This is a genomic window from Billgrantia antri, from assembly GCF_019430905.1.
GTDB lineage: Bacteria > Pseudomonadota > Gammaproteobacteria > Pseudomonadales > Halomonadaceae > Halomonas > Halomonas antri.
Map to the genome: position 1 here is coordinate 1 of NZ_JAHYCA010000004.1, position 56,026 is coordinate 56,026.

Genomic DNA, 56,026 nt, shown 5'->3' on the forward strand with positions numbered 1-56,026 from the left:
CAAGCTGCTCGACGGTATCGCCGACAAGCTGGGCGCGGCCATCGGCGCCTCGCGTGCCGCGGTGGATGCCGGCTTCGTGCCCAACGACATGCAGGTGGGGCAGACCGGCAAGATCGTCGCGCCGGAGCTCTACATCGCCGTGGGCATTTCGGGGGCGATCCAGCACCTGGCGGGGATGAAGGACTCCAAGGTGATCGTGGCGATCAACAAGGACGAGGAGGCGCCTATATTCCAGGTGGCCGATTACGGCCTGGTCGGCGATCTGTTCGAGATCCTGCCGGAGCTCGAAAGTAAACTGTAAGAAGATCGGGATCTCCCAGCTAGGCTCTTACCGCTGCCAAGCAAAAGGCCCCACGCGGGGGCCTTTTTTTCATCTCGGCAAGACGTTTTGGACGTATCAGGCAGCGGTGAGTCTCTCGCTGACGAATTCGAGATGGTGATCCACGTCGCCCAGATAATGGTCGAACATCACCAAGCGCTTGGCATAGTGGGAAATGCTGCATTCATCGGTCATGCCCATGGCGCCGTGGAGCTGGATGGCCTGCTCGGCAACGAAGCGCGCGGCTTCGCCGCAGTAGGCCTTGGCAGCGGCCACGCGGTAGTCGCGTTCGGCGGCGGGGCGCTCGAGGCTGGTAGCGGCGAGGATCGCCATCGAGCGGGCCTGCTCCAGATTCAGGTGCATATCGACCATGCGATGCTGCAATACCTGGAAGTTTGCCAGAGGCTGGCCGAACTGGCGGCGCTCCTTGAGAAACGCCAGGGTCTGGTCGCAGGCGACCTCCATGGCTCCCACCGCCTCGGCGCAGAGTGCTGAGCGGCCCAGTGCCAGGGCAGCGTCGAGGGCTTCGCCGGCGTTGTCGGACAGGCAGGCATCTTGTGGCAGGATGACGCCACTGAATTCGATGTCGCATGCTTCACGGCCATCCAGCGTCGGATAATCGCGATGCGTGAGGCCGTCGCTATCGATGGGCACCAGGAAAATGCCGAGCCTACCTGAGGCGAGGCGGGCGGTAACCAGCAGCGCCTCGGCCGAGGCAGCTGCCAGCACCACCTGCTTGGTGCCTTCGAGCACCCAGCCTTCGGCCCGGCGCTCGGCGCGGGTGACGATGTTGTGGGCGTCATAGCGGGCCTCGGCTTCCTGCCAGGCCAGCGCCAGCCGATGCTCACCGCTCAGCAGTGGCTCCAGCCAGCGTTCTCGTTGGGCCTCGTCCGCCAGGCTTGCCAACAACGTGCCCGGCAGTAGCAAGGCGTCCAGGTAGGGTTCGCCGATCAAGCCCTTGCCCAACGACTGCATCACGATCATGGCATCGATGCCGTCGCCGCCCAGGCCGCCAACCGCTTCCTGGAACGGCAACTGCAGCAGGCCCAGCTCAGCGAAGGTTCGCCACAGGGAAGATGGCGCTCTGGAAGAAGTCTTCTCATCGTGCTGATCGACGTGGGGCAGTCCCTCCTGGTCGGCAATCAGGCGCTCCAGGGTGTCGGCGAGCATACGTTGCTCGTCGCTGTAGGAAAAATCCATGTGGGCTCCTTACATGCCGAGCAGGGTCTTGGCGGCGATGCTTTTCTGGATCTCGTTGCTGCCGCCGTAGATCGAGAGCTTGCGCCGATTGAGATACTGGACGCCGACGGCGGCATTTTCGGCCTGCTCGGCATCGAGCTGCGCGTCGCCGTAGAGAAACTCCGGAAAGAACGGCAGCGCAGCCGGACCCAGCGCGCGGCGGGTCAGCTCGCTGAGCTCCTGGCGCAGCTCCGAGCCGCGCACCTTGAGCAGTGAGCTCTCGGCGCCTGGGGCGCCGCCGTCGCGTGCGGCAGCGAGCACCCGTAAGTGCGTGACTTCCAGCGCCATCAGCTCGAGCTCCGCCTTGACCACGCGGTGGCGGAAGCTGGGCAGTTCGAGCAGTGGCCGGCCGCGATGTCGAGCGCGACCGGCCACCGACTTGAGATGACGCAGCGCCTGCTTGGCGTGGCCAAGGCCGGTGATGCCGGTGCGCTCGTGGGTAAGCAGGAACTTGGCGCAGGTCCAGCCCTGGCCCTCCTCGCCGACACGGTTGGCGACCGGTACACGCACCTCGTCGAGGAATACCTCGTTGACCTCGTGAGCCCCGTCGAGCGTGATGATGGGCCTAACGCTAAGCCCTGGGCTTTGCATGTCGATCAACAGGAAGCTGATGCCGGCCTGCTTCTTTGCCTCGGGGTCGGTACGCACCAGGCAGAACATCATGTTGGCGTGCTGGCCAAGGGTGGTCCACGTCTTCTGACCGCTGACCACGTATTCATCGCCATCGCGCACGGCCCGGGTGCGCAGGCTGGCCAGGTCGGAGCCGGCACCGGGTTCGGAGTAGCCCTGGCACCACCAGTCGTGGTTGGCGAGGATGCGCGGCAGATAGTGGCTCTGCTGGTCCTGGTTGCCGAACTTCATGATCACAGGCGCGACCATGCTGACACCGAAGGGTACGATGGTCGGCGCATGAGCCGCGGCGCACTCCTCATCGAAGATGTGTCGCTCCACCGGGCCCCAGCCTGGGCCGCCATGCTCCTTGGGCCAGTTGGCACCGAGCCAGCCGCGCTCGCTCAGGAGGTTTTGCCAGCGCACATGATCATCGGCGGAAAGCCGGCGGCCTAGTCGCACTTTTTCGCGAATGTCGACGGGTAGCTCGGTGGCCAGGAAATCACTGACTTCCTGGCGAAATGTTTTCTCATCGGGAGAGAAATCAAGATTCACGAGGCGTGTCCTCCCAGAGTGGCTTGGCGGTGGGGGCCGCCCAGGTGGCGCGGATAGTCGAGCGCCTCGATGGCGAGCAGGTCGATATCGCTGTCGCGGTAGGCCCAACCGCGGCTTGCCAGCATCAGGCTGGCCGCATCCATCGCCGCATGCGGGTTGGGTCGATCGTCGCGGACCGCCTTGTCCAGTGCCGCCAGCAGGCTGCCCCGACGGCTCACCACGACCCCTTGGCGAAGCGCCTTCAGTGCATTGGCGACGGCCTGCTGCTCGTCGGGGCCGGCGCTCAGGGTGACCAGCTCCGCCATGCCTTGCTGTTCAGGCACGATCAGTGCCATAGCGCTGTCGATGGCGTCGAGGTCTTCGGCTTCGCTGGGCGATAGCAAGGCGATGCGCAGGCAGTGCGCCGGGCACGCCATATCGACACCGGGAGCGACGAGGCAGGCTTGTGTGTCGTCATCGGGACGGTCACTCAGTTCGAACCCGGCGCGGTCGGCCTTGGCTTTTAGACGTGGGAAGAGGTGATGCTCGCCGAGCAGGGCGATGCGAGTCACCGCGGGTGCCTCGCCGGCATCGGGGACCTTGTGAGGCGCGCGAGCGGCGAAGAAGGCGTGGATCAGCCCGGCACGCTGGGGGGAGTCCATGCATTCAAGAAACAGTTCGCGCTCGCGGCGCAGTCCTTCGGCCAGGTTGCCTTCGCTGCTGGCCGCGATGGCATCGACACAGCGGAAGGGGGAGAAGAGGTCGGGAACCTCGGCTTCGAGCCTGGCCCGGATGCGCTCGATGGCCTGGGGGGCCGCTGCCGGGGGTGGGAGCTCGCCCGTGATACGCGCTGCTCGCCTGCCGTCGATCACGTCGCGTGCCGCTGCTAGCCCAGCCTCGAGCGGGCTGTCGTGCTCCAGCACGGCATCGACGATTCCGAGTTCAAGGGCCTCTCCGGCCGAGGCGAAGCGACCGCTGGTGATCAGGTCCAGTGCCGCCTCGATACCGGTCAGGCGTGGCAGGCGCTGAGTCCCGCCGGCACCGGGCAACAGGCCCAGCTTGACCTCGGGCAGACCGACCTGGGTGCCTGGCAATGCCACGCGTAACTGGCAGCCCAGCGCTACTTCGAGCCCGCCACCGAGTGCCGTACCGTGAAGGGCGGCGACGATGGGCTTGGTGCTGGACTCGAGGCAAGCAATCACCTCGGGCAGGATCGGTGCCTGAGGCGGCTTGCCGAATTCACGGATATCGGCACCGGCGATGAAGGTGCGGCCGCGAGCAACCAGCACCAGCACCTGAGCTTCGGGGTCACCATTGCCCTGGACGACGGCATCCATCAGGCCTTGGCGAACGGCCTGCCCGAGGGCATTGACCGGTGGGTTGTCGATGGTAATGACACCGATGCCATCCTTGCAGTGATAGGTCACGGGGCTGGTCATGCAATACCTCATGAATCGATGGGGGGCGTCAGGCGCGTCTCTCGCTGCCCTGCCTGTCGCTGACTCCAGCGTGAAATGACGACGGCTGGGACCAGTGCGGCGAGCGCGAAGGTGAACAGTTCTAGCTGGCTCAGCGGCACCATGCCGCCGCCGGGCAGTGCGAGCATGAGGCCAGCCAGCAACACCAGCGGCCGAGCCACGCACTCCGAGACCATGCCCATGCCGAGGCGGCCCACGCCGATCAGATAGCCCTGCATCGCCGAGGCGAACAGCACGATGCCCACCAGCGCCTGGACGAACACGAGGCCGATCTGCAGCGGCTCGCCCTGCATGATCAATGCCGGGTTGAGCACGAACAGGAACGGGATGAAGTAGATCACGCTGCCCAGGCGCATTGCCTGCAGGCCGGTGGACATGGGTCGTGCTCCGGCCACGGTGGCGGCGGCGAAGGCGCCGAGCGCGACGGGTGGGGTGATGAAGCTGAGCATACCCCAATAGAGAATGAACATGTGCACCGCCATGGGGTCGAGCCCACCACCTTGGATCAGGGCCGGCGCGAGTGCCACGGCCAGAAATATATAGGCAGCGGTGACGGTCATGCCGATGCCGAGCACGAAACTGGTCAGGGCTCCCATGATCAACAGCAGCGGCACATTGCCTCCGGCAATATGAATGAAGTCGTTGGCAATGGTGCCGGAGAGCCCGGTCATCGACAGGGCACCGACCAGCATGCCGACGCCGGCCAGAATGGCGATCAGCTCTGCGAACAGCTTGGCCGCCGAGGAGAGCGACTCGCCCAGTTCGCGTAGCCCCCAGCGGTTGCGGGGGGAGAACTGATTGAGTACGAGCAGCAGCGCGGTGGCGTAGAAAGGTGCCACCGCCTCGCGCTGCATGATCAACAGCATCCACACCAGCAGCGCGAAGACGAAGATGAAGTACCAGCCCTGCTTGAGGGTCTGCCACAGGGAAGGAAGCTCCTCGGCGGGCAGGCCCTTGATGTCGTGGCGCGCGGCATAGGCATCGATCTGAATGAACAGGCCGAGGAAATAGAGTATCGAGGGGATGACGGCAGCCAATGCCACGGCGGCGTAGGGTACGTCGAGGAACATCGCCATGACGAAGGCAGTGGCCCCCATCACCGGCGGCATCAATACCCCGCCGGTGGAGGCGCAGGCTTCCACGCCGCCGGAAAAAGAGCGCCCCATGCCGATGCGACGCATGGCGGGAATCGACAGCACACCGGTGGTCAGTACATTACTGATCACGCTGCCGCTCATCGAGCCCATCAGGCCGCTCGAGAAGATGGAGACCTTGGCGGGGCCGCCACGTACGTGTCCCAGCAGGGCGAAGGCCAGGTCGATGAAAAACTTGCCGCCCCCGCTTTTCTGCAGCACCACGCCGAAGACCAGGAAACCGATGACCAGGCCGGCAAAGGCCTGCAGCGGTACCCCCATGATGCTTTCGGTACTCATGGTGTGGTACATGGCGGTCTCCTCCAGGGTGGAGGGGAACGCCTGTATTGGCCCGGGCACGATATCCGCGACCAAGGGGTAGAGCGAGAATGTCGCGGCGATCACGGCGATGGGCCAGCCTCCGGCGCGACGAGCGGCTTCGATGATCAGCAACCACCACGCATAGCTGGCGATGATCGCGGTATCGGGAGCGGCGAAAGCCCAGCCACGCTCGAGAATCGACTCGGCGTGATAGACGAAATAACCACCGACGACCAGCGTCACTAGGCTCAACGCATAGTCATACCACGGTACCGGACGATACTGCAGTGACGACTTGACGGGCCACAATAGATAGACCAGTGGCAGCAGCAGGGCCACCACGGCATAGTAAAACTGCGTTTCCAGCCCGGTGACGATGCGAAGCCAGCCCAGGTTGAACAGATAGTCCAAGGTCATCAGCATCAGCACCACCGTCACGGCGCCTGGGATCCAGCGCAGGGCGGTAGGCAACGGGCGGACGTGAGTGACCTTTTCCTTGAGCTGGCGGGGCGACTCGGGGGGGGATGAAGCGGTGGTCATGGCGGCGTCCGTTAATCGGGAAAGGGGCGGCACGGCCGCCCCAGGGTCAGGCTCTCAACGGGATCTCATTCGAAGACCGGATCGAACCCGGCGTCGGAAAGCGCCTTTGCGCGGGCCTGCATCCAGGCGTCGCGGAACTCATCTTCTTCGGATGGGGCGTCCTCGAGGAAGGCGTTCCAAGTCTCCAGCAGCAACTGCTGACGCTCGACCAGCGAATCCTGATGAGCCTGCATCTCGTCGGTCCATTCGCCGATCTCCTTGTAGTACTCGACCACGGCATCATGGAAGGGCAGGACCCAGGTCAGATCCTGATGTTCGAAGGCATAACCCACGGCACCGGGTGCGGCATCCTTATAGTCGTCGTAGTTGTCTTGCAGCGCCTTGATCAGACCGTAGGCAACCTCGTCGTCGAGATCCTGGTTGGCCACCACGATCGGGTAGGGATAGCTCGCGCTGGGCACGGGATTGTCCGTGCTGATATCCCCCGCACCGGCAGTCACTTCATGGGGTTGGAAGTACGGCGCGATCGCCAGCATGCGCTCCCATCCCTCGGCGTCATCGGGATCGAGTACCGGCCAGCTGATGCCGCGCGGGCTGCTGGCGAGCTGCTGGGCTGGCGGTGTCACGGTAGTGGTGAAGGAGGCGTCTACATCGCCGGCAATGATGCCGTCGAAAGAACGTGCATAGCCCGGGTAGTCGACGCGTTCGACGTCGTCCCAGGTCAGGCCGCCGAACGCCAGGTAGGCCTCGGTCCCTTTGTTCAAGGCGTCGTCGCCGCGGATGTAGGCGATGCGCTTGCCAGCGAGGTCCGCCGGGGTTTCCAAGTCCAGATCACCCGCCACGGCCAGTGACAAACCGAACGAGGCGGTGGAGGTGGTGATAACGCGGATCGGCTGCGGGCCCCAGTCGCGATCGGCGAACATCAGCACACCCTCGGCACCGTAGTAACTGGCGATACCGCAGGCACACAGGTCGACCCGGCCCTGCTTGAGGGGCGTCATGCGTGACACGTCGTTGTCGCCAGGAAGAACGCGTACAGAGGTTCCGTAATGGTTCTGGAGCATGTTGCCGATGGCGACGGCTTGGGCATAGCCGCTGGAGTTGGTGCCGTAGGCCGTCCAGGCCATGGTGCCGGGAAGCTCGACCTCAGCGGCCTGGACCATGCTGGCAGAGAGCAGCGAGAAGGGCAGTGAGGCGAGAACGATAGAGCGAGACAGCGGGCGCATAGGAAGCTCCTGTGCTGTTGAAGTGGTTGTTGTTTTGCTATGCGGTATTTGATTCCGAAATCTGTGATCGATACTAGGAAGGCGCTGCGTCGGTGTCAACGCATGCCAGGTAAAGAGCTTTCCTGATACTTTCGCTAGGCGAAACGTGACGTTTCGGGAAGACAAGAATGTCGAAAAAATAAGGGCTTGCCCGAGCCGCCCAGGGTGCGCTGAGGCGAGGTGGTCGACCAAAGTATAGGGCCGTGCCGTTCGAGTGAGGGCCCCTCTCATGCCTGGTGCGCTATTCCGCAGGACGAGAGAGCTCGCGCCAGGCGGCGTAGGTGCTGAGGAACACCCGCCCGGTCATGTCATCGAGAAAGTCGCTGCACTTCAGGCGATCCATCACCGGCCCCTTGACCTCGGCCAGATGCAGGGTGACACGGGAATCTCGCAGGCGGGCGTTGATGGCATCGAGGCTCTCCAGTGCCGAAGCGTCGACGAGGTTGACCGCCGAGCAGATCAGCACCACATGCTCTAGTTCGGGACGCCTGGCCACCAGGTCGTAGACGGTATCCTCCAGGTAGCGGGCATTGGCGAAGTAGAGGCTTTCGTCGATACGCAGCAGCGCTACGTGGCCAGCAGTCTCGGTTTCGTGTCGTTCGACGTTGCGGAAGTGCTCGGTACCGGGAATACGACCCACCAAGGCACTGTGCGGCCGGCTGGTGCGGTAGAGGAACAGTCCGATGGAGAGTGCGACGCCGCTGATGATGCCAGCCTCGACGCCTTCCACCAGGGTCAGCAGGATGGTGATGGCCATGGCCGAGAAATCGCTGCGCGAGTAGCGCCAGGTACGACGAATCATGGAGACGTCGATCAGGCTCAGAATCGACACGGTGATCGTGGCTGCCAGGGTGGCAATGGGAAGGTGATGGAGCGCAGGGGTAAGAAACAGCGTCACGGCGCCGATGCCGAGTGCAGCGAACAGTCCGGCCAGGGGAGTCTGCGCTCCGGCATCGTAATTGATCACTGTGCGTGTCAGGCCCCCGGATACCGGCATTCCTGCGGAAAAGGCGGAGATGATGTTGGCGCCCCCCAGACCGACCAGCTCCTGGTTGGGCGAGATGCGTTCGCGCCGGCGTGCGGCGAGCATTTGACCCATGGAGACCGACTCGACGAAGCCCACCACGCTGATCAATAGGGCCGGCACCAGGAGCGCCTGCCAGAGGTCTGCATCGAAACCGGGCAGGGTGAAGGGCGGTAGACCCTGGGGGATATCGCCGATGACTGCGACGCCGGCATCGGCCAGCTCGAAATGCAGGCTGAGCAGCGTGGTCGCGATCACAGCTAGGACCGGGCCCGCACGGGTGATCAGATCGGCCAGGGTTCTGGAAAGACCGATGCGGCGCAGCGCCGGCCTTCCGTACTGGCGCAGCAGCAGCAGGAACAGCAGGGTGCCGATACCGGTGGCCAGCGTCTGCAGGTGGGCGTCGGGCAGTCGTAGGGCAAGCTGCATCAGCCTGGGCAACAGCTCTCGGGCTTGGAGTTCGATGCCAAGCAGGTAGCCCACCTGGCTAGCGGCAATGAGGAAACCCGATGCGGTAAGAAAGCCGGCGATCACGGGGTGGCTCAAGAAGTTGGCCACGAAGCCCATGCGCAGCAGGCCCATGAGGAGCAGCATAAGCCCTGAGAGCAGCGACAGTATCAGCGCTGCCTGCAAGTATTCAGGCGTACCCGGGGAAGCGACACCCGAGAGTGCCGCGCCGGTCATCAACGCGATGATCGCCACCGGCCCCACGGCCAGGGTCCGGCTGGTGCCCAGCAGGGCATAGGCGATGGCCGGCAACAGGCTGGCATAGAGCCCCACCACCGCAGGCAGACCGGCCAGCACGGCGTAGGCCAGCGACTGGGGGATCACCATGACGGTGACGATCAGTCCCGCCAGCACATCGGCACCGCCCAGGCGGCGATTGTAGTGGGGCAGCCAGGTGAGGATCGGCAGGTAGCGTCTGAGCATCCCTTCTCTTAGTGTCAGGGGCTTGGGAACACCAGACTAAACGATATTGGTGGTCGAGTTCAGTGTTGGTTAGCATCTGGTTAAATACACCGCACAACGACAGTTCACCACAGGACACGCCATGAAACCCGAAACTATCGCTCTGCATCACGGCTATGCGCCAGACGACCAGCACTCCGTGGCCGTGCCGATCCATCAGACCACTTCGTTCTCCTTCGACAGCGCCCAGCATGCGGCCGACCTGTTCGACCTCAAGGTCGAGGGCAATATCTATTCGCGCATCATGAACCCCACTTGTGCCGTACTGGAACAGCGCATTGCTGCGCTGGAGGGCGGAATCGCCGGACTGGCGGTGGCGTCGGGCATGGCGGCGATCACCTACGCGATTCAGACCATCGCCGAGGCTGGCGACAACATCGTCTCGATCAGTGAGCTGTACGGTGGCACCTACAACCTCTTTGCTCATACCCTGCCACGGCAGGGGATTCAGGTGCGCTTTGCCGACAAGGACGATATCGCCGGTATCGAGTCGCTGATCGACGCACGTACCAAGGCCGTTTTCTGCGAGAGCGTGGGCAACCCCTCCGGCAGCGTGGTCGACATGGAAAGGCTGGCTGAGGTCGCCCATCGCCACGGCGTTCCCGTGATCGTCGACAATACCGTGCCCACGCCTTTCCTTTGGCGCCCCATCGAACACGGTGCCGATATCGTCATCCACTCCGCGACCAAGTACATCGGCGGCCATGGCACCACGATCGGCGGTGTGATCGTCGATTCCGGCAAATTCCCCTGGGCCGAGCATTCGCAGCGCTTCCCGCTGCTCAACGAGCCGGATGTCTCCTACCATGGGGTGAGCTACACCCGCGACGTGGGCGAGGCGGCCTTCATCGCGCGGGCGAGAGTCGTACCGTTGCGCAATACCGGAGCGGCGCTCTCGGCACAGGCTGCGTGGAACCTGCTGCAGGGGCTGGAAACGCTGTCGCTACGCATCGAGCGGATCTGCGCCAACGCCCAGCGGGTGGCCGAGTACCTCGAAGGACACCAGGCGGTGACCTGGGTCCAGTACGCCGGACTGGCGAACCATAAGGATCATGAGCTTGCCCAGCGTTATATGAACGGTCGCGCTTCGGGCATTCTCAGTTTCGGCATTCAGGGTGGCCGCGAGGCGGGCGCGCGTTTCTACGATGCCTTGGGCATGATTTTGCGCCTGGTCAATATTGGTGACGCCAAGACCTGCTCGTCGATCCCGGCTTCGACCACCCACCGTCAGCTCAACGATGAGGAACTCGTCGCCGCCGGTGTGTCTCCCGACATGGTACGCCTGTCCATCGGTATCGAGCACGTCGACGATATCATCGCGGACCTGGAGCAGGCCCTCGCCGCCAGCCAGGCCTGACGCCGTGCGGTGCGAGACGCCCGGCGTGTAGCACTGCAACGACCGGTATCGAAACGGGCATAAAGAGGAACTATCGGCCAACCGAGAGAGCACTTTAGTAGCGCTTTGGTCTGTCAGGCGAAAGTGGTGGTGCAGATACCGCTTACTTAACGTTAAGCTCGGATAACATCTATAACAAAGAGACGACACGCATGCGGATACTGATGCTCCTGCTGGTCGCGGTTGCACTTGCCGCCGGCTTTTTGATCGGCTACCGCGGCGGCGCCGAATGGCAGGCGCTCCTCTCGGTGGGGCTGGCATCGGCGGCGGGTGCCATGCTCGCGCTGAGTGGGTTGGCCGCAATTCACCGCGCAGGTGCCGATTCGTTGGCCAACGATCGTTTCCATGTCTGGCTTCCCGTTTCCCGCGACTATCTCTCCCTGCGGCGGATGGCGCACGGCTTGATCCAGCAGGCCAGCACCACGGCCATCGCCTCTGCCGAGGTCTCGCATCACGCCGATCGCATGGACCAGCGCCTGGAGCGGCAGGAGCAGACCGTGCGCGAAGCCTCGTCGAGCATGGCGGCGATCACTTCGGCCATCGAGCAGGTGGCCGCGAGCGCTGCCAACGTAGCCACACTGGCCAGTCGCTCGCGTGATGCCAGCCATGTCAGCCGCGAGTCGCTCGGGCAGGTCATCGACGAGATGCAGGCACTGGCCGAGCGTTCCGAGGAGGCGCTGGAACTGCTCAACATGTTGAGCCAGAAGGCTGACAGCGTGCGCCACGTCACCTCGCTGATCGAAGAGATCGCCGAGCAGACCAACCTGCTTTCGCTCAATGCCTCGATCGAGGCTGCCCGGGCCGGCGAGCATGGGCGCGGCTTCGCGGTCGTTGCCGGTGAGGTGCGTCAGCTCGCCGGGCGCACCGCCGATGCCACGCGCAACGTCGAGGCGCTGGTTGGTGATATCGGCGATAGCAGTCACCGCGTGGTCGATACCATCGGTCACCTGATGCAGCGTGTAGGCGACCGGGCCAAGGAGATGAGCAAGGTCGGCGAGCAGCTGACCGAGATGACCGGTCACTTCGATCAAGTGGAAGGCGAGATTCGTTCGATCGCCGAGGCCATGGAGGATACCAACCGACACTCGCAGCGCGTGGCCGGAACGTTGGGCACGCTGGAGGAAGATGCCGAGCAGGGCAATCGCGATATGCACGGTCTGGCGAGCCAGGCGCGCGCGCTGATGGCCGGTGCCGAGGCGGTCGACGCGGCTCTCGCTCAACAGCGCCTCGAAGGTCGCCATCAACAGGTGTTCGAGGCGGCGCGGCAGGCCGCCGCCAAGATCGGTGCGTTGCTCGAATCAGCCATCAAGCGCGGCGAGCTCGATGAGCAGGCGCTGTTTCATGCCCAGTACACGCCGATTCCCGGCACCAATCCACAGCAGTACGAGACCGGTTTCGTCGGTTATACGGATGAGAACTTCCCGGCGATTCAGGAGCCGCTGCTCGAGCGCCTGGGCGTTGCCTATGCCATCGGTATCGATCGACGCGGCTACATCCCCACCCACAATGTGCAGAGCAGCCGCCCCCCGACCGGCGACTATGACCACGACCTCAAGTTCTGTCGCAACCGGCGGATCTACGAGGACACTACCGGTCAGCGCTGCGGTACCCATGAGCAGACCCTGCTGCTGCAGACCTACAAGCGCGATACCGGCGAGGTCATGCACGATCTGTCGGTGCCGATCTACGTTGACGGCAAGCACTGGGGCGGTTTCCGGGTCGGCTACAAGCCGGAAACCGCCTGAGTTAACCCATTCCCCTGATTAGCTCCGCTCCCCCTCTTGAAGCGTACCGGCCGGTGCCAGGGGGGAGCGCGGCCGGCTGCTCCAGGCCGACCAGGAGTAGAGCGCCAGACTGGCCCAGATCAGCAGGAAGGTGGCGAGCTGGACCAGCGAGAGCGGCTCACGAAAGACCAGCAGGGCGATAAAGAACTGAATGGTGGGGTTGAGGTACATCAAAAAGCCCAGAGTGGCGAGACGCAGGCGCCGGGCCGCACCGGCGAAAGCCAGCAAGGGCAGGGCGGTAATCACCCCGCTCGCTACCAGCAGCAGTGTAATACGAGGCGCGCTCAAGAAATGGGAGAGTTCGCTGGCACTGAGCCAGGCGAGCGCCAACAGCCCCAGGGGCAGCAACAATAGGGTCTCTACGAAGAGTCCTGAAAGACCGTCGAGTGGCACCTGCTTGCGCAGCAGTCCATAGGTGCCGAAGCTCAATGCCAGCGTCAGGCTGATCCACGGCAACTCACCGAGCAGCACCAGTTGGATGGCGATGGCGATACCCGCAAGCACCACGGCGATGCGCTGCAGCCCGGCCATCGCCTCGCGCAGGATCAGCATGCCCAGCGCGACGTTTACCAGCGGAGTGAGAAAGTAGCCCAGGCTGGCCTGGAAGACCTGACGGGTTTCCACCGCATAGATGTAGAGCCCCCAGTTGATGGCGATCAGCAGGGCACAGCCGAGCACCCGTCCCAGGCGTCGAGGTTCGGCCAGTGCCTTGCGAATGGGGCTCCAGCGCTTGAGCAGCGTGACCAGCCCGACCAGGAACAGGCACGACCAGATGATGCGGTGGATTAGGACCTCGAAGGCAGGAACGCCCTCGAACAGGGCAAAAAACAGCGGGAAGCAGCCCCACATGACATAGGCAGCCAAGCCGAAACCGACTCCACGGGTGACTTCGCGATCATACGGGGAGGACAAACGCATGCTGGTTTCTCTGCAGGAAAGAAGGCTATAACTTAGCAGCCTATTGGAAGCATCTCTACGTCCCCAGGCGCTGCTGAGGGCTGAGTGCCGTGTCGGGCTGACGTCGTCGCTGGCCTGAGTTAGGCTGAAGCGATAGACGAGACTCCGCAAAGGAACCAACATGAGCGATTTGCGTACGACCCTGGTGCAGTGCGACCTGCGCTGGGAAGATCCCGAAGCCAATTGCCGCATGCTGGAAGAGCAGCTTGGCGATCTCGATGGCGGCAATACCGATCTCATAGTGCTGCCAGAGATGTTCTCCACCGGCTTTACCATGAATTCGCGCGAAATGGCCGAACCCATGGCGCAGAGCCGGGCGACAGCCTGGCTCTGCGAGCAGGCCAGCAAGCGCAACTGTGTCGTGACCGGCAGCGTAGCGATCGTCGAAGAGGGCCAATACTACAACCGGTTGGTGTGGGCGCGCCCGGACGGCAGTGTTGTCAGTTATGACAAGCGCCACCTGTTCCGCATGGCCGGGGAGCACGAGCGCTACTCCATGGGGCACGACCGTGTGATCGTGACGCTCAAGGGCTTTCGCATTCTGCTCAGCGTTTGCTATGACCTGCGCTTTCCGGTGTGGCTGCGCCAGAGTCCCGAGCCCGGCGAACACTTCGAGTACGACGCCTTGCTGTGCGTGGCCAATTGGCCGGCGCCGCGTCGCCATCCATGGCGCATCCTGTTGCAGGCGCGGGCGATCGAGAATTTATGTCCGGTCATCGGTGTCAACCGTGTCGGCGAGGATGCCAACGGCATGCGCTATGCCGGCGATTCCATGCTGGTCGACTTCAAGGGCGAGGCAATCATCGACGAGCCGCGCGATACCGCGTTCATCAAGACAGCCACGCTGTCCCGCGATGAGCTCGACGCCTTCCGTGAGAAGTTTCCCGCCTGGCGTGATGCCGATCACTTCTCGCTGGCCGACGGGGTGGGATTCTGATGCGCCTGGATCGCTTCCTGGCGGAGACTACCGATCTTACCCGCAGCCTGGCCAAGAAGGCGCTGCATCGAGGTGAAGTGAGCGTCAACGGTGTCGTGGTTAAACAGCCGGCCACTCACGTTGGCGACGAAGATCGGGTCGAATGGGACGGCCAGCCGTTGGCATTGGTCGGATTGCGCTACGTGATGCTGAACAAGCCTGCTGACGTGGAGTGCAGCGCGCGGCGCGGACTCTATCCACGTGCGGTGGATCTCATCGATCTGCCCAGCGCTGAACGTCTGCAGACGGTGGGCCGACTCGATGTCGATACCACTGGGTTGGTGCTGTTGACCGACGACGGCCAGTGGTCGCATAGGGTAACGTCGCCGCGACGGCGCTGCGCCAAGGTCTACCGCGCCGTGCTTGCCGAGCCGTTGGCGGGTGCCGCACTGGACGAGGCCGTCAGGCGCTTCGATGAAGGCATGCTGCTCGATGGTGAGGAGAAGCCCACGTTGCCGGCTCGGCTTGCCATGCTGGGCCCGTGCGAGGCCGAACTGATCCTGTACGAAGGGCGCTATCACCAGGTCAAGCGCATGTTCGCTGCCATCGGCAACCGGGTGACGGCGCTGCATCGTGAATCGGTGGGGCCCCTGGCATTGGGCACGCTTCCCATGGGGGAATGGCGTGAATTGAGTGATGCCGAGGTGGCCGAGTTCGCCTGAATCAGGCGGAAGGCGCATAGGTTTCGCTGCGATCGCGACCGCAGTGCTTGGCCCGGTAGAGGGCCAGATCGGCCAGTCGGCACAGCTCGATCGGGTCATCGGCGTGTGCCGGATAGCTGGCGATTCCGCAGGAAAGGCTGACGCAGCCGAGCGCTTCGCCTCCATGCAGGAAGGACTGCTGGCGCATGGAATCCAGCAGGCGCTCGACGGCTTCGCCGGCCTGCTGTGCCGTGGCACCGGGCATGATCACCACGAATTCCTCACCACCCAGTCGGCAAACCACGTCGGCCTCTCGAAAATGCTCGCCGATCAACCTGGCGGTAGCTATAAGCACCGCGTCACCGGCGTCATGCCCATAGAGGTCATTGAAATGCTTGAAATGGTCGATGTCGAGCATGACCAGGGTCAGCGTCGTACCGCGCCTGGCGCAGGCTGCTTCATGAGCAAAAACCTCATCGAAATGGCGCCGGTTCTTCAAACCGGTCAGTGGATCCTGATAGGAGAAGGCACGCAATTGCTCGACCATGTGTTGCAGGTCCTGGGTGCGATCCGCCACCTGCTGCTCGAGGCGTTGATTCAGCTTTATCAGTTCGCGCTGGGTGAGGGTATAGTGCCGCAGCGAGATCGCCACGATGACCAGGCTGAAGCCCAGTGCCCCCAGGCTGACCGGAATCTGCTGCCACGGCAGCAGCCCATGGGCAACCGCCATATCGAACAGCAGCAGCATCGCGAACAGGCCATAAGCGGCGATAACTACTCGCTGCTCGCCACTCAGCCACTTCCAGTGACCGACGACGAGGGCGAACAGTATCGGCAAGCTCACGGTCAGCAGGACGTCATAGACGGGAAAGGTACTGGAAAGGTTGACGATACCGCTCAGGGCGAGGCTCAGGGACAGAACCAGATAACCCAGATGCCATTGCCACAGCCGGCGAATCCAGCGGGAGAGTCGATGCGAAAACCAGGGTTCGAGCAACAGTCCGATGCCTACCGGAAGCGCATAGTAGCCCGCCGCCGCAAGATAATCCCACAATAACGGCATCGCCAGCAGTAACTGGCTGGCCTGTGTCTCGGCCAGGATCATCACGCCCGATGCGAGCGAAAAGAGCCCCACACCGACAAAGGATTGGCGACGCTGGTGAAGTAATGCAAAGCATCCCGCCAACAGTGCGAGTAGTAGACAGAAGGCGCTGACTACCAGATCGGCTGCGGAACGATTCAGGATCAGGGAGAAGAACTCGGGGCGGTCCATCAGACGAACTTCGCCCCAAAGACCGATGTCGGTGTAGTTGGAGTAGACCCGGAACGTCAATGGCTGACCGGCAAAGTCCTCGGGCAAGCTGATAACGTGCCATGGCCAGCCGACGAAAGGGCCCTCACCGCGGTCATCGAAGCTACCGTGTTGATAAATCAGTTCGGTGCCCAGATACGCCTGGGCGATAAGATCGATGCTGTAGATGTAGAGCACGGGATCCCGCCATTCACCGGAGGGCAGGGTAATACGGAACCACGCATGATGCTGTCCATCCCGATTGGGCGGGTTGGACGGGAAGTCTATGGCATGCCAAGCCGTCTCATCCTCCATGACCAGCCATGCGGGTGTGCCATCCTCAAGTACAGGCGAGTCTCCCCAGCGGTACTCCCAACCACTATCGAGATCCAGTGACGCAGCCTTTACCAAGCCAGGTGACAGGGAGAACAAGACCAGCAACGGTAGGAAAAGGCAGCGCATGGATGGCGTTTCCTGTGTTCCCGACGGGCGTGACACCCTAGTATAAGGCAAAGGTAAAGGCAGGGCGCGTTCAGTATCGTTAGTCTATAAGGTATTATACCGTTATCTTTTTGACGCCTAATACTATTTCCTAATACGGTGGATCTACATTATTGATCAGGTGCCAGGGGATTTAAGCCCTGCTGCCTTCACCAAGGCTCGCGTATAGTCACTGCTTGGATTGTCCAGAAGTGCTAGGCATTCTCCTTGCTCTACCAGTTCTCCATCTTTCAGTACCAGTACCCGATGAGCCATGGCGCGCACCACGGCGAGATCGTGACTGATGAAGAGAAAGCTCAAGCCGCGGCGGGCTTGTAGGTCACGTAGCAGTTCGACCAGTTGCTTTTGTACGGTACGATCGAGTGCCGATGTGGGCTCGTCGAGTACCACGATCGCCGGCTCCAGGATAAGCGCTCGTGCCACGGCGATGCGCTGTCGCTGCCCGCCGGAGAACTCATGCGGATAGCGCACGGCACAGTCCGCGGGCAGCCCAACTTCGTGGATGGCGGCACGTACGCGTTCGTCAACCTCGTCGTCAGCGAGTTCAGGGTAGTGGAAGCGCAGGCCTTCGCTGATGATGTCCGACACCGGCATGCGTGGCGACAGCGACCCATAAGGGTCCTGAAATACTACCTGGAAGCGGCGCCGCCGCTTGCGTAGCGTATTCCCAGTGAGGCGATCCAGCCGTTCCCCATCGAGTTCGATCTCGCCGCGGCTCTCCACCAGGCGCAGCAGGGCCATGGCCAGGGTGGTCTTGCCGGAGCCGGACTCTCCCACGATACCAAGCGTCTCTCCCGGGGCCAGGTGCAAGTCGATTGGCTTGACCGCCTCGAAGGCGGGGGCGCGCTTGGCGAACAGTCGCTTGGGGCGTTGAAAGCTCACCGAGACGTCGCGCGCCGCAAGTAATGCCCGCTGGGAGGCGACGGATGCTGGGCGGCCGGTCGGCTCGGCATCCAGCAAGGTTCGCGTATAGGCGCTGCGAGGTGCGGAGAATACATCGCTGACAGGCCCTGTCTCCTGCTCGTGCCCGTCATAAAGGACGCACACGCGATCGGCATGGCGCCGTACCAGGTTGAGATCATGAGTGATGAAGAGCATGCCCATGCCATGCCGATCCCGGAGCTCAGCGAGCAGGGCCAGGATCTCCTGTTGCACGGTGACGTCGAGTGCGGTGGTGGGTTCGTCGGCAATCAGCAGCTCGGGATCGTTGGCAATGGCCATGGCGATCATGACCCGCTGCCGCTGACCGCCGGAGAGCTGATGCGGCCAGGCATCGAGCAGCTCATCGGCACGCGGCAGCTTGACCTGTTCCAGAAGTTTACGGGTTCGCTCCCGCGCTTCACGTCCGGAGATGCCCTGGTGAAGGCGAAGCGTCTCGCCGATCTGCTTGGCCACGGTGTGTAGCGGGTTGAGCGAGGTCATGGGTTCCTGAAACACGAAGCCGACACGGCCGCCACGCAGCGCTTGCCAGTCCCGCTTTCCCAAGGCCGCCAGATCCGTGTCGCCGAGCCAGCGTCCCCCTTGGACCAGAGCATTGTCCGGCAGCAGGTCCATGGCGCCCAGTGCCGAGACCGACTTGCCGGAACCGGACTCACCGACCAAGGCCAGCGTCTCGCCGCGACGCACCTCAAGGGTCAGCTCATTGAGTACCGGCTTGCCGTCGAAGGCGATCGACAGCTTGTCGAGTCGTAGCAGAGGTAAGGAGCGAGAGTCAGGCATTGGGATGCGTCCTGGTCAACGGAGTAGCACTCGTAGCATGCTGGATATGGCGCGGATCGAAGGCGTCACGCAGGCCCTCGCCGATGAAGACCAGCAGCGAGAGCATCAGCGACAGGCTGACAAAGGCGGTAATGCCGAGCCAGGGTGCATGCAGGTTGTTCTTCCCCTGAGCCACCAGTTCACCCAGAGAAGGCGAGCCCGGCGGCAACCCGAAGCCGAGGAAGTCGAGCGCCGTCAGCGTGGTGATGGCGCCGGTGAATAGGAACGGAATGAAGGTCAAGGTGGCGACCATGGCGTTGGGCAGTACGTGACGCCACATGATCAGGCGCGAGGGCAGCCCCATCGCTTTGGCGGCACGCACATACTCGAGATTGCGCGCACGCAGGAACTCGGCGCGGACCACGTCCACCAGCCCCAGCCAAGAGAACAGCAGCATGATGCCAAGCAACCACCAGAAACCGGGCTGGACGAAACTGGCCAAGATAATGAGCAGAAACAGTACCGGCAGGCCCGACCAGATCTCGGTCAGGCGCTGGCCGATGAGGTCCGTCTTGCCGCCGAAATACCCCTGTATACCGCCAATGATAACCCCCATCACCAGCGACCCCGCGGTCAACACTAGTGCAAAAGCGACCGATAGCCGAAAACCATAGATGACGCGTGCCAGGACATCGCGCCCCTGATCGTCCGTCCCCAGCCAGTGGCGCGTATCTGGGGGTGAAGGCGAGGGCCGCATCATCTGCATATCCAAGGTCTGGTAGGAGAAGGGGATCAGCGGCCAGACGGCGGTGCCGTTCTCCTCGATCTGCTGGCGAATGAAGGGGTCGTGATAATCGGTACGGGTCGGCAGGAAGCCGCCGAATTCGGTTTCGGGGTAGTCCACCAGCAGCGGCACGTACCACTGGCCGTCGTAGCGCATGACCAGCGGCTTGTCATTGGCGATCAGTTCAGCGCCAAGGCTCACCACGAAAAGAGCAAGGAAGATCCACAGCGAAACCCGGGCACGGCGGTTGCGCCGGAATACCTCGACGCGCCGGCGAGCGATAGGGGAAAGCTTGTCGGTGAACGCAATGGCCATCGGTTCAGGACTCCCGTGTCTCGAAATCGATGCGCGGATCCACCCATACGTAAGTAAGGTCGGACACCAGTTTTAGGATCAACCCGATCAGGGTGTAGAGGAACAGCGTCCCGAAGATCACCGGATAGTCACGCTGCATCACGGCTTCGAAGCCGAGCAGTCCGAGTCCTTCCAGTGAGAAGATGACTTCGATGAGCAGCGACCCGGTGAAGAAGATGGTCACCAGGGCGCCAGGCAGTCCGGCGATGATGATCAACATGGCGTTGCGGAATACGTGACCGTACAGGGTACGGCTGTCGCTTGCGCCCTTGGCGCGTGCCGTCAGGACGTACTGCTTGTGGATCTCGTCGAGAAAGCTGTTCTTGGTCAGCATGGTCAGGGTGGCGAAGCTGCCGATGGTCATGGCCGTAACCGGCAGAGTGATGTGCCAGAAGTAGTCCTTGATCTTGCCCCAGAGGGAGAGTTCATCGAAATCAGGTGAGGTAAGGCCGCGCAGCGGAAACAGATCCCAATAGCTACCGCCGGCGAATAGCACGATCAGCAGGATGGCGAAGAGAAAGCCCGGAATGGCATAGCCCACGATCACCAACCCTGACGACCAGACGTCGAAGCGTGAGCCGTGATGCAGCGCCTTGCGGATCCCCAGCGGTATCGAAATGAGATAGACCAGCAGTGTGGTCCAGAGCCCCAACGAGACCGAGACCGGCAGTCGCTCGATCATCAGTTCGACGACGGGGCGATCGCGGAAGAAGCTGTTGCCGAAGTCGAAGGTTGCGTAATCACGCATCATGCCGAAGAAGCGTTCGTGGGCGGGCTTGTCGAAGCCGAACTGCTGCTCGAGCTGCTCGATGAAGCGCGGGTCGATGCCACGGGCACCGCGCGACTCGTCGCGAACCACCACGTCGCCTCCGCCGGCGTCGAGGCGTGTGCTGGCCATGCTGTCCACGCCTTCGAAGCGAGCGAGCATCTGATCGATTGGCCCGCCCGGCGCGGCTTGGACGATGATGAAGTTCAGCAGCATGATACCCACCAGCGTGGGTATCATCAGCAGCAAACGGCGCAGGATATAGCGGCTCACGTCAGGTCATCCTCATGGGCATCGGCCTAGCGGCGGCGCAGGCGCTGGTTGATCTCGGCTTCGCGCTCGGCATCGACCCACCAGGCGGCGAGGTCGAGCCCATATTCGGGGAAAGGCTGCGGGTATCCGAATTTGTCCCAAACGGCGATCCGTGTCTCGCCGGAGTGGTACTGGGGAATGGTAATGAAACTCCAGCGCAGCACTCGATCCAGTGCGCGAGCCACGGTGTTGAGTTCCTGGCGGCTGTCGGCACGAATCAGTTGCTCAACCAGTGCATCCACGACCGAATTTTCCAGCCCCATCAGGTTGCGACTCTGGGGGCTGTTGGCAAACTCACTGGTCCAGTATTCGCGCTGTTCGTTTCCCGGATTGTTCGACTGCGGAAACTGGCCGACGATGATGTCGAAATCGAATCCCCTCAGCCGGTTGAGGTACTGGTTGATGTCGACGATGCGCAGGGTACCGCGAATGCCCAGGCGCGACATATTGCGCAGCATCGGCTGCACCACGCGCTCCATGCCGCTGTCGTAAAGCATCACCTCGACGGTAAGCGGGCGGCCGCTCCCGGCGTCGACCAAGGTATCGTCGCGCACTTCATAACCGGCGTCGATCAGCAGGTCATAGGCAAGTCGCAGCCGCTCGCGAAGGTCCTCGGGATGGTCGATGGGCAGTGGCTCGGTGAAGACCCGCTCCGGTAACTCGTCGCGAAAGGGCTCGAGCAGCTCAAGTTCCGCGTCGCTCGGTAACCCCTCGGCAGCCATGTCCGAGTTCTGGAAATAGCTCTCGGTGCGTTTGTAGGTACCGTAGAAGATGTTGGCGTTGAGCCAGGGAAAGTCGAAGGTGAGATTGAGCGCTTCGCGCACGCGCGGATCCTGGAACTTGTCACGCCGCAGGTTGAACACGAAGGCCTGCATCCGGGACGGTTGGCCGTCGGGAACGGTGATGCGTTCGATCAGACCCTCGTGATAGGCCGGAAAATCGTAGCCGATGGCCCAGGTGGCGGCCCGTGCATCGATACGGTAGTCCAGCACCCCGGCCTTGAACGCTTCCCAGGCGATGTCACGGTCCCGATAGTAATCGTAGATAAGGCGGTCGATATTGTGCCGGCCCACATTGACGGGTAAATCGCGCCCCCAGTAGTCGTCCACACGCTCGTAGACGATGCGGCGCCCGGGGTCTACCTCGGCGATTCGATAGGGGCCGGAGCCGGGGTGTCGGGCCAGCGTAGGGCTGGAAAAGTCACGCTCCTCCCAGTAGTGCTTGGGCAGGACCGGCAGCTGGCCCACGATCAGCGGTAACTCGCGGGAGTGGTTGGCGGCAAACTCGAACCGCACGGTATGACGGTCGAGCGCTTCGACGCTCTCCACGTCGGCGTAATAGCCGCGATAGAAGGGATTGCCCTCGTCCAGAAGCAGATGGAAGCTGTAGACCACGTCTTCGGCGGTGACGGGTTCGCCGTCATGGAAGCGCGCCTCGGGGTGCAGGTCGAACTCGATCCAGTAGCGATCCGGGTCCAGACGAATCCCTTCGGCCAACAGCCCGTAGACACTGAACGGCTCATCCCGATTTTCCACCAGCAGGGTGTCGTAGATGTCACCGATGCCGATCGCCGGCGTGCCGCGAATGATGAAGGGGTTGGTCGAGTCGAAGCTACTGCCCACCGCGGCTTGGGTCATGCTGCCGCCTTTGGGGGCATCGGGGAAGACGTAGGGAAAGTGGCTGAAGTCGGCAGGGAGGGCCGGCTCGTCGTAAAGTGCCAGGCCATGTACCGTAGGGACTTCCTTGGCTTCGGTGGCGAACGACGATGCCCCCCAGCCAAGCACGAGACATAAGACGAGAGTGGTACGCAAGACGAACCGCATCAATGACATCCCTGGTGGAGGCTGGCCCGGCATTCCGGGCGTTACCGCCATAAGGTGTCAGGCCATCCGGCGCTTGTAAACCTCGATGTGCGACGGATGGACGTCCTCACGTTCAGCGTGCCGCCAGGCTGCGATGGGGAATGTCGAGCTGCTGGCCGGCGTGGATGACGTCACCGTCCAGGCCATTATGGCGGCGCAATTCGGCCACACTGATGCCATGGCGGTTGGCAATGGCCGAGAGGCTGTCGCCACGCTGGACGAGGTACTGCGCGCCATCCCGGGGAGCCGGGCGGGATGACGGCGAACTGAGTTCGGCCAGTATCGCCTGCTCCTGCTCAATGGGCACCAGTACCACGTCGACCGTGGCGGGGTTGGCACTGCCATGGGTCAGCGCGGGATTGAGCGCTGCCAGTTCCGACTGATTCACGCCAGCAACATTGGCCAACTGCGATAGGCTGATGGGTGCCGTGATCGGCACCTTGGCGAAAGCCGGGGCGTCGTCGATCTCGGGCAGCGTGACGCCATGGGCTTCGGGATCGTCAATGATCGCGGCAATGGCGTTGAGCTTGGGCAGATAGTTCATCGTCTCGCCAGGCAACTGCAGGTGCCAGTAATCGCTGGGTTCACCCCTTGCCGCCGCGGCGTGCCGTGCCCGGTTGACGGTGCCGGCGCCGGCATTGTAGGCCGCCAGCGAGAGTTCGATGTCGCCCTCGTACCATTGTTCGGCCTGCAGCTCGATGTAGTCCAGCGCCGCTTGGGTCGAGGCGATAACGTCGAGCCGAGCGTCGTAACCATGGTGGCGAGGAAGCCCCAGGGCATCGGCAGTACCGGGCATGAACTGCCACAGGCCGGCGGCACCGCGATGGCTGCGGGCCAGCGGGTCGTAGGAACTTTCCACGAACGGGATCAGGCCGATCTCGCCGGGCAGCCCGCGTCGTTCTACCTGCTCGGTTATCCACGCCATCCACGGCCGGGCACGCTCGATGATCTCGACGATATTGCCTGGGTTGGCACGATAATGATCGATCCACTCCTGTACACGGGCAACATGGCGGCGATCATGCCATTCCAGGTTGTCACGCAACCGCTCCCAGACGTCACCGGGAAGGGGTTTGAGGTTCAGATCATCCCAGAAATGGTGCGTCGGTTGAGTCGGCGTAGCGCCGGGATGAGGACTCGCCAGTAGCGTCGGGCTAGTTGCCGATAGCGCTCCGATCAAAGCGATACCACCGGCAAGGGTCAAGGTCCACTGCCGCGTCGTTCGGTAGGTCATGCGTTCTCCTTCAAGGCACGTGCGGTGCACGCACCTCATGGGATGCGTCGATTTTCAGAAACTGTCTTTCCAGGCACGCAGGGTGGTGAAAGTGGCCTGGTCGGTATCGGTATCGCCGTGCCGTGCCGCCGTGGCGCGCACATCGGGTTCACCACAGCGCAAGAACGGGTTGATGCGCTTCTCCCGGGCCAAATGGCTCGGCAGGGTGGGGCGGTCGAGATCTCGGGCACGCTGGGCTTCGACAATGGCATCGGCAACGTCCCGGTTGTGCGGGTCGGCCGCCTGGGCAAACCGGAGGTTGGCCAGGGTATATTCGTGCGCAGCGAATACCAGTGTGTCGTCAGGCAGTGCAGCCAGTATCTGCAGGGAACGGTACATCTGCTCTGGGCTGCCTTCGAACAGGCGACCGCAGCCGGCAGCGAACAAGGTGTCGCCGCAGAACAGCAGCGGTGGGATGCCGGCGGTGAAGAAGGCGATATGATCTAGGGTGTGGCCCGGTACTTCATGGACATCGAAGCGTCGTCCCATGACCCGGCAGGTATCGCCTTTCCCGACACGTTCCGTCAGGCCGTCGATGGCGCTGTTGTCGGGGCCGATCACTCGCGGCGAATAACGATCGATGAGCTGCGGCAGGCCACCGACATGATCGGGATGATGATGGGTAACGAGAATGGTGCCGAGAGTGAGACCTTCTTGCTCGAGAATACGTACGACCGGCTCTGCATCGCCAGGATCCACGACACAGACTTCGGGGCTCGTATCCTGGCGCATGAGCCAGATATAGTTGTCGCTTAAAGCGGGAATCGGTGTCACGCTCAGCATAGGCAGTCTGTCCTTCGTCGCGTCGTCAACCGAAGTGAGTGGCGGTCGTTGGCCCGTTCCTCGCACCCGGCGGCACGGCCGCATCAGCGTGAGCGTTCGCTCGACGAGGGCCGTGCACGGCAAAGATGCCGGAAATGCCTGCAAAACCGGTGATCATGGAGGTATTGGTCAGCAATGTCAAACTCGCATGAAGCGTTCGCCCTGGCACGGCTGTATCGGGAAGGGAGCCGTTACTGGACCAGCGAGGACGGCCAGGCGCACTGGCGGGCCGAGCGGGCCTGCCTGGGACCGATCTGCGAAAGCCTGCATGGTGGCCACAGCCTTGAGCTGGGCATGGGGCCTTCGCTTACCGACATGTCGCCCATTCGCCACAATGTACGTTGGGCACCGACGGCGGAACTGGCTGAAGGCACCTCTACTCTGGTGTGTCCGCTGGATGCCCTCGCGCTGCCCGATGAGTGTTTCCATCTGGTCCTGGTTCACCATCTGCTGGAAGTCGTCGACGAACCCCATCGCTTGCTCCAGGAAGCTGCCCGCATCACCGCAGACGATGGCTGCCTGGTCGTGCTCGGCTGGATGCCGCTAGGGTTGGGCGGTCTGGCTCGTCTCACACCGGCACGCCGCAACCGCCTGCCCTGGCGTGGGCACTGGCGTACGCCGTCCAAGCTGAGTGATTGGCTTGCGTTTGTCGACTTCCGCGTCGAGCGGGTAGACTACTGCGGTTTTCACCTGCCCGGCAGCCCGCCCAGCAACGCCACCCTGGAAACGCTGGGGCGCCGCCATAATGTGCCGCTGGGCGACAGTTTCATCATTCATGCCCGTCGTCGAAACCGACTCGCACAGAGCCAGCGTCCCAGCTTGAGGCTTCAAGGCACCTTGGGCGGTGGGGCGCTGGGTCATGCCACGCGCATCGGCGCTGCCGCACCGGAACCGAGCAGAAGGACAGCTGAAGTTGAGTGCCACTGACAAGCCCTTACCCAAGGTCATCATTCATACCGATGGTGCCTGTCGCGGCAATCCCGGCCCGGGGGGCTGGGGAGCCGTGCTGAACAGCGGCAGACACGAGAAGACCCTGAACGGCTTCGAGGCCTCAACCACCAACAACCGCATGGAGCTGATGGCCGCGATCATGGCGCTGAGAGCGCTCAAGCAAGCCTGCGACGTCGAGCTGTGGACCGACTCCGAGTACCTGCGCCGCGGCATCACCGAATGGATTCACGGCTGGATGAAGCGCAACTGGAAGACGGCCAGCAGACAACCGGTCAAAAACGCCGAGCTGTGGCGGGAGCTGCTTGAGGAAACGCATCGCCATCGAATTCAATGGCACTGGGTCAAGGGCCACAGCGGTCATCCCGGCAACGAGCGAGCCGACGCGCTGGCCAACGCCGCTATCGACGCCAACTGGAGCCGCGGCGCAACGTCCACCACCCCCCAACCCGAGTCCTAGACCATGCGTCAGATCGTTCTGGATACCGAAACCACCGGCATCGACCCGCGCGAAGGCCACCGTCTGATCGAGATCGGCGCCGTGGAGCTCGTCAACCGACGCCTGACGGGCAATACCTACCATCAGTACATCAATCCGCAGCGAGTGGTCGAGGCAGAGGCCATCGATGTGCATGGCATTACCAACGAGTTTCTCGTCGACAAGCCGGTCTTCGCCGAAGTCGCCGATGCCTTCTGGGCGTTCATTCGCGGCGCGGAGCTGGTGATCCATAACGCTGCCTTCGACGTCGGCTTCATCGATCACGAATTCACGCTGCTGCTGGGCTCGCGTGGCGAGCCGCGCCTGGGGCCGGTAGCGGAGCACTGCCGCATCCTCGACACGCTGCAGTTGGCCCGTGAGCGGCATCCCGGTCAGCGCAACAACCTCGACGCGCTGTGCAAGCGGTACGAGATAGACAACGGCCATCGCGTACTTCATGGCGCCTTGCTCGATGCCGAGATTCTGGCGGAAGTCTATCTGGCCATGACCGGCGGGCAGACGGCGCTATCGCTGGATGCCGAAGAACGGAGCGACAGCCAGGCCATGGCCAGCGGCCTGGCGATCCGGCGCATGGAGCTTCCCGCCGGCGGCCTTCGCGTGCTGCGCCCAGGCGATGAGGAACTTGCAGCGCACCAGGCCAAGCTCGAGCAGATTCGTCAGGCAGCGGGCAGCTGTCAGTGGGATGCGCTGATGGACCCGCCTCAGGGGAATCGCGATGCTGCGCCGTGAACTGCCGCTAGACGTTACCGGCGGCAGAATCATCCGGGTCGCTTCCGGGCGCATTGCCCCAGGCCCGGACGATACGCCCCTCCAGCAGGCACAGCCTTGGCCAGAGAGCGTACAACCATTGGCCTACTGGCACGACGAGCCGATCGCTCTGTCGGTGGAGGAGCATGGCGGAGAAAGCTGGCTTGATGGCCGCCAATGGCTCACCCGACTCCCCGAGTCCTGGTTTCCGTTGATCGCCACGGCCTTGCAGGTCGCCGCCTGGCTTCGCGATCACCGTTTCTGCGGCCGCTGCGGGGCGCCCGCCGCCCGGCTAGACGCCGAGTTTGCCATGCACTGCCACCAGTGCGGACACCGCAACTACCCGCGCATTTCGCCGTGCATCATCACTCTGGTAACCCACGGCGATGCCATGCTGCTGGCTCGCAGCCCACGCTTCCCACCGGGGCGCTACTCCACCCTGGCGGGCTTCATCGAGCCGGGGGAATCGGCCGAGGAGGCCGTCCATCGTGAGATCCATGAGGAGGTAGGCGTCAGTGTGGGACGAATACGGTACTACCGCAGCCAAGCCTGGCCTTTCCCGCATGCGTTGATGTTGGGATTCTTTGCCGAAGCGGCCAGCCGTCGCATTCGGATCGATGGCATAGAGATCGCCGACGCGGCTTGGTTCCACCCCAAGCGGCTACCGCAGTTGCCGCCGCCGTATTCGATATCCCGCGCGTTGATCGAAACCCATCTGGCCGAGGTGGCCGACGGCATCGTCCAGCGAAGCTGACGAAATGCAACGGGCCGCCAATTGGCGACCCGTTGTGCAAGGCAGGCTCGGTGATCAGCGATTCGGGAACAGGCTGGTCAGCTTGGTGGCCAGCATCACGTTGCCCGTTGCCTTGAGCTTGCCGGTCATGAACGCCGTCATGCCGTTGACCTCGCCGGTCATGATGCCCTTCAGAGTCTCGCTGCTCATGGAGAGCGATACCGAGGGATCGTCATGCTCGCCTTCCTCGATCGACAGGGTGCCATCCTTGACCACCAGGTAGTGACTGCCGTTGTCACTGAAATGGAACTGGAAGACATCGTCCATGCCCTTGGCAGCCTGTGGGTCGAAGCGCTCTTGCAGTTTATCTAGTGTCGAGGTGGACATGGGAATCTTTCCTTCATGGGAATCGAGAGGTTAGGGGAACCCGAGTGACAGAGGTTATTTCAAACAGTTGTTTCAATCAAGCCCGTTGCCAGCGCCTCCGTGCGACGTCACGATTGGGCTATCAATGCGAAAATGGAGTGGCGTCGTGAATGAATGGCTGATGGACATGGGGCGATTCGTCGTACAGATGTCGGTATTGACCCTGCTGGTCGTGGTAGCGGTCGTGGTGGTCGCTCGCATCCGGAACGAGGCAGGAGAGCGCGTCCGCCTGCGCGTCGATGAGCTCAACGATCGCCTCGAATACCGGCGTCGACGCCTGGCGCTGGCCGCCACTGAGCCGAACGCCCGCAAGCGTCTGGCCAAGGCCTTTCGTCGCGACGACAAGAGCCGTTCCCGTGCGAGCCACAAGCAGGCCGGCGAAACTCGCAGCACGGTATGGGTATTGGATTTCCACGGTGACCTCAAGGCCACGGCAGTGGGTCGCTTCGCCGAGGAGATTTCTGCGGTCACGTCGGCGGCAAGCGAAGGGGATGAAGTCGTGATCCGCCTGGAATCGGCGGGAGGCCTGGTACATGCCTACGGCCTGGCGGCCGCTCAGGTCGACCGGCTGCGCGAGGCGGGGCTCAACACCACGGTATGCGTGGACAAGGTGGCGGCCAGCGGGGGCTATCTCATGGCATGTGCGGCAGATCAGCTGCGTGTCGCTCCGTTTGCCGTCCTGGGCTCTATCGGCGTCGTGGCCCAGTTACCCAACGTACACCGGCTACTCAAGCGCCATGATGTCGACGTCGAGCTGCTCACGGCCGGCGAGTACAAGCGAACGCTGACCGTTTTCGGGGAGAATACCGAAGAAGGGCGGGAGAAGTTTCAATCGGATCTCGAGCATATTCACGAGCTGTTCAAGCAACACGTGGTCGAGCGTCGCCCGAGGCTGGATATCGAATCAGTGGCAACGGGAGAGGTGTGGTATGGGCGCGACGCGCTCGAGAAGGGGCTGGCGGATGTCTTGGGTACCAGCGAGGCCTATCTCGTGGAGCGGATGAAGGAAGCACGCGTCGTCAGCCTGCGTCTGGAAGCTCGACAGCCGCTGGGAAAACGACTCGGCATGGCTGTCCGGGAAGGCGTTGAGGGCGGCATCGAACGGCTCGTGGAGCGACTCGATGCGAGCCGCTGGGAAAAGCGCTGAGCCGTCCTGACGGGGTCATCAAGCTTCCTGTAGCTTGACGAGGGCGCCGATCATCTCGCGAGCCTGCTTTCCCTGCAGCGAGTAGTAAATGGTCTGCGACGCTCGGCGCGTCGACACCAGACCCTCGCGTCTCAGAATGGCCAAATGCTGTGACAACGCCGACTGACTCAACGCCAGGCGCTGGTTGAGCTCGGTCACCGAAAGCTCGGAGCCATCCAACAGGCACAAGATGCGCAGCCGGTTGTCGTTCGCCAGCGCCTTGAGTAGGGCGGTGGCCTGGTCGATGGCTGGATTGCCGGCCTGGAGAAGGCGGGATGCAGCGCTGTGCGAGGTGCTCATGATGATCTCCCCGTGTTGCTGCCCGGGCCATGTCCTGGCTCGGGTCAGGCGGCTTCGGGCGGCTACCCGGCCCACGACAGAGAGCGCAATCCACCTGTCGCAGACATTGCGATCCGGCAGTGCCCAAGTTTGGTCATGGCATTGCTGATTTAGTCATCATTGATAGTGACTCCGCGACTGTCAAACGAAGAATCAACCTAGTCGGCACGCATTTCTTGAATTCTTTGCTCATTGTCAACAATAAAGAGGGATGCTGAAGCTTTAACACCTGATTTTGAGCAAATTAGCCGATGGTATGAAGGAAATTTCGCCAGAAACCTCTAGAGTGTCAACAATCTCAGTGCCACGCGATGTCGGACAGGACGCTCATGACAACCTACAAAGCCGAATTCCAACGCTCCATCGATCAGCCGGAAGCCTTCTGGGCCGACCAGGCGCAGCGGATCCCATGGTTTACCCCCCCTCGTACCATTCTCGAATACGACGACCAGGGCCATGCTCGCTGGTTCGTGGACGGCGAGATGAATATCTGTCACGCCGCACTGGACCATCATGTGGCGCAGGGGCGCGGTGACCAGCCTGCCATCTACTGGGACTCACCGGTCACCGGTGGCAAGCGTACCCTGACCTATGCCGAGATGCGCGATGAAGTGGCGCTGTTCGCCGGTGCGCTGAAGGCGCTTGGCGTCAGCAAGGGCGACCGGGTCGTCATCTATATGCCCATGGTGCCCGAGGCGCTGGTGGCCATGTACGCCTGCGCTCGCCTGGGCGCGGTGCACTCCGTGGTGTTCGGCGGCTTCGCCCCGCACGAGCTCGCCGTCCGCATCGACGATGCCCAGCCAAAGGTGGTGGTGGCAGCCTCCTGCGGCATCGAGGTCGAGCGAGTGGTTCCCTACCAGCCGAACATCGAGGCAGCCATCGAGCACAGTGAGCACAAGCCCGACGCCTGCGTCTATCTGCAGCGCGAGCAGCAGCGCGCCAAACTCGGCCCGCACGACCATGACTGGGCGGAACTGATGCAAAAAGCAACGCCGGCCGATTGTGTGCCGGTCAAGGGTAGTGATCCGCTCTATGTGCTCTATACCTCGGGCACCACGGGCAAGCCCAAGGGCGTCGTTCGTGATACGGCAGGCTACGCTGTGGCGTTGCACTACTCGATGGAGACCATCTACGACGTGGCACCAGGAGATGTGTTCTTCTCCGCCTCGGATGTCGGCTGGGTGGTGGGGCATTCCTACATCGTCTACGCCCCACTGTTGCGCGGGTGCACTACGGTCGTCTACGAAGGCAAGCCGGTAAAGACCCCCGATGCAGGTGCTTTCTGGCGCCTGATCAGCCAGTACCGGGTCAAGAGCTTCTTTACCGCTCCCACGGCTTTCCGGGCAATCAAGAAAGAGGACCCCGACGGCACATTGCTGCAGCAGTACGACATCTCATGCCTGAGAGCGCTCTACCTCGCTGGCGAGCGCCTCGACCCGCCGACGTTCCACTGGCTCGACGACTTGCTCGAGGTGCCTGTGATCGACCACTGGTGGCAGACCGAGACCGGCTGGCCGATCGCCGCCAATCTGCACGGCCTGGAGCCGATGCCTACCAAGGCCGGCAGCGCCACCGTGCCCGTACCGGGTTTTCATGTACAGATCCTGAATCGCGACGGCGAGCAGGCCCGGCCGATGGAGCAGGGCAGCGTGGTCATTCAGCAGCCCATGCCGCCTGGCTGCCTGGTAGGCATATGGGGCGACCCGAAGCGCTTTCACAGTGCCTACATGGCGGCATTTCCCGGCTACTACCTGACCGGCGACGGTGGTTACTTCGATGAGGAGGGTTACCTGTTCATCATGGGCCGCACCGACGACGTCATCAACGTGGCTGGGCACCGACTCTCGACCGGAGAGATGGAAGAAGTGGTTGGAGCGCACAAGGCGGTAGCGGAGTGTGCCGTGATCGGCATCCACGATGCTCTCAAGGGCCAGATTCCTGTCGGCCTGGTGATACCCAAGGACGGTTTCGACGGCGACGAGGTCGCGCTCGAGAACGAGCTGATCGCCCTGGTGCGCGAGAGAATCGGCCCGGTCGCCTGCTTCAAGCAGGTCCTGGTGGTCAACCGACTGCCCAAGACTCGCTCGGGCAAGATTCTGCGCAAACTACTGCGTAACATCGCCGACGGCAAGGAGTACGGAGTACCTTCTACCATCGATGATCCCGCCAGCCTGGAAGACGTGCACGAGGCCATGAAGGCGCGTGACGTTGGCGCTGCGCACGAAGCTCGCCAGGTCTGACCTGCCTGCACAGCAAGCCCATTGCGTCGCCTTAGGGCGGCGCAATGGCTATTGGCCATCGCTCCCGGATTGGCCGGCGCCACTTCGCCACGTATAATCCGCACCTTACTCCGGCAACCGATTCCGTTGGTTGCCGGCGAGGGTTCCCTCACCCCTCGTCCGTAGACACGGCCATGCCATGGCCGCCAAAAAGGATTCACTCATGTTCCTGTTGTCGCAAGCGCAGCAACGCCGCTGCCTGCTGTTGCTGGTGTCGTTCCATATTCTGGTGATCGCAGCCAGCAACTATCTGGTGCAGCTACCCTTCACGCTGTTCGGATTTCATACCACCTGGGGCGCATTCAGCTTTCCCTTCATCTTCCTTGCCACCGATCTCACTGTAAGGCTGTTCGGCAAGGAGCCGGCCCGGGCCATCATCATGCGAGTCATGCTGCCTGCGCTGTTCATCTCCTATGCCGTCTCGGTCATCTTCCCCCAAGGAAGCTTTGCTGGATTGGCGGCGCTGGGGGAGTGGAATCTGTTCGTCGCGCGCATCGCAATGGCGAGCTTCATGGCCTATGTGCTGGGCCAATTACTCGACGTTCAGGTCTTCGATCGTCTGCGTACCCTGCGCGCCTGGTGGATAGCACCGGCAGTCTCCACCGTGCTGGGCAACCTGGCCGACACGGCGGCATTCTTTTTCATCGCGTTCCACCACAGCCCCGATCCTTTCATGGCGGCGCACTGGGTCGAAATCGCGGCGGTCGACTACGTGATCAAGCTCGGCATCAGCCTGCTGTTCTTCCTGCCCTTGTATGGCCTGCTACTGGCCTGGCTGAGTCGTAGACTGGTGTCATTTACCGGGCAGCAAGACCTTGCCCCGCAGCATCTCTGAGCGCCAGCCCCATGAATCGTCAAGCCAACCACGCGGAGGAGTGATGAGCGTCGAACTCAACTACCACGACACTGGCGGAGAGGGCACGCCTCTCGTCGTCGTCCACGGCTTGCTGGGCAGCGCCGACAACTGGCGTTCACACGTCAAGCAGTGGCAGGCCCGGCGACGGGTCGTGGCGGTCGATCTGCGCAACCACGGCCGCTCGCCGCACGCCGAGGGCATGAGCTATCGCGAGATGGCGGCCGACCTGCTGGCCCTGATGGATCGTCTGGCCATCGACAAGGCGCACCTGCTTGGCCATTCGATGGGGGGCAAAGTCGTTATTAGCTTGGCGCGCTTGTCACCGCAGCGCGTGGCCTCGCTGATCGTGGCAGACATTGCACCGCAAGCTTACGGGCACGGCCACGACGCCATTTTCGCCGGGCTCAGGCACCTGCAGCGCGGCAACCCGGCGAACCGGCGGGAAGCCGACGAGTTGCTGGCCGAGCATGTCGAGGAGCGACCCGTCCGGCTGTTTCTGGCCACCAACCTGGAGCGGGCAGAGAGCGGCGGGCTGGCACTGAGAATCGGCCTGGACCAGATCGAAGCCGGCTACCCGGACATCATGCAGGCGCCCGCCGGAGAGTCCGCCTTCGATGGGCCGGTGCTGGTTCTGCGAGGAGGTAAGTCACACTACGTGCCGGACTCGGCACTGGCCAACCTGCGTGACGTGCTGCCCAACTCGCGGCTGGTGACCCTCGAAGAAGCCGGCCACTGGTTGCACGCCGACCAGCCCGAGGCGTTTCAAGCAGCGGTCGAGGAATTTCTGGATTCGCTGGAAGCTTGACGAACCTCAAGGAGCCGAAGTGCCAAGGTCGATGGCGAGCCGCTCCAGCGGCGTCACCGTCTCGACGACGCCCGCCTCGTGGAGGAACTGCTCGAAACGCATGTAGCGTCTGTGGTCCACGGCCCCCGGCTGCAGGGCAAGACGAGGATAGATGTCTGCCCAGGCGTCCTGCCCGGCCTGACCGGCGAGTGCGGGCTCGGCTTTCTCCAGCAGCGCCCAAGCCTCTTCGGGATGGTTGACGATCCACAGTGCGGCCTCGTCGAGTGCCGATACCAGGCGGCGCACGGCATCACGCTTGCCATTGAGCTGGTCACGGTTGGCCATCAGTATCAAGCCATCGTGGGCAGGCAGCCCATAGGCCTCGCTCGGTAGCGTCCGCGTCATTATGCCTTCATCGGCCAATTGGCGGGGCAGCAGGTAGCGATGGTGCATCATCAGCCCATCGACTCGCTGCTCACGCATGGCTTCGATCACGGAATAACCAAGCTCCTCGAGCCCTACCAGCTCGAGACCCTTGGCCATGCCCAGCAGCTCGGACAGCATAAAGGCCAGCACCACGTCGCGCCCATCACTGTCAGTCACTCCGATGCTCAGCCCCTCAAGCGAAAAATCATTGCCGATACTCTCGCTAGCACCGCGCAACACCAGCCCGGAAACGGGAGCTGCGACCAGCGTCGCGACGCGCACTACAGGCATCTGCCTGTCGACCAGGAGGTGCAACTGGGGCTGACGTCCTAGCGCCAGGTCGGTGCGTCCGGCCGCCAGCAGCTTGGCCGGAACACTGGGATCCGCCGGCACGACCAGCGTCACCTCGAGCCCACGGCGCGCAAACATGCCTTTCTCACGCGCCACGAGCAGGGCGGCATGCTGAGGATTGAGATACCAGTCGAGAGTGATGGAGAGGTGAGTGGTGGGCGGTGGCACGATGGGGTCGGCGGGTTCGCTGACCACGGCGGGAACTTCCAGCGCCGGCTCGCCCTCATGTTCCCGCTCACCGGGATGCTCGATTGGCAGCAGCCGTTCGAGGACCCCCGGGCCCTCGACCGCCGGAGGTACCTCGACCACGGCCGAGGCTTCACTCGACGCCAGGGTCTCGGTGTCCAGCAGTGGGGCAGGCACCTTGACGACGCTATCGAGATGAAGCGGCGGAGCGGGAAGCGGCACGGGATCCCGGTCAGGGTCGGCCATGAGCGGGAGAGTAAGCGGCAGCACCAGCATTGCGATCGTTCCAGCCAGGGCGCGAACCATGCAGCTTCGATGGGACTTGGCCATGGATGGCGATCTCCAGGCAATACGTAAGCATCGGTAAGCAGCTAGTTTATCGTTGTCGCGCCTGCCATGGCTAGCCGAGGCGTCGCCTGCTTCCACTTGGGCACACGTGGCATAATGTGGTATCCCAGCTCGAGGTCATGCATGGACACCATCAATACTCTTTTCCTGCTCTCCGGTTTCTTGATAGCCCTAAGCGTCGTGGCCAGCCGCATCTCTTCCATGGTGGGGCTACCACTTCTGCTGATTTTCCTGGGGCTGGGAATGCTGGCAGGCGAGCAGGGGATCCTCGGCATCCAGTTCGATGACTACTCACTGGCATTTCTGATCGGCCATCTCGCGCTGGCGATGATCCTGCTCGACGGGGGGCTACGCACACGCCTCAAGACCTTTCGCGTCGGATTCAAGCCCGCCCTGTCGTTAGCCACACTTGGCGTTTTCGTCACCAGCGGCCTGGTGGGGGTGTTTGCCATGTGGGTCTTCGAGCTGACGCTGGCTCAGGGTCTGTTGGTGGGAGCCATCGTCGGTTCGACGGATGCGGCAGCGGTATTCTCGATGCTTAGTGGACGTGGCGTTCACCTCAACGAACGCGTAAGCGCCACGCTCGAGATCGAGTCCGGCACCAACGATCCCATGGCCATCTTTCTGACCCTGCTACTGGTCGAGCTGCTGGTAGGTGACATCCGCGGTCCACTCGAGACCGTGTGGTTCATGGTGCTGCAGTTCGGCCTTGCCACGCTGATCGGTCTGGGCGGTGGCTGGCTAAGTGCCAAGCTGCTGCGCTGGCTAGACCTCGCCCCGGGCCTGTACTCGCTGCTGGCCCTGGGCCTGGGCTTCTCTGTCTTCGGCGCGACCAGCTTTCTTGGCGGGAGTGGTTTCCTGGCGATATACCTGACCGGGCTGATGATCGGCAACCAGCCCGGCCGACATCTCAACTTCATCCTTCCGGTGCATGACGGTTTGGCGTGGCTGAGCCAGATCGGACTTTTCCTGATCTTGGGCCTGCTGGTCAATCCTTCCGGGCTGCTCGAGTTTGCCTTGCCGGCCTCGCTAGTGGCACTGGCCCTGATCTTCATTGCCCGACCACTGGCCGTGCTGCTCACGGTAAAACCCTTCTTTCGCTTTCGTTGGCGCGAGATCGGTTTCATCTCATGGGTAGGGCTGCGCGGAGCAGTCCCGATCGTGCTCGCCATCTTCCCCGTCATCGGCGGGGTGGAAAATGCTGCCCTCTACTTCAACGTTGCCTTCGCCGTGGTGCTGCTGTCGCTGCTGATCCAGGGCGGCACCTTGCCCTTGATGGCGCGCTGGACGAAGGTGGAAGTCCCTCTCGGCGTGACACCGGACCACCGCGGCCCGTTGGGAATCCTGCCCGAGAACGACTATGAGTTGTTCGTTTACAGGGTGGACAATCAGGATCTCGACGATGTCCCCATTCGCTTACTGCGCTTTCCTTCAGGCGCGGTGATATCGGCGCTTTTCCGCCAGCATGCCATGCTGCATCCCAAGGGCAGCACCCGACTCAAGGCCGGCGATGTCATTTGCGTCATTGGGCGCAGCGAGGACTTGCCCGCTCTCAACCGGCTCTTCAGCGGCGATGCCAAGCTCAAGCGCGAACGAGCCTTCTTCGGTACCTTCACCTTCGACGGCGATGCGCTGATGCAGGACATCGCCGGGGTCTACGGGCTTACACTGAGCCCGGGGGAGAGTGCCATGACCCTTGCCGAGTTCGTATCGCTGCGAGTGGGCGGCCACCCCGTAGTGGGGGACGACGTCGACTGGCATGGCATCCATTGGGTCATCAGCGAAATGGACGGCAATCGCGTCACCCGGGTCGGCTTGCGCCTCTATTGACTGTTCGCCACCAGGCAACCTGGCGGATACCGTGATCGTCTTGCCGCAGGCAGTGCGCGTTGTCGACCGCCTCGCTTGCCGCTCTCATCGAGAGCGACTATCTTCGAGGTCAAAATGAGGTGTACTTAATTTCCGCAAGGAGAGCGGCATATTCAAGTTTCTGGCAAGTACCGTCGGTATCATTTTCCTCATCGGGCTCGCCGTGGTCATCGGCTTGTTGATGCTCATCTTCTGATCGCCACTCGTTGCCTGGGCAGCCCCGCTGCTCAAGGCTCGATACGTACTGCTGCATCGCAAGACACGGTCGCCTTTCGCTAGTATGTCAGTATGCCGGCAACGACGATGAGTGGAGCTTGCGATGTTGTTAACACCTCGACAGTGGCTCGTTCTACTGGCGGGTCATGTCATCGGCACATTTCTCTTCGTGATACTGGGCTGGCCGCCCGATGCCAACCACGACCTCTTCCTGGCTTTTGGAGGCATGCTGGTACCGACTCTGTTGGCCTTCGTTGGCGCGTTACTGGGGCGCATACATAGCCGGCAAGGCGCAAGCATCGGGATGATCGTCGGCTATGTGCTCTTCTTCGCCCCGGCCAGCGTGATGATGCTGGGCAACTGAGCCGGAAACAACGACGCCCGGCCGAAGCCGGGCGCATGGGTTGTGATGAGCAGTCGGTTATTCAGCCGTGGATGGCGAAACTGCCTGCATTTAGCCAGAGATGGGCAGCGACACTGGCAGCGTAGCCCAGCGCAATGACCGGCGCCCAACGCAGGTGTCCCAGGAAGGTGTAATTGCCGCGCGCCTGACCCATCAGTGCCACACCGGCAGCGGAACCGATCGACAGCAGGCTGCCGCCGACCCCAGCGGTCAGGGTAATCAGCAGCCAATGACCGTGAGACATTTCAGGCTCCATGGTCAACACCGCGAACATCACCGGGATGTTATCGATCACGGCGGAAACCACTCCCAGTACGATGTTGGCCCAAGTGGCATCCCAGCCGCTGTAAAGCACCTCGGAAAGCAGACCGAGGTACCCCAAGAAGCCCAGGCCGCCCACCGACAGGACCACGCCGTAGAAGAAGAGCAGGGTATCCCACTCGGCGCGAGCCACGCGATTGAAGACGTCGAACGGCACCACACTGCCCAGTTGACGCAACTTGCGCTCGTCACCGCGCTGCGTATAGCGGATGCGCTTTTTCTCGAGCGAGCGGGGCAAGGTCATACGCAGGAAGTAACCGAAGAACTGCAGGTAGCCCAGGCCGGTCATCATGCCCAGTACCGGTGGCAAGTGCAGCAGGGTATGACAGGCCACCGCCGTCGCCACGGTGAAAAGAAAAAGCGCAATGATGCGACGCGCGCCCCGCTTGAGCCAGACGTCCTCGTAGACTTCTTCCGGCTTGCGGTTGTTGATGAAGAAGCTCATCACCACGGCCGGAATGAGGAAATTGACCAGTGACGGCACCAACAGATCAAAGAATTCGTAGAACTGCACGATACCCGCCTGCCAGACCATCAGCGTGGTGATGTCGCCAAAGGGGCTGAAGGCACCGCCAGCGTTGGCCGCTACTACGATATTGATGCAACAGAGGTTGATGAAGCGCTTGTCGCCCTCGGCCACTTTCGTGACCACCGCACACATCAGCATGGCCGTGGTCAGGTTATCGGCAATCGGGGAAATCACGAAGGCCAGGCCGCCGGTCAGCCAGAACAGTTGCTTGTAGCTGAACCCTTTGCGAGTCATCCAGGAGCGCAGCGCATCGAACACGCGACGCTCGTCCATGGCGTTGATGTAGGTCATCGCCACCAGCAGGAACAGCATCAGTTCGGTGAACTCGAGCAACACCTCGCGGAACGCATGTTCGGCCTCGTTGGGCATGCCAGACTGTACATAGACCCAGCCGATCATGCCCCAGATCAGTCCCGCCGCCACGAGCACCGGCTTGGACTTGCGCATGTGAATCTTCTCTTCGGCCATTACCAGCGCATAGGCAAGGACGAAGATAATGACCGCGGCAAAGCCTACCGCCGAACCGGTCAACGGCATGCTGCCGGTGACCGCCAAAGCGGCAGGACTGAACAGCAGGATGGCAAAAGCCAGCAATAGGATGCTCGGCCAACGGAATAAATTCCGTAGCCTGGTTTGTTTACAGCAACCAGTTGGCATGGGTGGTGTTCCTGTTGGTTAATTTTCAGGGAGAGGTGAAGAAAGCGCCTGAATTTTACCATGCCCTGTTGCGGTGCAACAGTTATCCGGAAGGAGTAGAGGCGACTGGGAGGTAGACATTAGTCAATAAAAAACCCCTGACATCGCAGGGGTTTTCAGAATAAAGAGTGGCGGAGGGACAGGGACAATCCGCCCACTGCCCCCAAGCGATTGTTTTCTCTTCACTTCAGTAGCTTACGCGCTCGCCATGTGGTAAATAGGTGTGGTAAGCAGACCATCTGAGTCATACCATGAGCCACCTTGAAAAACGTGCCAATCGCTGGTACGCAGTCCTGACCATTCCAGAGGATGTCCGCCACCAGTTCGGCGGTAAGCTCCGCTTCGTGAAAAGCACCGGCACGACTGACAAGCGGGCCGCTCAGGTCAGAGCCTTTGCGCTGGTAGCCGAGTGGAAGGCTGAGATCGAGAGCGCACGGGGAAATGTAGAACCCAACTCAATCCTTGAGCTGGCCTCAGCCGTCCGTGCAGAGCTGGACCTCTTCAAACGTCGCGGCGACAGCGAGCAGCATGAGGCCGTTTCCTTTGCCGTTTCCTCAATGGCTGAGAAGCTTGCAGACCAAGGAAGGGCTACAGAGGCTCATCGCCTGACACATGTGGCGTTTGGTGCGGAGACGCTCATCAAGCCTGAGCTGGAGGAATGGAAGAGCAGTCTCCACCTCAAGGAGAAGACTACCGAGCAGATGGAGAAGGACGCCAACCTGATGGCCGAGTTCTTCGAGGTGGTCGAAGCAGTCACGCCTGAGAAGGTCAGGGCTTGGGCCAAACTGCTCATGGAGGCGAAGGAGGAAGGCGGGTACGGCTATGGCACATCATCGGTGAAGCGCACCTTTACAGCGTCTCGTAGCGTCTGGAGACACCTTCAGGAGAGAGGGCTGGCACCTGCTGAGTCCGAGCCTTTCAAGCTACCTTCTTTCGTACAGCGACAGAACAAGAGCGGTAGCGTCAGCAAGCGTTCCAACCGGAGCTGGCACCCGTTCAAGCCCGCTGAGGTCGTCATGTTCTATAGTGAAGCTCTAGCTAATGGTGATACAAAACTTGCTGACCTGATCAAGCTGGGCATGTACACAGGAGCGAGGATCGAGGAACTTTGTTCACTGGAGGTGGAAGAGTGCTCAACTGCTTCTTTGATGATCAATGATAGCAAAACTCCTTCTGGAATCAGGGAGGTGCCCGTCCATCCTGAGATTACTGGTTTGGTTGGGGAGTTGCTCGCCTCTTCATCCGATGGTTACTTACTTTCAGGGCTAACCTTCAACAAGTATGGTGACCGCTCTAACGCTATAGGCAAGAGATTCGGACGGATGAAAACCAAGCATGGCTTCGGCCCCCTGCATGTCTTTCACTCGATAAGAAAAACTGTGGTCACTTTGCTGGAAGATGCCGGTGTCTCTGAGAACATGGCGGCTGACATCGTTGGGCACGAAAAGCCACGAATTACCTATGGGCTGTACTCAGGTGGTCACTCTCTGCGAAGTAAGATGGAAGCCATCAAGCTCCTGCAATATCCAAAATAGGAATAATGCCTTGAACCATACCCCCTTTCTCTGCCTCTATGATGGTCGAAAATCCCAGCGAATCGTTGGCTTCCTCCTCTACGTCGTCACGATGCTTGGAATTCTTGGCTACGCCTTGGGAACGCTGCCTTTGCCAATCTGGCTGATTCTGGCTCCATCGGTGTTCTGGTCTGTTTGGTATGTCGGCTCAATACTGGTCCGAATTATCGGATGGTTCACCCGCCGCGCTCGGTGAAAGTTGCTTCTCTCTCGTTATCCACGACCCCTGGCCCACCGGCTGGGGGTCTTGCTTTCAAGCACCCCGACAACTGGGAGAGAAACGACATGACTAACCAGCTGATCATCGCCGAGACCACCATCAAGACTGACGCTGACGGACGCTACTGCCTGAACGACCTGCACCGGGCTGCCGGTGGAGAGAGCCGCCACCAGCCAGCCTTCTTCATGAAGCGTCCCGAGACCGTCGAGCTGCTGGCCGAGCTTAATTCTTCCGCACAGCAGATTTCCCCGGTTGAATCCAAGCGAGGCCGCAGCGGTGGCACCTTCGTCTGCAAGCAACTCGTCTACACCTACGCCATGTGGGTCAGCGCCAAGTTCCACATGAAGGTCGTGGAGTTCTTCGACCGGGGGCAGACCCAGGGCATCGCCGTTGCTGATCATGCAGCTGCCGATCTGCTGACCAACCCGCTGGCCTACTTCGAGAAGGTGCTGGCCCAGGCCAAGCAGATTCAGGCCGAGCGTGACCTCGCAGTCCAGCAGAAGGACGCTCTCGCCAAGATCACTACCCAACACCGCTCTCTGTATAGTCCAGGACATGAAGCCAGCAAGATAGCAGCAAGATCGGCGACGTTCGATTACCGCACAGTTATGGAGAGGTAATCCTCTCTAGGGAACAGACTCAGGCTCGCTCATGTGATGGCTTCGAGTTCCCCTGACATACGCTGCTTTGAGCTTCAGGCCGAAGCCGATGACCGCTCCTTTCATGGTGGCAGGTGGACGGACAGGAACCTGACAATGCTGGCTGGGAGGTGATGGCACCCAGTTGAGGCATGGCTACCTGTGATTCACAGGGTGACAGCGGATGGCAGGGAACAGATCTAGGCTGCTATGTGATGGATACCCCCATCTTATAGAGGTCTCTGGGAGTTCTCTGACTACCATCACCACCATTGTTTATCCCAACAAGGTTCTCTCCTCTGGGGAATCATCAAGGGATCTTGAGGATCCACTTCAGCAACAACTACGCATGTTCTCCTCAAGGCATTCTTGATGACAGCACCTGACAAGGATGGGATGGATGGTAACGGTGGTGATCGTATCCCCTGAGCCTCCCTTCGCTTGATGTCAGCCATGACCATGGATTTGTGTCAGCTCCACCACTGGCTTTCCCCGAGCCACTCCCCAAGTAAACCCCAGTGACATTCTCGAAGGCGATAGACAGGCAGCGGCGTGTGTCCGCTCGCTGGGTCCGTTGCCTGTGGGGACTGTCGCCTTCGACAATGACGGACACACATGAAACGAACCATTCTCATCTTCACCGATGGCGCTTGCAGCAACAACGGACGGACCAACGCGTCTGGCGGCTGGGCTGCCATTCTGGTGAACCCTGAAGGCGAACGCCTGAAGATCGCCGGAAAGCTGACCGGTGACGAGATCACCAACAACCGAGCTGAGCTGACCGCTGTCATTGAAGGCCTGTCCGCTCTCAAGCGTCCCGCCGATGTGGTACTGACCACTGACAGCAAGTACGTAGCGGACGGAGCTGGAGCCTGGCTGGAGGGCTGGAAGCGGAACGGCTGGAAGACTGCCGCAAAGAAGCCCGTCAAGAATGTCGACCTCTGGCAGCGCCTCGATGCTCTGCTTCAGGTCCACACCGTACGCTTCATCTGGGTGAAAGGGCACAACGGACACCCTGAGAACGAACTGGCCGACACCCTCGCCCAAGCTGCCTGTTTCGGGAACGAGGTCAGGGCGTACGGCTGATTCGCTTCAGGCAGCCGAGGGGGATTTTTGTAGCGCAGATTTTCGAGCCGACAGTAAAGGGGTTCGCTACACCTGTATCTCCCCGCTACCCCCGGTCTGCGCTTCTCCTAGGGTAGACCCTCCCCCCCTTCATCCTTTCCCTCGCAGCCCATGCGAGAGGAAGAGCAGCGTCCAGGAGATTCACTCGATGGAAGAACACAGGACGTGGCCATGGGTAGGCAACAGCTCCTACCGCAAGCCCATCCTACCTGAGGTCCGCAAGCCCCGGCTTCTCAGGACTCAACACACCGCCACAAAGGCAGCGGAGATCAGCCATGCAACTTCAGGCTGTCCCGAGCGCCAGCATCAAGAAGCCCCAGCTTATCGCATGTCCCTTCAGGAGGCGCTGTATCGGCCACACGAGCCTTACATGGCATGGAACGGACTTGGGTAGGCATTCCCCTTACCCTTTTCTGTGGCGTTAGGAGGAGGAGGACTGGGGACGCCTCCACGATGGCTCATAAGGTGTACCCTGTGAGCCAAGCGAGACGAAGGCTCTTCACCATGGATCAAAGCTGTTGCTTTTCACTGAGCCACCTTGTAGATTGTGAGCCATGCCTTATGAGCCACAAGCAGGGAGAAGCCAGCCATGTCCGCTACCATCGCCTATGTCCGTGTCAGCACCGATGACCAGACCACCAACGCCCAGCGCCACGCCATCGAGAGCCGCTATAAGGTAGCCCGCTGGTTCAGCGATGAGGCGACATCAGGAGCGATCAAGGCCAAGGACAGGGCAGGATTCAGCCAGCTCCTGAGCTACGTAAGGGAAGGTGATACGGTGGTGGTCTATGCCATCGACCGTCTTGGAAGGAATACCATCGATGTGCTGGAGACGGTCGAGGCACTCAAAGCTAAGGGAGTGGCTGTGCTTTCGATCCGTGAAGGCTTCGACCTCTCGACTCCCATGGGCAAGATGATGCTGACCATGCTGGCGGGACTCGCTGAGCTGGAACGGTCGAACATCAAGGAGCGGCAACTGGCAGGACTGGAGAAAGCCAGAGCGGAGGGAAAGAACCTTGGTCGGGAAAAGGTCATCGATGATGGTGCCGTGGTGCAGTGGCGTCAGGAGAACAGCGCCAGCATCAAGGCTACAGCTGACCATTTCGGCATTTCCGCTGCGTCTGTAAAGCGAGCCTGTCGGGCTATCAAGATCGGAGCGCAGCAAGCATCCTTGCACAGCCGTAAAAGTTGCGCCAATGAATAGTAACTAATTGAAAAGTATTGCTTTTCTAGTGTGAGCGAGCGTGGTAAAAAGCAGTCTCTCTCACGCAACCGGGAACACCACGATGTCTATCAAGATTGGCGGCTTTGAACTGGCTCTGCACTTCGGTGACGTGTACCTGAGGGTGCCGCGCTGGTTTGACCTCGCATGGAACTCGACAGGGTTCTATGTGAGCCGCCTCAGCGGGACCAGCCAACGCAGTACTATCTGAATGTCGAAGGCTCCCTTTTCTGAGAATATGTCTTGTTCTCGTCATTGGGAGCCTTCTTTATTTTTTTCTGCTTGAAGCTAATTTGGAGAGCAGACCTAAAGGCTACCCGTTTTGGCCTGTACGGCTGGCCTCCCATTCATTGAAAAGCCTCCTCTCGACATTCCGCCTGAAGCAACCGTTCTGCTCAAGCATATTGAGACGCCCGCATACGGCAGCAGTGGCTAACGGGAGATTAGAGAAGTCCTCATTAGGGTCAATATCCGCGATCTTGAAGAAGAGTCTCAGTTTCTCGAAGATTTTTCCTTGGTCGGCTTCAAGCTCATGGGCAACGCAATTACGCGCATCACGAATCAGCTTCGTTGCCTCTAAGACTTTCTTGTCCTCTTCATCAGATAGCAGCGCTAGTGCAAGTGTCCGAGCCATTCCGAATTGAAGGTTCTTGAGATGCGATGAGTTCTCAACTCTAGATCTGGCTAACGATAGTAACGCTCTCTCTACCAAGAGGTCGGCCCTGATGATTTTCAGGTCCAGGTCATTCATATCGTCAAAACCGAACATCATGTAATAAATCTGTTCACGTTTCTCAGAAGGAAACTTGCTGAGGTGATGGATCAAGGAGAGTGCTGTCACTGGGGACGCTAGAGGTTCACCTCCGTCATGCGTTTGCTCAGTGAGCTGCCAGAGCTTCTTGAGCAATTTATCATCCACAGTAGGACGCTGCTGGTCATCCTTGGATGTCATGCTGCCAGCCCTCCAAATCAGGCCGCAATTTGGGTGAACGGACCCCAAGGCGGCTAACGGTACAAGCTTCTAGCTAGAAACAGATGTGGTAAGTCTATGTGGTAAATAAGCGAAAGGGCATGTCCCCTAAGCTATTGATAAGCCTCAGAAACATGCCCTTGAATTCGAGGTGGCGGAGGGACAGGGATTCGAACCCTGGAAGGGCGTTAACCCTTGCCGGTTTTCAAGACCGGTGCATTCAACCGCTCTGCCATCCCTCCGGCTCACGGGGGCGAATATTACCAGTTACACTGACAAGGTCAAGTGGGTTTCACCTTGCAACATCAGATGAGTAGAGCAGGTCATGGCCGAGCATGACGCGGAAGGCGTGAAACCAACCCCTGCCGTCGCGGTGGCAGTGGTGGAACGGGGCAGGGTACTGATGGTTCGCCGCCGGCATCCTCCCCATGCCGATATGCTGGCGCTGCCAGGAGGGCGAATCGAATCGGGGGAGACGCTATTCGAGGCAGCCGTGCGCGAGCTGAACGAAGAAACCGGCCTGGTTGCCGAAGCCCAGCGTGTGGTCACCGCCATCGATCAGCTACATTATGATAATGGAGGCTGGCTGCTTAGCCACTTCGTCATCGTGGTGGTGGCATGTCGACGGGTAGCGGGCAATGGCGTCGCAGGCGACGATGCAAGCGAAATCCACTGGCTGGAATCGCGGCAAATCAGAGAAGCGTCTGACCTGTGCGCCAGCGCGCGTCAGGTCGCCCTCGAGCTACTTGAAGGCGGGCAACGCCGATGAAGAGGCGTTGAGTCGTGCAGAACTAAGGACTTGCGTCGGGAACCAAGCAACGGCATCCTTGGTCCACTGCAGAGATCAACCAAGATCAATCACAGGGAGCTCTGGATCAATGGCCTATCACGACACACATGTGGCACAGCATTCGTCACAGGCCGTCAGCGCCAGCAAGGTGTTGCGCAATACCTATGCACTGCTGGCGATGACACTGCTGTTCTCCGCCGTCACAGCGGGTGCCGCCATGGCCATGGGCGTCGAAAGAATGAACATCTTCGTGTTCTTCATCGGCGCATACGGCTTGATGTTCCTGGTGCACAAGACGGCCAATTCAGCCGCCGGTCTGCTGGCAACCTTCGCCTTCACCGGCTTCATGGGCTTCACTCTCGGCCCGATTCTCAGTGCCTACCTGGCGCTGCCCAACGGGGCTGCGCTGATCATGAACGCCCTGGCCATGACCGGGCTTACCTTCATTGGCCTTTCGGCCGTGGCCCTGGTCACCAAGAAGGACTTCAGCTTCCTCGGCAACTTCCTGATGGCGGGCGCCATCGTGCTGATCCTGGCCATGGTGGCGGGCCTGATCTTCCAGATCCCCACCCTGATGCTGATGGTATCGGCCGGCTTCGTGCTGTTCGCCTCGGCTGCCATTCTCTTCCAGACCAGCGAAATCGTGCACCGTGCCGGCGAGACCAACTACATCCTGGCCACCATTACGCTCTACGTTTCGATCTACAATCTCTTCGTCAGCCTGCTATCGCTGCTCGGTATCATGAGTAGCGACTGAGTCAGGAAGGTGCCGTACCAGGCCCCGCCAGTGCGGGGCCTGCGTGTTTGAGAACGCAGGAATCGCCCATGCGCTACGGTCTACTCGTCGAGGGTGCTCCATATAGCAGTCAAGCATCCCATTCCGCACTGCGTTTTGCCTCGGCGCTGGTGGCCAGAGGGCATCGGGTCGAGAGTGTCTTCTTCTACCACGATGGCGTCTATAATGCGTCTCGCCTCGCTGCGCCACCTCAGGATGAACCGCATCTCTACGATGCCTGGCGCTCGCTCAGCGCCGAGCACGGAACTCAACTGCAAGTCTGCATCGCCGCCGCACTGCGCCGCGGGCTTCTCGATGCCCGGGAAGCCGACCGCCACGGCAAGACGGGCCATAGCGTCGAATCCCCTTTCGAGCTGACGGGACTCGGCCAGTTGATCGACCTGGGGCGGGAGGTCGATCGCCTGGTGACCTTCGCTCCTTGAGGATCCATGATGTCGTCAACCGTCGATTTCAGCGGTGACCTGCTGGTCATCCTGCGCCATGCTCCACACGGCAGCAGCTGGCTGCGCGAAGGCCTCGATACCGCACTGGTGGCTGCCGCTTTCGGTCAAACGGTGAGCTTGCTGTTCCAGAGCGATGGGGTACTGGCGCTGACCAAAGGGCAGGGGGCCGGCCCGCTGGGTCAGAAGGGTACGGCGGCCACGCTGGATATGCTGGCCATGTACGATATCGAGTCGCTCTACCTCGATCCGGAGGCACTAGAGCGTTTTGGGCTCGGCGAGCAGGATCTACTGCTTCCCGCCGTCGCACTAGATGCCGCTTCGCTCCCGCGACTCATTGCCGGGCATCGGCTGGTTCTCACGTTCTGACTGGCCGTCATGTTGCCAAGAGGGTGCAAATGATCCTGCATATTCTCAATCGTCCGCCCAGTTCGAGCCTGGCGTATCGTGACGCACTCGCTGCCATGGACGCCACGGATCGACTGCTGCTGATCGAGGATGGCGTTCTGGGAGCCCTGACGGCCCAGATTCGTCACTTCCAGGCGATTGAAGGTCGCCTGTTCGCCCTGCGCGAGGATCTGAGCGCGCGCGGTCTCGAGGGACAATGCGACGCCAGTGTGCAGGTCATCGACGTGGATGGCTTCGTTACATTGACAGAAGAAGCCGACAAGACAGTGAGCTGGTTCTAATGGCTTCCTCGGAGATCGCACGCTACCTGGATACCGGCAACGGCCGCGTCGCCCTGGATCCCGAAGGCTATCTCGTCGAACTATCGGAGTGGACTCCGGCCGTGGCCCAAGCGCTAGCCGCCGAGGAGGGGCGAGAGCTGACGGAGGAGCACTGGGAGGTGCTCAAAGTGATACGCCACTTCTATGAACGCTATGAAGCTTCCCCGGCCATGCGTCCGCTGGTCAAGGCGGTGGGCCAGGCGCTGGGGCCGGAAAAGGGTCGTTCGCTGCATCTGATGAAACTCTTTCCCGACAGCCCCGCCAAGGTGGCAGCGCGCCTTGCCGGGCTGCCCAAGCCCGCCAACTGTCTCTAACGGCCCCGGCAATGAACTTTCTGGCTCATGCCTGGCTTGCCCGCGGCGGCAGCGATGACTTCCTCTATGGCAACCTGATTGCCGACGGCGTCAAGGGCAGCGACCTCAGCGCCTGGCCTTTGGAAGTGGCCAGCGGTATTCGACACCATCGCCGAGTCGACGCCTTCGTCGATACACACCCGGTGGTCCTCGCGGTACGCCGGCGCGCACCTCAGGAGTATCGACGTTATGCGGGCATTGCCCTCGATCTGGTGTGGGACCACTTCGTGGCACGGGAGCTCGCACTGGACCAGTTGCCGTCTCACCTGGTCCAGCGCAGTTACCGGGTGCTGAGCCACCGGCCTGCACCGGCGCGCCTGGAGCGGATGATCCCGGCTCTGGTCGCCCAGGACTGGCTGCATCGTTACGCCGACTTCGACTTCACCTGCGATGCGGTGCGCGGTATCGGTCGGCGTCTGTCCGGGCCAAACCGCCTGGCCGCCCTGGTTCCCTGGCTGGAAGAGGACTACGCCGCCCTGGAGCAAGACTTTTATCGGCTATGGCCCGCAGTCGCCAAAGCACTGGAAGTGGCGCCCGACGGTCCATGACCGATGTCTCAATCACTCCTTAGCCAGAGGCACTCGACCGTATCGCCGGGTTCAATCTGGCTATCCGCCGGTACGACGGCCAGCGCATCGGCCCCCACACAGGAAGAGAGCACGCCGGAGCCCTGGTCGGCAAAGGCATGGGCGGTAATCCCGCCTTGTTCCATGGACAGGGTAACGCGCATGTAGTGCCATCGTGGCCCCGTGCGGGTAGAGAAGGCGGCTTTTGCGGCCAACTTCGGCAGGCTGGCCAGATTCGGACAGGCGAGCAGGGCGCCCATCAGCGGGCGCAGGAACAGCCAGGCGGCAACGAAGCTGGAGACGGGGTTGCCGGGCAGCCCGACGAAGCGGACCTCGCGCCCGTCGCTGGTGTCGAGCCGCCCCAGCGCCAGTGGCTTGCCGGGCTTGAGCGCCAGGCGCCACAGGTCGAGCCGGCCGATCACCTCGATGGCCGCCTTGACGTGATCCTCCTCGCCAACGCTGACGCCGCCAGTGCTCACCACGACATCGGCCTGCTCGGCGGCGAGTGCCAGCATGGCCCGGGTGCCTTCGGCATCGTCGGGCATCGAGGCAATGAACGAGACTTCGGCGCCGAAACGCTGCAGCAGGTCCTTCAGCATGGGCCGGTTGCTGTTGTATATCTGGCCGGCGGCCAGCGGCTGGCCCGGTTCGATGATCTCGTCGCCGCTGTTGAGCAGGGCGACGCGCGGGCGGCGTCTCACTGAGACTTCCATCACACCCTGGCTGGCCAGATGCCCAAGTGCGGCGGCGTCCAGACGCTGACCGGCCTCGAGCAGCACCGCACCTGCCGCCACGTCGCTGCCGCGATGGCGCACGTTGTTGTCGGCCGGCACCTGAAGCGGTACGTCCGCTGCGTCATCGACGACCTCGACCTTTTCCTGCATGACCACGCAATCGGCGCCGGGGGGTAGCGGGGCGCCGGTGAAGATTCGCGCGCAGGTGCCGCGCGACAGAGGTCGCGGCTCGCTGCCAGCGGCAATGCGCTGGACGATCGGCAAACGCTTGCCGGCGTCTTCATGGTGCAGGGCGTAACCGTCCATGGCGCTGTTGTCGAACGGCGGCACGTCGAGGCGGGCGATGACCTCCTCGGCCAGCACACGGCGTCCGGCCTGCTCACAGGGAAGGGTTTCGGCCTCGACGGGGGAGACGTCCTTAATCAGGGCGGCCAGCGCCGCCTCGACGGATTGCAGCTCAGACATGCTGGCCTCGTTCGGGGATGACCAGATTGGCGAAGTTGCATGGCTTATGGCGGCTGTCGAGCTGCTCGGCGAGCAGGCCGTCCCAGGCCGTGCGACAGGCTCCGCTCGAGCCCGGCAGACAGAAGATCGCGGTAGCGTTGGCCAGCCCGCCGAGGCAGCGACTCTGGATGGTCGAGCTGCCGATCTCCTGCCAGGAGAGCTGACGAAACTGCTCACCGAAGCCCTCGATGTGCTTGTCGAGCAGCACCGACACCGCTTCGGGCGTGGAGTCCCGCCCGGTAAAACCGGTCCCGCCAGTGGTCAGTATCACCTGAACGTCGGGATCGGCAATCCACTCGGCGACCACAGCACGGATACGGTAGACATCGTCGATGACGATGCGCCGCTCAGCCAGCCGATGGCCTGCCTCGGTGAGTCGCTCCGCGAGCAGGGCGCCGCTGCGATCGCTGCTGAAATCACGTGTGTCCGAAATGGTCAGAACCGCGATGCGTAGCGGGATCGGGATCATGGCCTCGCTCATGATTGCGCGTCCCGCTTGCGGGCCTGGCGCGCCTCGAAGGCGGCCTGCTGTTCCGGCGTTGCCTCCTGCTGATAATTGGCTTTCCACTCGGCGTAGGGCATGCCGTAGACGTATTCGCGCGCGGACTCATAGTCGAGTTCGGCGCCCTGTTCGTCGGCAGCGGCCACCAGCCACTTGGAAAGACAGTTGCGGCAGAAATCGGCCAGTATCATCAGGTCGATGTTCTGCACGTCCTTGTTGGCGTCCAGATGCCGGAGCAGGCGGCGAAAGGCGGCCGCCTCGAGCTGGGTGCGTGTGGCGTCGTCGAGATGCTGCATGACGTAGGCTCCTGGTTGAGTCGCCTCAGGATAACAAAATGACATCGTGCGTGGCTGCTACTCAGGCCGTATCGCCGCGGGTACAGACCGAAAGGACGACGGCATCGTCTTCGCTCAACGAGACCAGTGCGTGCCCCATGTCGCTGTCGAAGTAGATGCTGTCGCCACGTGACAGCTGCAGCGGCTCATAGAACTCGGTATAGAGACAAATCTCGCCCTCCAGCACCATCAGGAACTCCTCGCCATCGTGGCGCACCCACTCGCTGAACTCGTCGAAGCTGCGTGCCCGCACGATGGTCTTGAAAGGGATCATACGCTTTTGGGCCAGTTCGCAGCTGAGCAGCTCGTGCTCGTAGGTAGGGGTAGGATGAAGCTGGCCCTCACCACGCCGGGTCAGGTCACGGCGCCCCATGGTGCGTGGCTGAACTTTCGGCGGCGTCAGCAGCTGCGGCAGGTCGATGTTCAGGCCGTTGATCAGTTTCTGCACGGCGGTGAACGTCGGCGAGATCTGGTCGTTCTCGATCTTGGAAAGGGTAGAGCGGGCCAGGCCGGTACGCTGGCTGACATCCTCAAGCGTCCACTGGTTGGCCAGGCGAATTTCCTTGAGTCTCTCGCCGAGCCGCAGCGGTTCGACGAACGGTTTGCGGCCCGAGGCGATGCGCAGTGCGGCCTGCTGGTCGGTATTGGCGGACATTGACGTGTTCACTATAGGAAACAGAGTTTCCTGAAGCGTACCACAGAAGCCCTTCGCGCACCGGCCGAGAGGCGCCTTCACGATTCGTGATCCCGACATGGCTCACGCTGATTCAAGTCTCGAAGGGCAAACCGAGCAGGGCCTTGACGTGCGCCTCGGCGCAGCGACCCAGGGAATCAAGGTCATATCCGCCCTCGAGCACCGAGACCAGGCGATTCTCGGCATACAGCGCGGCGATGTCCAGAGCCAGGCGGGTAATCCAGTAATAGTCTTCGTCTTCCAGGCACAGTTCCGCCAAGGGATCGTCACGATGGGCATCGAAGCCCGCTGAAACCAGCACCAGCTCGGGTTTGAAGGCGTGCAGCGCGGGTAGCCAGTCGTCTTCGATCGCTCGGCGGAAGGCGGCGCTGTCGGTACCGGCCTCCAGCGGCGTATTGATCACGTTCTGCCACTCGCTGCGCAGGTAGCGCCAGGGGTAGAAGGGAAACTGGAAGCTGGTGCAGATCAGAATGTCCGGATCGTCCTTGAAGATATCGATGGTGCCGTTGCACTGATGCACGTCGAAATCGAGGATCGCAATACGGCGCGCCCCATACCGGGCCCTGGCATGCGCGGCTCCCACGGCGACGTTGTTGTAGAAACAGAATCCCATCGCGTCGGTCGCCTCGGCGTGGTGACCGGGGGGGCGCACGGCACAGAACACGTTGTCCGCCTGGCCACGATAGACTTGCTCGACACCCCGGACGACCGCCCCGGCTGCCACGCGGGCGGCATCAAGGCTATCGGGGTTCATCATCGTGTCGCTGTCCAGCGTGACGATGCCCGACTCGGGAACGCACTTGTCGAGCGCGCGCAGATGGCGAAGCGGGTGTACCCGGGCCAGCTCCTCCTCGCTGGCAGGGCGAGCCTCCGACTGCATGGTCTGCTGCAGCAACCCCGAGAGGGCCAGTCGGGCGCGAATGGCCTCCAGGCGCAGCGGGCTTTCGGGGTGCTCCGGGCCCATATGGTGAAGATCGCAGTTCGGATGCGAGATGAACGCCGTGATCATATGGAACTCCAGAGTGATTGAGGTCACCTTAATGGGCTCCACCCCTTGCATAACAGTGTCAATAAGTCGTACACAAGGAGGCACCTACTGCTCTGATGAGGTGACGTCTTGAGCACCAGATTCCTGCGCCACTTCTTCGAACCCCGTAGCATCGCGGTGATTGGCGCTTCGGAAAAGCCCCACTCCATCGGCGGTATCGTGATTCGCAACCTGCAGGAGGCCGGTTTTCCCGGGACGTTGTGGGCAGTCAACCGCAAGGGCTACGACTCGGTTTTCGACCAGCCCTGCGCGTCTCGCATCAGCGAGCTGCCCGAGACGCCCGACCTGGCCGTAGTGTGTACGCCGGCGGCTACGTTGCCCAAGGTAATCTCTCGGCTGGGTAGGATCGGCGTCAAGGCGGCACTGGTGCTATCCGGCGGGGCACACCTCGACGACGCCGAGGGCGACAAAGGCTCGATCCGAGAGCGCATGCTGGCAGCGGCGCGAGAATCGGGTATCCGTGTCTTGGGGCCGGAGTGCATGGGCCTGATCGTCCCGGGCCGGCGCATCAATGCTTCGTACTCCAGCCAGCCTGTGAAAGCCGGAAAGGTAGCTTACCTGGGGCAGTCCGGCATGCTCGGCAACGCCATGATCGACTGGGCGGCAGGGCGCGGCATCGGCTTCTCGCACCTGATCACGGTGGGCGACAGTGTCGACGTCATGCTCCCCGACCTGATCGACTACATCAACCAGTACGCACCGACCCAGGCCATCCTGCTCCACCTGGAGCGTATCCAGGATTCCCTGCACTTCATGACCGCGCTGCGCGATGCCTCGCGTCATCGTCTGGTACTGGCGATCAAGAGCGGACGCACGCCGCAGTCCGATCTTTCCGGCATGCCACCGACACCGGGCATCGCCAACCGCGACGTGGTCTTCGAGGCCGCCTTCTCACGGGCCGGTGTGGTGCGGGTAAACGATTCCGACGAATTGTTCGACGCACTGATGACACTGTCGCAGATGCGCCCGCTCAAGGGCGATCGCCTAGCCATCGTCTCCAACGGGTTGGGCCCTGCCATGCTGGCCATCGACAAACTGGTCAGCGCGGGAGGCGCCCTGGCAAGCTTCAGCGAGGCAACGCGCCGGGCGCTGCGCGAAGGCGAGTTCGACATGAGCAAACCCGGCGAGAACCCGGTGGATCTCGGTGGGGATGCCACGCCGGAGCGCTTCGTCGAGGCGCTGGAGATCGTCGCCGCCGATCCCGGCGTCGACGCTGTGCTGGTGGTACATGCCCCCACGCGCCTGGCCCCCTCCAAGACCACTGCCCAGGCGCTTATCGCCAACCGCAAGCGCTTCAGACGCAATCTGCTGACCAGTTGGATGGGACTCGAGGGGGCGCTCTATGCACGTCACGAGTGCAGCATGGCGGGTATTCCCACCTATGTCTCGCCGGAGAAGGCAGTCAAGGCATTCATGCACATGGTCGACTACCAGCGTGTACAAGCGCTGCTGCAGGAAACGCCGCCGAGCCTGCCTTTCAGCACTACCGCGGACATTCGTGCCCGTTGCCATCACCTGATAGAGCAAGCCCGGGCAGAGGGGCGCGAGACCTTGTCACATGCCGAGACGGCCCAGGTACTCGAAGCCTATGGCATACCCGTGGCGCCAAGCCACTATGTGCACACGCCAGCCGAGGCCGAGGCGGCTGCCCATGACCTCGAGGGACCGTGGGCGCTGAAAGTCGTGCATGACGGCAACTGCCGTCCTTTTCGCTACCGCAAGCATCCCCATCGCATATCGGCAGGGCTGTTGCAGGACCTGCATACACCGAGTCAGGTGGCCGAAGGGCTCACTCGTCTCGGTCACAAGGTCCATGAGAAATTCCCGCCGGTTAAGATTCGCGAATACTGCCTGCAACCCATGCAGCGGGGCAAACAGTCAATGCAGCTCTGCGCCGGTATCACGCGCGATCCGGTATTCGGTCCGCTCATCGTGTTCGGCATCGGCGGCTACAAGGTCAATATCCTCGCCGACCGCCAGGTGGCCCTGCCGCCACTGAACATGACCCTAGCGGCGGATGTGGTTGGGCGCACCCACGCTGCGCGGCTGATACGAGAGCACTCCGGCGAGCCCGAGCGCGACCTGGAGAGACTGTGCCAACTGCTGGTCAAGCTGTCACAGATGGCTTCGGACCTGCTCGAGCTACGCGGGCTCGAACTCAACCCGCTGCTGCTCAATCGCGACGGCATCCTGGCAGTGGATTTCGCCCTCGATCTCGGCAGTCCGGCACGCTTCGCGATCATGCCGTACCCCGAGGAACTACGTGAGTGGGTGACGTTGAACAATGGCATGCAGGTCGAGGTACGCCCTATCCGCGCAGAGGATGCCCCCTTGATTACCAGCTTCCACAGCCAGCTGTCGGAGGAGAGCATTCGCTTCCGTTACTTCCATAACAAATCCGATCTCAGCCAGCGCGACCTGTCGATCCTGTCGCACATCAATTATGACCGTCAGATGGCCTTTATCGCCGAGCACCAGCAGGACGACGGCGGAAAGGAGATGCTCGGTGTGGTACGGGTATGGAACGATCCCGACAACATACGCACCGAGTTCTCAATCATCGTGCGCGACGACATGGCCGGGCAGGGGCTGGGCAGCCTGCTGATGAAAAAGATGATTGCCTATTGCAAGAGCGTGGGCACGCTGGAAATGATCGGCAAGATCATGGTCGACAACCACCCCATGCGGGCGCTGATGAAACATCTGGGCTTCCGCTGTCGCTACAACATGGAAGAGCAGGTGGTGGATGCGGTGTTGCGCCTCAACGAGCCTGAGAGCGAGTGGCAGAGGCACCGCCTGGAGAGCCTGCCTGACTAACGGAAACCCTGATTCATTACTGCGCTTGATATCCTGGCCGTCGGCGGTGCTAACGCTCCTCATCGAGTAGCGTGTCAACTCCGGACCCTGCGCTCCGGCGGCGGTCAGCCTATCTTCGCTCGGTACATGAATCAGGGCTTCCTATCGCTCGAATTCGGCAGGTCAGGGTGCCAGGCGGAAGGAGCGCCAGGTCTCATCGCGATACTCGTAGCGGATGCGGTCGTGCAGGCGACTAGGCTGGCCTTGCCAGAACTCGATCATTTCGGGCACCACGCGGTAGCCTCCCCAGTGCCCCGGCCGCGGGATATCTTGGCCTTCGTAGGCCTGCTCGAAGCGGTGCTGACGCTCCTCGATCCAGTGCCGATCGGGAATCACCACGCTCTGAGTCGCCACCCATGCACCCAACTGGCTGGCCCGGGGGCGGCTGTCGAAGTAGGTGTCCGACTCCTCGTCGGAGACCGGCTCGACGCTGCCCTCAACGCGCACCTGTCGCCCTAGAGAGGGCCACCAGAACACCAGCGCGGCGTGCGGTACGTTGGCCAGTTCACTGCCCTTGTGGCTATGGTAATTGGTATAAAACACCAAGCCTCTCTCATCGTAGCCCTTCAGCAGTACGATGCGTGCGTGGGGCAGCCCTTGGCTGTCGACGGTGGCCAGTGTCATGACGTTGCCGTCTTCGCCTTCGGCATCCAGTGCCAGCGTCAGCCACTCGTCGAACAACACCACGGGGTCTGCCGGAACCATGCCTTCTTCCAGCCTGCCACCTTCATAGTCGCGCCGGATGTCGGCGATGTTGCGTGTCATGGCGTACTCCTCGTCATTTTTTTCCATGGTCGCCGCTGAGGGGAATCAGCACAACACCCGCGACTTGACCGTTATCACGTCTTGCTCGATCCGGGGCGAGACTCCTCAATCCCTCCGCTTCGCCTTGAGCTGACGACTGCGAAAGCGGGCATAGAACATGCTGCCGGTAAACAGCC

General features: G+C 61.8%; 56 protein-coding genes and 1 tRNA gene (1 of these 57 cut by a window edge). 29 read left to right on the forward strand and 28 right to left on the reverse strand.

What is annotated here, in order from left to right; translation table 11 throughout:
- The coding region (locus tag KPL81_RS11475) for an FAD-binding protein (RefSeq protein ID WP_219792226.1) at nt 1-301 on the forward strand (301 nt) is incomplete at its 5' end.
- Nucleotides 302-397: 96 nt separating this feature from the next.
- On the opposite strand, the gene KPL81_RS11480 is transcribed toward KPL81_RS11475, so the two are convergent.
- The 6 genes from KPL81_RS11480 to KPL81_RS11505 all read right to left on the reverse strand — a co-directional run bounded on the left by KPL81_RS11480 (nt 398) and on the right by KPL81_RS11505 (nt 9,392).
- Nucleotides 398-1,519, reverse strand: a complete 1,122-nt coding sequence (locus KPL81_RS11480) for an acyl-CoA dehydrogenase family protein (protein ID WP_219792228.1) — start codon at nt 1,517-1,519, stop codon at nt 398-400.
- A 9-nt stretch (nt 1,520-1,528) separates the two neighbouring features.
- Nucleotides 1,529-2,722: an acyl-CoA dehydrogenase family protein gene (locus KPL81_RS11485; protein ID WP_219792230.1), complete on the reverse strand. Its 1,194-nt coding sequence runs from the start codon at nt 2,720-2,722 to the stop codon at nt 1,529-1,531.
- Complete coding sequence (locus KPL81_RS11490) at nt 2,719-4,140, reverse strand: enoyl-CoA hydratase/isomerase family protein (RefSeq protein WP_219792232.1); 1,422 nt, start codon at nt 4,138-4,140, stop codon at nt 2,719-2,721. The genes KPL81_RS11485 and KPL81_RS11490 overlap by 4 nt, the downstream gene beginning before the upstream one ends.
- A gap of 8 nt (nt 4,141-4,148) precedes the next feature.
- The gene (locus KPL81_RS11495; RefSeq protein ID WP_219792233.1) at nt 4,149-6,173 is read right to left on the reverse strand and encodes a TRAP transporter permease; all 2,025 of its coding nucleotides are present in this window, start codon (nt 6,171-6,173) and stop codon (nt 4,149-4,151) included.
- Nucleotides 6,174-6,238: 65 nt separating this feature from the next.
- Nucleotides 6,239-7,399, reverse strand: a complete 1,161-nt coding sequence (locus tag KPL81_RS11500; protein ID WP_219792234.1) for a TAXI family TRAP transporter solute-binding subunit — start codon at nt 7,397-7,399, stop codon at nt 6,239-6,241.
- 280 nt (nt 7,400-7,679) lie between these two features.
- On the reverse strand, nt 7,680-9,392 hold the full coding sequence (locus KPL81_RS11505; protein WP_219792235.1) for a SulP family inorganic anion transporter: 1,713 nt from the start codon (nt 9,390-9,392) through the stop codon (nt 7,680-7,682).
- Between the two features lie 121 nt (nt 9,393-9,513).
- Between KPL81_RS11505 and KPL81_RS11510 the strand changes: the two genes are divergently transcribed.
- Nucleotides 9,514-10,788 carry an O-acetylhomoserine aminocarboxypropyltransferase/cysteine synthase family protein gene (locus KPL81_RS11510; protein WP_219792236.1) on the forward strand — a complete coding sequence of 425 codons (1,275 nt, stop codon included), beginning with the start codon at nt 9,514-9,516 and terminating at the stop codon, nt 10,786-10,788.
- A 191-nt stretch (nt 10,789-10,979) separates the two neighbouring features.
- Nucleotides 10,980-12,572 carry a methyl-accepting chemotaxis protein gene (locus KPL81_RS11515; protein ID WP_240549217.1) on the forward strand — a complete coding sequence of 531 codons (1,593 nt, stop codon included), beginning with the start codon at nt 10,980-10,982 and terminating at the stop codon, nt 12,570-12,572.
- 18 nt (nt 12,573-12,590) lie between these two features.
- Here KPL81_RS11515 and rarD read toward each other — a convergent pair whose 3' ends face one another.
- Nucleotides 12,591-13,529, reverse strand: a complete 939-nt coding sequence (rarD, locus tag KPL81_RS11520; RefSeq protein ID WP_219792237.1) for an EamA family transporter RarD — start codon at nt 13,527-13,529, stop codon at nt 12,591-12,593.
- Nucleotides 13,530-13,689: 160 nt separating this feature from the next.
- On the opposite strand from rarD, the gene KPL81_RS11525 reads away from it, so the two are divergent.
- Nucleotides 13,690-14,505 carry an amidohydrolase gene (locus KPL81_RS11525; RefSeq protein WP_219792239.1) on the forward strand — a complete coding sequence of 272 codons (816 nt, stop codon included), beginning with the start codon at nt 13,690-13,692 and terminating at the stop codon, nt 14,503-14,505.
- Nucleotides 14,505-15,206 (forward strand): pseudouridine synthase, encoded by a 702-nt coding sequence (locus tag KPL81_RS11530; RefSeq protein ID WP_219792241.1) that lies wholly within the window; start codon nt 14,505-14,507, stop codon nt 15,204-15,206. Before KPL81_RS11525 ends, KPL81_RS11530 begins: the two co-directional genes overlap by 1 nt.
- A 1-nt stretch (nt 15,207) precedes the next feature.
- On the opposite strand, the gene KPL81_RS11535 is transcribed toward KPL81_RS11530, so the two are convergent.
- The 7 genes from KPL81_RS11535 to gloB all read right to left on the reverse strand — a co-directional run bounded on the left by KPL81_RS11535 (nt 15,208) and on the right by gloB (nt 24,809).
- Nucleotides 15,208-16,938, reverse strand: a complete 1,731-nt coding sequence (locus KPL81_RS11535; protein ID WP_219792243.1) for a sensor domain-containing diguanylate cyclase — start codon at nt 16,936-16,938, stop codon at nt 15,208-15,210.
- 156 nt (nt 16,939-17,094) lie between these two features.
- Entirely contained in the window at nt 17,095-18,696 is a 1,602-nt protein-coding gene (locus KPL81_RS11540) for an ABC transporter ATP-binding protein (RefSeq protein WP_219792245.1), read from the reverse strand.
- Entirely contained in the window at nt 18,689-19,774 is a 1,086-nt protein-coding gene (locus tag KPL81_RS11545; RefSeq protein ID WP_219792247.1) for an ABC transporter permease, read from the reverse strand. Before KPL81_RS11545 ends, KPL81_RS11540 begins: the two co-directional genes overlap by 8 nt.
- 4 nt (nt 19,775-19,778) lie before the next feature.
- Nucleotides 19,779-20,852, reverse strand: coding sequence for a microcin C ABC transporter permease YejB (locus KPL81_RS11550; protein ID WP_219792249.1), 1,074 nt, complete (start codon nt 20,850-20,852; stop codon nt 19,779-19,781).
- Between the two features lie 26 nt (nt 20,853-20,878).
- Nucleotides 20,879-22,714 (reverse strand): extracellular solute-binding protein, encoded by a 1,836-nt coding sequence (locus tag KPL81_RS11555; RefSeq protein WP_219792251.1) that lies wholly within the window; start codon nt 22,712-22,714, stop codon nt 20,879-20,881.
- 112 nt (nt 22,715-22,826) lie between these two features.
- Nucleotides 22,827-23,987: a transglycosylase SLT domain-containing protein gene (locus KPL81_RS11560; RefSeq protein WP_219792253.1), complete on the reverse strand. Its 1,161-nt coding sequence runs from the start codon at nt 23,985-23,987 to the stop codon at nt 22,827-22,829.
- Nucleotides 23,988-24,041: 54 nt separating this feature from the next.
- Complete coding sequence (gene gloB, locus KPL81_RS11565; RefSeq protein ID WP_219792255.1) at nt 24,042-24,809, reverse strand: hydroxyacylglutathione hydrolase; 768 nt, start codon at nt 24,807-24,809, stop codon at nt 24,042-24,044.
- Nucleotides 24,810-24,983: 174 nt separating this feature from the next.
- Here gloB and KPL81_RS11570 point away from each other — a divergent pair, with 174 nt between their 5' ends.
- The 4 genes from KPL81_RS11570 to nudC are packed head-to-tail and all read left to right on the forward strand — an operon-like array spanning nt 24,984 to nt 27,796.
- Nucleotides 24,984-25,775, forward strand: a complete 792-nt coding sequence (locus KPL81_RS11570) for a class I SAM-dependent methyltransferase (RefSeq protein ID WP_219792257.1) — start codon at nt 24,984-24,986, stop codon at nt 25,773-25,775.
- Complete coding sequence (gene rnhA, locus KPL81_RS11575) at nt 25,756-26,256, forward strand: ribonuclease HI (protein ID WP_240549248.1); 501 nt, start codon at nt 25,756-25,758, stop codon at nt 26,254-26,256. The genes KPL81_RS11570 and rnhA (KPL81_RS11575) overlap by 20 nt, the downstream gene beginning before the upstream one ends.
- 3 nt (nt 26,257-26,259) lie before the next feature.
- Nucleotides 26,260-27,024, forward strand: a complete 765-nt coding sequence (gene dnaQ, locus KPL81_RS11580; protein ID WP_219792261.1) for a DNA polymerase III subunit epsilon — start codon at nt 26,260-26,262, stop codon at nt 27,022-27,024.
- Nucleotides 27,011-27,796 (forward strand): NAD(+) diphosphatase, encoded by a 786-nt coding sequence (gene nudC, locus KPL81_RS11585; RefSeq protein WP_219792263.1) that lies wholly within the window; start codon nt 27,011-27,013, stop codon nt 27,794-27,796. The genes dnaQ and nudC overlap by 14 nt, the downstream gene beginning before the upstream one ends.
- A 54-nt stretch (nt 27,797-27,850) precedes the next feature.
- Here nudC and KPL81_RS11590 read toward each other — a convergent pair whose 3' ends face one another.
- A complete protein-coding gene (locus KPL81_RS11590; RefSeq protein ID WP_209478385.1) occupies nt 27,851-28,162 on the reverse strand; it encodes an SCP2 sterol-binding domain-containing protein in 312 nt (103 codons plus the stop codon).
- A 145-nt stretch (nt 28,163-28,307) separates the two neighbouring features.
- Here KPL81_RS11590 and sohB point away from each other — a divergent pair, with 145 nt between their 5' ends.
- Nucleotides 28,308-29,348, forward strand: a complete 1,041-nt coding sequence (gene sohB, locus KPL81_RS11595) for a protease SohB (RefSeq protein ID WP_219792265.1) — start codon at nt 28,308-28,310, stop codon at nt 29,346-29,348.
- 18 nt (nt 29,349-29,366) lie between these two features.
- Here sohB and KPL81_RS11600 read toward each other — a convergent pair whose 3' ends face one another.
- Nucleotides 29,367-29,687, reverse strand: coding sequence for an ArsR/SmtB family transcription factor (locus KPL81_RS11600; RefSeq protein WP_209478381.1), 321 nt, complete (start codon nt 29,685-29,687; stop codon nt 29,367-29,369).
- Nucleotides 29,688-30,055: 368 nt separating this feature from the next.
- Here KPL81_RS11600 and KPL81_RS11605 point away from each other — a divergent pair, with 368 nt between their 5' ends.
- The 3 genes from KPL81_RS11605 (at nt 30,056) to KPL81_RS11615 (ending at nt 33,666) form a co-directional block, all read left to right on the forward strand.
- Complete coding sequence (locus KPL81_RS11605; protein WP_219792267.1) at nt 30,056-31,966, forward strand: propionyl-CoA synthetase; 1,911 nt, start codon at nt 30,056-30,058, stop codon at nt 31,964-31,966.
- A gap of 202 nt (nt 31,967-32,168) precedes the next feature.
- Entirely contained in the window at nt 32,169-32,840 is a 672-nt protein-coding gene (locus tag KPL81_RS11610) for a 7-cyano-7-deazaguanine/7-aminomethyl-7-deazaguanine transporter (protein ID WP_219792269.1), read from the forward strand.
- 43 nt (nt 32,841-32,883) lie between these two features.
- The gene (locus KPL81_RS11615; RefSeq protein WP_219792271.1) at nt 32,884-33,666 is read left to right on the forward strand and encodes an alpha/beta fold hydrolase; all 783 of its coding nucleotides are present in this window, start codon (nt 32,884-32,886) and stop codon (nt 33,664-33,666) included.
- A gap of 6 nt (nt 33,667-33,672) precedes the next feature.
- Here KPL81_RS11615 and KPL81_RS11620 read toward each other — a convergent pair whose 3' ends face one another.
- Nucleotides 33,673-34,938, reverse strand: a complete 1,266-nt coding sequence (locus tag KPL81_RS11620) for an ABC transporter substrate-binding protein (protein ID WP_219792272.1) — start codon at nt 34,936-34,938, stop codon at nt 33,673-33,675.
- 141 nt (nt 34,939-35,079) lie between these two features.
- Between KPL81_RS11620 and KPL81_RS11625 the strand changes: the two genes are divergently transcribed.
- The gene (locus tag KPL81_RS11625) at nt 35,080-36,786 is read left to right on the forward strand and encodes a potassium/proton antiporter (RefSeq protein WP_219792274.1); all 1,707 of its coding nucleotides are present in this window, start codon (nt 35,080-35,082) and stop codon (nt 36,784-36,786) included.
- Nucleotides 36,787-36,895: 109 nt separating this feature from the next.
- Here the strand turns inward: KPL81_RS11625 and KPL81_RS11630 are convergent, their stop codons facing one another.
- The gene (locus KPL81_RS11630; RefSeq protein WP_219792276.1) at nt 36,896-37,078 is read right to left on the reverse strand and encodes a hypothetical protein; all 183 of its coding nucleotides are present in this window, start codon (nt 37,076-37,078) and stop codon (nt 36,896-36,898) included.
- A 66-nt stretch (nt 37,079-37,144) separates the two neighbouring features.
- Between KPL81_RS11630 and KPL81_RS11635 the strand changes: the two genes are divergently transcribed.
- A complete protein-coding gene (locus tag KPL81_RS11635; protein WP_219792278.1) occupies nt 37,145-37,405 on the forward strand; it encodes a hypothetical protein in 261 nt (86 codons plus the stop codon).
- Nucleotides 37,406-37,466: 61 nt separating this feature from the next.
- Here KPL81_RS11635 and nhaD read toward each other — a convergent pair whose 3' ends face one another.
- Nucleotides 37,467-38,951 carry a sodium:proton antiporter NhaD gene (gene nhaD / locus KPL81_RS11640; RefSeq protein ID WP_219792280.1) on the reverse strand — a complete coding sequence of 495 codons (1,485 nt, stop codon included), beginning with the start codon at nt 38,949-38,951 and terminating at the stop codon, nt 37,467-37,469.
- A 290-nt stretch (nt 38,952-39,241) separates the two neighbouring features.
- Here nhaD and KPL81_RS11645 point away from each other — a divergent pair, with 290 nt between their 5' ends.
- From KPL81_RS11645 to KPL81_RS11670, 6 genes are all read left to right on the forward strand, one after another.
- Nucleotides 39,242-40,525 carry a DUF6538 domain-containing protein gene (locus tag KPL81_RS11645; protein WP_219792282.1) on the forward strand — a complete coding sequence of 428 codons (1,284 nt, stop codon included), beginning with the start codon at nt 39,242-39,244 and terminating at the stop codon, nt 40,523-40,525.
- A gap of 10 nt (nt 40,526-40,535) precedes the next feature.
- Entirely contained in the window at nt 40,536-40,760 is a 225-nt protein-coding gene (locus KPL81_RS11650) for a hypothetical protein (RefSeq protein ID WP_219792284.1), read from the forward strand.
- 89 nt (nt 40,761-40,849) lie between these two features.
- Nucleotides 40,850-41,404: a KilA-N domain-containing protein gene (locus KPL81_RS11655; RefSeq protein WP_219792287.1), complete on the forward strand. Its 555-nt coding sequence runs from the start codon at nt 40,850-40,852 to the stop codon at nt 41,402-41,404.
- Nucleotides 41,405-42,037: 633 nt separating this feature from the next.
- The gene (gene rnhA, locus KPL81_RS11660; protein WP_219792289.1) at nt 42,038-42,508 is read left to right on the forward strand and encodes a ribonuclease HI; all 471 of its coding nucleotides are present in this window, start codon (nt 42,038-42,040) and stop codon (nt 42,506-42,508) included.
- 628 nt (nt 42,509-43,136) lie between these two features.
- Complete coding sequence (locus KPL81_RS11665) at nt 43,137-43,751, forward strand: recombinase family protein (protein WP_219792291.1); 615 nt, start codon at nt 43,137-43,139, stop codon at nt 43,749-43,751.
- A gap of 82 nt (nt 43,752-43,833) precedes the next feature.
- On the forward strand, nt 43,834-43,980 hold the full coding sequence (locus KPL81_RS11670) for a hypothetical protein (RefSeq protein WP_219792293.1): 147 nt from the start codon (nt 43,834-43,836) through the stop codon (nt 43,978-43,980).
- A gap of 102 nt (nt 43,981-44,082) precedes the next feature.
- On the opposite strand, the gene KPL81_RS11675 is transcribed toward KPL81_RS11670, so the two are convergent.
- Nucleotides 44,083-44,721, reverse strand: coding sequence for a hypothetical protein (locus KPL81_RS11675; protein ID WP_219792295.1), 639 nt, complete (start codon nt 44,719-44,721; stop codon nt 44,083-44,085).
- Between the two features lie 170 nt (nt 44,722-44,891).
- A tRNA-Ser gene (locus KPL81_RS11680) sits at nt 44,892-44,981 on the reverse strand.
- 83 nt (nt 44,982-45,064) lie between these two features.
- Here KPL81_RS11680 and KPL81_RS11685 point away from each other — a divergent pair.
- From KPL81_RS11685 to KPL81_RS11715, 7 genes are all read left to right on the forward strand, one after another.
- Nucleotides 45,065-45,508 (forward strand): NUDIX hydrolase, encoded by a 444-nt coding sequence (locus tag KPL81_RS11685; RefSeq protein WP_219792297.1) that lies wholly within the window; start codon nt 45,065-45,067, stop codon nt 45,506-45,508.
- Nucleotides 45,509-45,617: 109 nt separating this feature from the next.
- On the forward strand, nt 45,618-46,286 hold the full coding sequence (locus KPL81_RS11690; protein WP_209478361.1) for a Bax inhibitor-1/YccA family protein: 669 nt from the start codon (nt 45,618-45,620) through the stop codon (nt 46,284-46,286).
- A gap of 68 nt (nt 46,287-46,354) precedes the next feature.
- Nucleotides 46,355-46,747, forward strand: coding sequence for a sulfurtransferase complex subunit TusD (gene tusD / locus KPL81_RS11695; RefSeq protein WP_219792299.1), 393 nt, complete (start codon nt 46,355-46,357; stop codon nt 46,745-46,747).
- Between the two features lie 9 nt (nt 46,748-46,756).
- The gene (tusC, locus tag KPL81_RS11700) at nt 46,757-47,134 is read left to right on the forward strand and encodes a sulfurtransferase complex subunit TusC (protein WP_209478603.1); all 378 of its coding nucleotides are present in this window, start codon (nt 46,757-46,759) and stop codon (nt 47,132-47,134) included.
- A 29-nt stretch (nt 47,135-47,163) separates the two neighbouring features.
- A complete protein-coding gene (tusB, locus tag KPL81_RS11705; RefSeq protein ID WP_219792301.1) occupies nt 47,164-47,454 on the forward strand; it encodes a sulfurtransferase complex subunit TusB in 291 nt (96 codons plus the stop codon).
- Entirely contained in the window at nt 47,454-47,807 is a 354-nt protein-coding gene (locus KPL81_RS11710) for a TusE/DsrC/DsvC family sulfur relay protein (RefSeq protein WP_219792303.1), read from the forward strand. The genes tusB and KPL81_RS11710 overlap by 1 nt, the downstream gene beginning before the upstream one ends.
- 11 nt (nt 47,808-47,818) lie before the next feature.
- Nucleotides 47,819-48,394 carry an acyl carrier protein phosphodiesterase gene (locus tag KPL81_RS11715; RefSeq protein WP_219792305.1) on the forward strand — a complete coding sequence of 192 codons (576 nt, stop codon included), beginning with the start codon at nt 47,819-47,821 and terminating at the stop codon, nt 48,392-48,394.
- Between the two features lie 8 nt (nt 48,395-48,402).
- On the opposite strand, the gene KPL81_RS11720 is transcribed toward KPL81_RS11715, so the two are convergent.
- The 5 genes from KPL81_RS11720 to KPL81_RS11740 form a co-directional block, all read right to left on the reverse strand.
- Nucleotides 48,403-49,611 carry a molybdopterin molybdotransferase MoeA gene (locus KPL81_RS11720; RefSeq protein WP_219792307.1) on the reverse strand — a complete coding sequence of 403 codons (1,209 nt, stop codon included), beginning with the start codon at nt 49,609-49,611 and terminating at the stop codon, nt 48,403-48,405.
- Nucleotides 49,604-50,131, reverse strand: coding sequence for a molybdenum cofactor biosynthesis protein B (moaB, locus tag KPL81_RS11725; RefSeq protein ID WP_219792309.1), 528 nt, complete (start codon nt 50,129-50,131; stop codon nt 49,604-49,606). The genes KPL81_RS11720 and moaB overlap by 8 nt, the downstream gene beginning before the upstream one ends.
- Nucleotides 50,128-50,448 carry a DUF1244 domain-containing protein gene (locus KPL81_RS11730; protein WP_219792311.1) on the reverse strand — a complete coding sequence of 107 codons (321 nt, stop codon included), beginning with the start codon at nt 50,446-50,448 and terminating at the stop codon, nt 50,128-50,130. Before KPL81_RS11730 ends, moaB begins: the two co-directional genes overlap by 4 nt.
- A gap of 61 nt (nt 50,449-50,509) precedes the next feature.
- On the reverse strand, nt 50,510-51,142 hold the full coding sequence (locus KPL81_RS11735; protein WP_209478349.1) for a helix-turn-helix domain-containing protein: 633 nt from the start codon (nt 51,140-51,142) through the stop codon (nt 50,510-50,512).
- A 112-nt stretch (nt 51,143-51,254) separates the two neighbouring features.
- Nucleotides 51,255-52,190 carry a histone deacetylase family protein gene (locus KPL81_RS11740; RefSeq protein WP_209478602.1) on the reverse strand — a complete coding sequence of 312 codons (936 nt, stop codon included), beginning with the start codon at nt 52,188-52,190 and terminating at the stop codon, nt 51,255-51,257.
- Nucleotides 52,191-52,298: 108 nt separating this feature from the next.
- On the opposite strand from KPL81_RS11740, the gene KPL81_RS11745 reads away from it, so the two are divergent.
- A complete protein-coding gene (locus KPL81_RS11745; protein ID WP_219792312.1) occupies nt 52,299-55,046 on the forward strand; it encodes a bifunctional acetate--CoA ligase family protein/GNAT family N-acetyltransferase in 2,748 nt (915 codons plus the stop codon).
- Between the two features lie 162 nt (nt 55,047-55,208).
- Here KPL81_RS11745 and pdxH read toward each other — a convergent pair whose 3' ends face one another.
- On the reverse strand, nt 55,209-55,850 hold the full coding sequence (pdxH, locus tag KPL81_RS11750; RefSeq protein WP_219792315.1) for a pyridoxamine 5'-phosphate oxidase: 642 nt from the start codon (nt 55,848-55,850) through the stop codon (nt 55,209-55,211).
- Nucleotides 55,851-55,955: 105 nt separating this feature from the next.
- Nucleotides 55,956-56,026, reverse strand: partial view of a DUF2069 domain-containing protein gene (locus KPL81_RS11755; RefSeq protein ID WP_219792317.1) — the end only. 331 nt of this gene lie beyond the right edge of the window; only the last 71 of its 402 coding nucleotides appear in the window; the start codon falls outside the window, past its right edge; the stop codon is at nt 55,956-55,958.

Coding starts and splice junctions, on each gene's coding strand:
- KPL81_RS11635 (WP_219792278.1), top strand. CDS start 37,145: ATGTTGTTAACACCTCGACAGTGGCTCGTTCTACTGGCGGGTCATGTC.
- KPL81_RS11510 (WP_219792236.1), top strand. CDS start 9,514: ATGAAACCCGAAACTATCGCTCTGCATCACGGCTATGCGCCAGACGAC.
- KPL81_RS11685 (WP_219792297.1), top strand. CDS start 45,065: ATGGCCGAGCATGACGCGGAAGGCGTGAAACCAACCCCTGCCGTCGCG.
- dnaQ (WP_219792261.1), top strand. CDS start 26,260: ATGCGTCAGATCGTTCTGGATACCGAAACCACCGGCATCGACCCGCGC.
- tusD (WP_219792299.1), top strand. CDS start 46,355: ATGCGCTACGGTCTACTCGTCGAGGGTGCTCCATATAGCAGTCAAGCA.
- KPL81_RS11605 (WP_219792267.1), top strand. CDS start 30,056: ATGACAACCTACAAAGCCGAATTCCAACGCTCCATCGATCAGCCGGAA.
- KPL81_RS11600 (WP_209478381.1), bottom strand. CDS start 29,687: ATGAGCACCTCGCACAGCGCTGCATCCCGCCTTCTCCAGGCCGGCAAT.
- KPL81_RS11495 (WP_219792233.1), bottom strand. CDS start 6,173: ATGACCACCGCTTCATCCCCCCCCGAGTCGCCCCGCCAGCTCAAGGAA.
- pdxH (WP_219792315.1), bottom strand. CDS start 55,850: ATGACACGCAACATCGCCGACATCCGGCGCGACTATGAAGGTGGCAGG.
- KPL81_RS11525 (WP_219792239.1), top strand. CDS start 13,690: ATGAGCGATTTGCGTACGACCCTGGTGCAGTGCGACCTGCGCTGGGAA.
- KPL81_RS11665 (WP_219792291.1), top strand. CDS start 43,137: ATGTCCGCTACCATCGCCTATGTCCGTGTCAGCACCGATGACCAGACC.
- KPL81_RS11655 (WP_219792287.1), top strand. CDS start 40,850: ATGACTAACCAGCTGATCATCGCCGAGACCACCATCAAGACTGACGCT.
- KPL81_RS11515 (WP_240549217.1), top strand. CDS start 10,980: ATGCGGATACTGATGCTCCTGCTGGTCGCGGTTGCACTTGCCGCCGGC.
- KPL81_RS11735 (WP_209478349.1), bottom strand. CDS start 51,142: ATGTCCGCCAATACCGACCAGCAGGCCGCACTGCGCATCGCCTCGGGC.
- KPL81_RS11740 (WP_209478602.1), bottom strand. CDS start 52,190: ATGATCACGGCGTTCATCTCGCATCCGAACTGCGATCTTCACCATATG.
- KPL81_RS11625 (WP_219792274.1), top strand. CDS start 35,080: ATGGACACCATCAATACTCTTTTCCTGCTCTCCGGTTTCTTGATAGCC.
- moaB (WP_219792309.1), bottom strand. CDS start 50,131: ATGAGCGAGGCCATGATCCCGATCCCGCTACGCATCGCGGTTCTGACC.
- KPL81_RS11715 (WP_219792305.1), top strand. CDS start 47,819: ATGAACTTTCTGGCTCATGCCTGGCTTGCCCGCGGCGGCAGCGATGAC.
- KPL81_RS11500 (WP_219792234.1), bottom strand. CDS start 7,399: ATGCGCCCGCTGTCTCGCTCTATCGTTCTCGCCTCACTGCCCTTCTCG.
- KPL81_RS11730 (WP_219792311.1), bottom strand. CDS start 50,448: ATGCAGCATCTCGACGACGCCACACGCACCCAGCTCGAGGCGGCCGCC.
- KPL81_RS11490 (WP_219792232.1), bottom strand. CDS start 4,140: ATGACCAGCCCCGTGACCTATCACTGCAAGGATGGCATCGGTGTCATT.
- KPL81_RS11555 (WP_219792251.1), bottom strand. CDS start 22,714: ATGCGGTTCGTCTTGCGTACCACTCTCGTCTTATGTCTCGTGCTTGGC.
- KPL81_RS11530 (WP_219792241.1), top strand. CDS start 14,505: ATGCGCCTGGATCGCTTCCTGGCGGAGACTACCGATCTTACCCGCAGC.
- KPL81_RS11620 (WP_219792272.1), bottom strand. CDS start 34,938: ATGGCCAAGTCCCATCGAAGCTGCATGGTTCGCGCCCTGGCTGGAACG.
- KPL81_RS11720 (WP_219792307.1), bottom strand. CDS start 49,611: ATGTCTGAGCTGCAATCCGTCGAGGCGGCGCTGGCCGCCCTGATTAAG.
- KPL81_RS11610 (WP_219792269.1), top strand. CDS start 32,169: ATGTTCCTGTTGTCGCAAGCGCAGCAACGCCGCTGCCTGCTGTTGCTG.
- KPL81_RS11560 (WP_219792253.1), bottom strand. CDS start 23,987: ATGACCTACCGAACGACGCGGCAGTGGACCTTGACCCTTGCCGGTGGT.
- tusC (WP_209478603.1), top strand. CDS start 46,757: ATGTCGTCAACCGTCGATTTCAGCGGTGACCTGCTGGTCATCCTGCGC.
- KPL81_RS11670 (WP_219792293.1), top strand. CDS start 43,834: ATGTCTATCAAGATTGGCGGCTTTGAACTGGCTCTGCACTTCGGTGAC.
- KPL81_RS11590 (WP_209478385.1), bottom strand. CDS start 28,162: ATGTCCACCTCGACACTAGATAAACTGCAAGAGCGCTTCGACCCACAG.
- KPL81_RS11570 (WP_219792257.1), top strand. CDS start 24,984: ATGTCAAACTCGCATGAAGCGTTCGCCCTGGCACGGCTGTATCGGGAA.
- KPL81_RS11645 (WP_219792282.1), top strand. CDS start 39,242: ATGAGCCACCTTGAAAAACGTGCCAATCGCTGGTACGCAGTCCTGACC.
- KPL81_RS11690 (WP_209478361.1), top strand. CDS start 45,618: ATGGCCTATCACGACACACATGTGGCACAGCATTCGTCACAGGCCGTC.
- rarD (WP_219792237.1), bottom strand. CDS start 13,529: ATGCGTTTGTCCTCCCCGTATGATCGCGAAGTCACCCGTGGAGTCGGT.
- KPL81_RS11710 (WP_219792303.1), top strand. CDS start 47,454: ATGGCTTCCTCGGAGATCGCACGCTACCTGGATACCGGCAACGGCCGC.
- nudC (WP_219792263.1), top strand. CDS start 27,011: ATGCTGCGCCGTGAACTGCCGCTAGACGTTACCGGCGGCAGAATCATC.
- KPL81_RS11535 (WP_219792243.1), bottom strand. CDS start 16,938: ATGCGCTGCCTTTTCCTACCGTTGCTGGTCTTGTTCTCCCTGTCACCT.
- KPL81_RS11630 (WP_219792276.1), bottom strand. CDS start 37,078: ATGCAGCAGTACGTATCGAGCCTTGAGCAGCGGGGCTGCCCAGGCAAC.
- gloB (WP_219792255.1), bottom strand. CDS start 24,809: ATGCTGAGCGTGACACCGATTCCCGCTTTAAGCGACAACTATATCTGG.
- tusB (WP_219792301.1), top strand. CDS start 47,164: ATGATCCTGCATATTCTCAATCGTCCGCCCAGTTCGAGCCTGGCGTAT.
- KPL81_RS11615 (WP_219792271.1), top strand. CDS start 32,884: ATGAGCGTCGAACTCAACTACCACGACACTGGCGGAGAGGGCACGCCT.
- KPL81_RS11675 (WP_219792295.1), bottom strand. CDS start 44,721: ATGACATCCAAGGATGACCAGCAGCGTCCTACTGTGGATGATAAATTG.
- KPL81_RS11540 (WP_219792245.1), bottom strand. CDS start 18,696: ATGCCTGACTCTCGCTCCTTACCTCTGCTACGACTCGACAAGCTGTCG.
- KPL81_RS11480 (WP_219792228.1), bottom strand. CDS start 1,519: ATGGATTTTTCCTACAGCGACGAGCAACGTATGCTCGCCGACACCCTG.
- KPL81_RS11545 (WP_219792247.1), bottom strand. CDS start 19,774: ATGGCCATTGCGTTCACCGACAAGCTTTCCCCTATCGCTCGCCGGCGC.
- nhaD (WP_219792280.1), bottom strand. CDS start 38,951: ATGCCAACTGGTTGCTGTAAACAAACCAGGCTACGGAATTTATTCCGT.
- KPL81_RS11505 (WP_219792235.1), bottom strand. CDS start 9,392: ATGCTCAGACGCTACCTGCCGATCCTCACCTGGCTGCCCCACTACAAT.
- rnhA (WP_219792289.1), top strand. CDS start 42,038: ATGAAACGAACCATTCTCATCTTCACCGATGGCGCTTGCAGCAACAAC.